The sequence below is a fragment of the Weizmannia sp. FSL W8-0676 genome (assembly GCF_038593015.1).
Lineage (GTDB): Bacteria > Bacillota > Bacilli > Bacillales > Bacillaceae_C > Weizmannia > Weizmannia coagulans.
In genome coordinates, this window is record NZ_CP151954.1 from 1,208,081 (window position 1) to 1,265,431 (window position 57,351).

63 protein-coding genes and 1 pseudogene (2 of these 64 only partly in view) are annotated in these 57,351 nt (G+C 48.9%); all 64 read left to right on the forward strand.

The window, feature by feature from the left end; translation table 11 throughout:
- Window positions 1-547, forward strand: the 3' portion of a protein-coding gene (recG, locus tag NST20_RS05820; RefSeq protein WP_029142346.1) for an ATP-dependent DNA helicase RecG. Its footprint begins 1,502 nt before the window's first position; the window shows 547 of its 2,049 coding nt (coding positions 1,503-2,049); its start codon lies beyond the left edge, outside the window; its stop codon occupies window positions 545-547.
- Between the two features lie 109 nt (window positions 548-656).
- The gene (gene fapR / locus NST20_RS05825) at window positions 657-1,238 is read left to right on the forward strand and encodes a transcription factor FapR (protein ID WP_013859051.1); all 582 of its coding nucleotides are present in this window, start codon (window positions 657-659) and stop codon (window positions 1,236-1,238) included.
- Between the two features lie 116 nt (window positions 1,239-1,354).
- Complete coding sequence (gene plsX, locus NST20_RS05830; RefSeq protein ID WP_327076313.1) at window positions 1,355-2,347, forward strand: phosphate acyltransferase PlsX; 993 nt, start codon at window positions 1,355-1,357, stop codon at window positions 2,345-2,347.
- Between the two features lie 16 nt (window positions 2,348-2,363).
- On the forward strand, window positions 2,364-3,302 hold the full coding sequence (gene fabD / locus NST20_RS05835; RefSeq protein WP_342400252.1) for an ACP S-malonyltransferase: 939 nt from the start codon (window positions 2,364-2,366) through the stop codon (window positions 3,300-3,302).
- 16 nt (window positions 3,303-3,318) lie between these two features.
- Window positions 3,319-4,062, forward strand: coding sequence for a 3-oxoacyl-[acyl-carrier-protein] reductase (gene fabG, locus NST20_RS05840; protein WP_013859054.1), 744 nt, complete (start codon window positions 3,319-3,321; stop codon window positions 4,060-4,062).
- Between the two features lie 83 nt (window positions 4,063-4,145).
- On the forward strand, window positions 4,146-4,379 hold the full coding sequence (acpP, locus tag NST20_RS05845) for an acyl carrier protein (RefSeq protein WP_014095485.1): 234 nt from the start codon (window positions 4,146-4,148) through the stop codon (window positions 4,377-4,379).
- 202 nt (window positions 4,380-4,581) lie between these two features.
- Window positions 4,582-5,322 (forward strand): annotated as a pseudogene (gene rnc / locus NST20_RS05850) (ribonuclease III).
- Between the two features lie 19 nt (window positions 5,323-5,341).
- Entirely contained in the window at window positions 5,342-8,914 is a 3,573-nt protein-coding gene (smc, locus tag NST20_RS05855) for a chromosome segregation protein SMC (RefSeq protein WP_342400253.1), read from the forward strand.
- Between the two features lie 157 nt (window positions 8,915-9,071).
- On the forward strand, window positions 9,072-10,070 hold the full coding sequence (gene ftsY, locus NST20_RS05860) for a signal recognition particle-docking protein FtsY (protein ID WP_342400254.1): 999 nt from the start codon (window positions 9,072-9,074) through the stop codon (window positions 10,068-10,070).
- Window positions 10,071-10,236: 166 nt separating this feature from the next.
- Window positions 10,237-10,563 (forward strand): putative DNA-binding protein, encoded by a 327-nt coding sequence (locus NST20_RS05865; RefSeq protein ID WP_014095481.1) that lies wholly within the window; start codon window positions 10,237-10,239, stop codon window positions 10,561-10,563.
- A gap of 11 nt (window positions 10,564-10,574) precedes the next feature.
- Complete coding sequence (gene ffh / locus NST20_RS05870) at window positions 10,575-11,918, forward strand: signal recognition particle protein (protein WP_019722016.1); 1,344 nt, start codon at window positions 10,575-10,577, stop codon at window positions 11,916-11,918.
- A gap of 95 nt (window positions 11,919-12,013) precedes the next feature.
- A complete protein-coding gene (rpsP, locus tag NST20_RS05875) occupies window positions 12,014-12,286 on the forward strand; it encodes a 30S ribosomal protein S16 (protein WP_026104868.1) in 273 nt (90 codons plus the stop codon).
- Window positions 12,286-12,534, forward strand: coding sequence for a KH domain-containing protein (locus tag NST20_RS05880; RefSeq protein WP_280136683.1), 249 nt, complete (start codon window positions 12,286-12,288; stop codon window positions 12,532-12,534). The genes rpsP and NST20_RS05880 overlap by 1 nt, the downstream gene beginning before the upstream one ends.
- Before the next feature lie 156 nt (window positions 12,535-12,690).
- Entirely contained in the window at window positions 12,691-13,083 is a 393-nt protein-coding gene (locus tag NST20_RS05885) for a YlqD family protein (RefSeq protein ID WP_195850440.1), read from the forward strand.
- Between the two features lie 4 nt (window positions 13,084-13,087).
- Window positions 13,088-13,606 (forward strand): ribosome maturation factor RimM, encoded by a 519-nt coding sequence (rimM, locus tag NST20_RS05890; protein ID WP_019722017.1) that lies wholly within the window; start codon window positions 13,088-13,090, stop codon window positions 13,604-13,606.
- Window positions 13,603-14,337, forward strand: a complete 735-nt coding sequence (gene trmD / locus NST20_RS05895; protein WP_342400255.1) for a tRNA (guanosine(37)-N1)-methyltransferase TrmD — start codon at window positions 13,603-13,605, stop codon at window positions 14,335-14,337. Before rimM ends, trmD begins: the two co-directional genes overlap by 4 nt.
- Window positions 14,338-14,476: 139 nt before the next feature.
- The gene (rplS, locus tag NST20_RS05900; protein WP_013859067.1) at window positions 14,477-14,821 is read left to right on the forward strand and encodes a 50S ribosomal protein L19; all 345 of its coding nucleotides are present in this window, start codon (window positions 14,477-14,479) and stop codon (window positions 14,819-14,821) included.
- Between the two features lie 172 nt (window positions 14,822-14,993).
- The gene (gene lepB / locus NST20_RS05905; RefSeq protein ID WP_013859068.1) at window positions 14,994-15,545 is read left to right on the forward strand and encodes a signal peptidase I; all 552 of its coding nucleotides are present in this window, start codon (window positions 14,994-14,996) and stop codon (window positions 15,543-15,545) included.
- A gap of 54 nt (window positions 15,546-15,599) precedes the next feature.
- The gene (gene ylqF, locus NST20_RS05910) at window positions 15,600-16,442 is read left to right on the forward strand and encodes a ribosome biogenesis GTPase YlqF (RefSeq protein ID WP_326241664.1); all 843 of its coding nucleotides are present in this window, start codon (window positions 15,600-15,602) and stop codon (window positions 16,440-16,442) included.
- 51 nt (window positions 16,443-16,493) lie between these two features.
- A complete protein-coding gene (locus NST20_RS05915; protein ID WP_342400410.1) occupies window positions 16,494-17,255 on the forward strand; it encodes a ribonuclease HII in 762 nt (253 codons plus the stop codon).
- A gap of 36 nt (window positions 17,256-17,291) precedes the next feature.
- Window positions 17,292-18,533 (forward strand): hypothetical protein, encoded by a 1,242-nt coding sequence (locus NST20_RS05920; protein ID WP_342400256.1) that lies wholly within the window; start codon window positions 17,292-17,294, stop codon window positions 18,531-18,533.
- On the forward strand, window positions 18,530-18,820 hold the full coding sequence (locus tag NST20_RS05925) for an EscU/YscU/HrcU family type III secretion system export apparatus switch protein (RefSeq protein ID WP_013859072.1): 291 nt from the start codon (window positions 18,530-18,532) through the stop codon (window positions 18,818-18,820). The genes NST20_RS05920 and NST20_RS05925 overlap by 4 nt, the downstream gene beginning before the upstream one ends.
- Before the next feature lie 214 nt (window positions 18,821-19,034).
- The gene (gene sucC / locus NST20_RS05930) at window positions 19,035-20,195 is read left to right on the forward strand and encodes an ADP-forming succinate--CoA ligase subunit beta (protein WP_013859073.1); all 1,161 of its coding nucleotides are present in this window, start codon (window positions 19,035-19,037) and stop codon (window positions 20,193-20,195) included.
- 65 nt (window positions 20,196-20,260) lie between these two features.
- Window positions 20,261-21,163 carry a succinate--CoA ligase subunit alpha gene (gene sucD / locus NST20_RS05935; protein ID WP_041818953.1) on the forward strand — a complete coding sequence of 301 codons (903 nt, stop codon included), beginning with the start codon at window positions 20,261-20,263 and terminating at the stop codon, window positions 21,161-21,163.
- Between the two features lie 140 nt (window positions 21,164-21,303).
- Entirely contained in the window at window positions 21,304-22,182 is an 879-nt protein-coding gene (gene dprA / locus NST20_RS05940) for a DNA-processing protein DprA (RefSeq protein WP_013859075.1), read from the forward strand.
- A 268-nt stretch (window positions 22,183-22,450) separates the two neighbouring features.
- The gene (topA, locus tag NST20_RS05945; protein WP_342400257.1) at window positions 22,451-24,526 is read left to right on the forward strand and encodes a type I DNA topoisomerase; all 2,076 of its coding nucleotides are present in this window, start codon (window positions 22,451-22,453) and stop codon (window positions 24,524-24,526) included.
- Between the two features lie 571 nt (window positions 24,527-25,097).
- Window positions 25,098-26,000 (forward strand): tyrosine recombinase XerC, encoded by a 903-nt coding sequence (gene xerC, locus NST20_RS05950; RefSeq protein WP_013859079.1) that lies wholly within the window; start codon window positions 25,098-25,100, stop codon window positions 25,998-26,000.
- Between the two features lie 42 nt (window positions 26,001-26,042).
- Entirely contained in the window at window positions 26,043-26,585 is a 543-nt protein-coding gene (hslV, locus tag NST20_RS05955) for an ATP-dependent protease subunit HslV (protein WP_013859080.1), read from the forward strand.
- A gap of 49 nt (window positions 26,586-26,634) precedes the next feature.
- Window positions 26,635-28,053: an HslU--HslV peptidase ATPase subunit gene (hslU, locus tag NST20_RS05960; RefSeq protein WP_071451865.1), complete on the forward strand. Its 1,419-nt coding sequence runs from the start codon at window positions 26,635-26,637 to the stop codon at window positions 28,051-28,053.
- A gap of 116 nt (window positions 28,054-28,169) precedes the next feature.
- On the forward strand, window positions 28,170-28,949 hold the full coding sequence (gene codY / locus NST20_RS05965) for a GTP-sensing pleiotropic transcriptional regulator CodY (RefSeq protein ID WP_029141584.1): 780 nt from the start codon (window positions 28,170-28,172) through the stop codon (window positions 28,947-28,949).
- A gap of 386 nt (window positions 28,950-29,335) precedes the next feature.
- On the forward strand, window positions 29,336-29,725 hold the full coding sequence (flgB, locus tag NST20_RS05970; RefSeq protein WP_029141583.1) for a flagellar basal body rod protein FlgB: 390 nt from the start codon (window positions 29,336-29,338) through the stop codon (window positions 29,723-29,725).
- Between the two features lies 1 nt (window position 29,726).
- Window positions 29,727-30,176 (forward strand): flagellar basal body rod protein FlgC, encoded by a 450-nt coding sequence (gene flgC, locus NST20_RS05975; RefSeq protein WP_013859084.1) that lies wholly within the window; start codon window positions 29,727-29,729, stop codon window positions 30,174-30,176.
- A 36-nt stretch (window positions 30,177-30,212) separates the two neighbouring features.
- The gene (fliE, locus tag NST20_RS05980; protein ID WP_019721085.1) at window positions 30,213-30,524 is read left to right on the forward strand and encodes a flagellar hook-basal body complex protein FliE; all 312 of its coding nucleotides are present in this window, start codon (window positions 30,213-30,215) and stop codon (window positions 30,522-30,524) included.
- Between the two features lie 156 nt (window positions 30,525-30,680).
- Window positions 30,681-32,270: a flagellar basal-body MS-ring/collar protein FliF gene (gene fliF, locus NST20_RS05985; RefSeq protein ID WP_017554467.1), complete on the forward strand. Its 1,590-nt coding sequence runs from the start codon at window positions 30,681-30,683 to the stop codon at window positions 32,268-32,270.
- A 12-nt stretch (window positions 32,271-32,282) separates the two neighbouring features.
- Window positions 32,283-33,296: a flagellar motor switch protein FliG gene (gene fliG / locus NST20_RS05990; RefSeq protein ID WP_342400258.1), complete on the forward strand. Its 1,014-nt coding sequence runs from the start codon at window positions 32,283-32,285 to the stop codon at window positions 33,294-33,296.
- Window positions 33,289-34,041, forward strand: coding sequence for a flagellar assembly protein FliH (gene fliH, locus NST20_RS05995; protein WP_342400259.1), 753 nt, complete (start codon window positions 33,289-33,291; stop codon window positions 34,039-34,041). Before fliG ends, fliH begins: the two co-directional genes overlap by 8 nt.
- Window positions 34,038-35,363, forward strand: coding sequence for a flagellar protein export ATPase FliI (fliI, locus tag NST20_RS06000; RefSeq protein WP_328196206.1), 1,326 nt, complete (start codon window positions 34,038-34,040; stop codon window positions 35,361-35,363). The genes fliH and fliI overlap by 4 nt, the downstream gene beginning before the upstream one ends.
- Window positions 35,360-35,794: a flagellar export protein FliJ gene (fliJ, locus tag NST20_RS06005; RefSeq protein ID WP_265115392.1), complete on the forward strand. Its 435-nt coding sequence runs from the start codon at window positions 35,360-35,362 to the stop codon at window positions 35,792-35,794. Before fliI ends, fliJ begins: the two co-directional genes overlap by 4 nt.
- Window positions 35,795-35,816: 22 nt before the next feature.
- Window positions 35,817-36,440, forward strand: coding sequence for an MgtE protein (locus NST20_RS06010; protein ID WP_118497936.1), 624 nt, complete (start codon window positions 35,817-35,819; stop codon window positions 36,438-36,440).
- A gap of 33 nt (window positions 36,441-36,473) precedes the next feature.
- Entirely contained in the window at window positions 36,474-38,504 is a 2,031-nt protein-coding gene (locus tag NST20_RS06015) for a flagellar hook-length control protein FliK (RefSeq protein WP_342400260.1), read from the forward strand.
- Window positions 38,505-38,513: 9 nt separating this feature from the next.
- Complete coding sequence (flgD, locus tag NST20_RS06020; protein WP_029141576.1) at window positions 38,514-39,152, forward strand: flagellar hook assembly protein FlgD; 639 nt, start codon at window positions 38,514-38,516, stop codon at window positions 39,150-39,152.
- A gap of 11 nt (window positions 39,153-39,163) precedes the next feature.
- Window positions 39,164-39,571, forward strand: a complete 408-nt coding sequence (locus tag NST20_RS06025; protein ID WP_041818962.1) for a TIGR02530 family flagellar biosynthesis protein — start codon at window positions 39,164-39,166, stop codon at window positions 39,569-39,571.
- A gap of 73 nt (window positions 39,572-39,644) precedes the next feature.
- A complete protein-coding gene (gene flgG / locus NST20_RS06030) occupies window positions 39,645-40,415 on the forward strand; it encodes a flagellar basal body rod protein FlgG (RefSeq protein ID WP_013859096.1) in 771 nt (256 codons plus the stop codon).
- A 39-nt stretch (window positions 40,416-40,454) separates the two neighbouring features.
- On the forward strand, window positions 40,455-40,670 hold the full coding sequence (locus NST20_RS06035; protein WP_041818964.1) for a flagellar FlbD family protein: 216 nt from the start codon (window positions 40,455-40,457) through the stop codon (window positions 40,668-40,670).
- Window positions 40,667-41,089, forward strand: coding sequence for a flagellar basal body-associated protein FliL (fliL, locus tag NST20_RS06040; protein WP_013859098.1), 423 nt, complete (start codon window positions 40,667-40,669; stop codon window positions 41,087-41,089). The genes NST20_RS06035 and fliL overlap by 4 nt, the downstream gene beginning before the upstream one ends.
- Window positions 41,090-41,194: 105 nt before the next feature.
- Window positions 41,195-42,196, forward strand: coding sequence for a flagellar motor switch protein FliM (gene fliM / locus NST20_RS06045; protein WP_017554478.1), 1,002 nt, complete (start codon window positions 41,195-41,197; stop codon window positions 42,194-42,196).
- Window positions 42,186-43,304: a flagellar motor switch phosphatase FliY gene (gene fliY, locus NST20_RS06050; protein WP_342400261.1), complete on the forward strand. Its 1,119-nt coding sequence runs from the start codon at window positions 42,186-42,188 to the stop codon at window positions 43,302-43,304. The genes fliM and fliY overlap by 11 nt, the downstream gene beginning before the upstream one ends.
- A 15-nt stretch (window positions 43,305-43,319) precedes the next feature.
- Entirely contained in the window at window positions 43,320-43,682 is a 363-nt protein-coding gene (locus tag NST20_RS06055; RefSeq protein WP_061565831.1) for a response regulator, read from the forward strand.
- Window positions 43,683-43,706: 24 nt separating this feature from the next.
- Window positions 43,707-44,390: a flagellar biosynthetic protein FliO gene (locus NST20_RS06060; protein ID WP_013859102.1), complete on the forward strand. Its 684-nt coding sequence runs from the start codon at window positions 43,707-43,709 to the stop codon at window positions 44,388-44,390.
- Window positions 44,383-45,048: a flagellar type III secretion system pore protein FliP gene (gene fliP / locus NST20_RS06065; RefSeq protein WP_013859103.1), complete on the forward strand. Its 666-nt coding sequence runs from the start codon at window positions 44,383-44,385 to the stop codon at window positions 45,046-45,048. Before NST20_RS06060 ends, fliP begins: the two co-directional genes overlap by 8 nt.
- Window positions 45,049-45,062: 14 nt before the next feature.
- Window positions 45,063-45,332, forward strand: coding sequence for a flagellar biosynthesis protein FliQ (fliQ, locus tag NST20_RS06070; protein ID WP_014095440.1), 270 nt, complete (start codon window positions 45,063-45,065; stop codon window positions 45,330-45,332).
- Window positions 45,333-45,335: 3 nt separating this feature from the next.
- Entirely contained in the window at window positions 45,336-46,115 is a 780-nt protein-coding gene (gene fliR, locus NST20_RS06075; protein WP_013859105.1) for a flagellar biosynthetic protein FliR, read from the forward strand.
- A complete protein-coding gene (flhB, locus tag NST20_RS06080; RefSeq protein ID WP_081110525.1) occupies window positions 46,112-47,194 on the forward strand; it encodes a flagellar biosynthesis protein FlhB in 1,083 nt (360 codons plus the stop codon). The genes fliR and flhB overlap by 4 nt, the downstream gene beginning before the upstream one ends.
- Before the next feature lie 31 nt (window positions 47,195-47,225).
- Window positions 47,226-49,268, forward strand: coding sequence for a flagellar biosynthesis protein FlhA (gene flhA, locus NST20_RS06085; RefSeq protein ID WP_195850453.1), 2,043 nt, complete (start codon window positions 47,226-47,228; stop codon window positions 49,266-49,268).
- Window positions 49,265-50,410 carry a flagellar biosynthesis protein FlhF gene (flhF, locus tag NST20_RS06090; protein ID WP_017554483.1) on the forward strand — a complete coding sequence of 382 codons (1,146 nt, stop codon included), beginning with the start codon at window positions 49,265-49,267 and terminating at the stop codon, window positions 50,408-50,410. Before flhA ends, flhF begins: the two co-directional genes overlap by 4 nt.
- Window positions 50,407-51,267, forward strand: a complete 861-nt coding sequence (locus NST20_RS06095) for a MinD/ParA family protein (protein ID WP_342400262.1) — start codon at window positions 50,407-50,409, stop codon at window positions 51,265-51,267. Before flhF ends, NST20_RS06095 begins: the two co-directional genes overlap by 4 nt.
- Window positions 51,268-51,325: 58 nt before the next feature.
- Window positions 51,326-51,985, forward strand: a complete 660-nt coding sequence (locus tag NST20_RS06100) for a CheB methylesterase domain-containing protein (RefSeq protein WP_342400263.1) — start codon at window positions 51,326-51,328, stop codon at window positions 51,983-51,985.
- Between the two features lie 12 nt (window positions 51,986-51,997).
- A complete protein-coding gene (locus tag NST20_RS06105; RefSeq protein WP_342400264.1) occupies window positions 51,998-54,046 on the forward strand; it encodes a chemotaxis protein CheA in 2,049 nt (682 codons plus the stop codon).
- 52 nt (window positions 54,047-54,098) lie between these two features.
- Entirely contained in the window at window positions 54,099-54,527 is a 429-nt protein-coding gene (locus tag NST20_RS06110; RefSeq protein ID WP_013859113.1) for a chemotaxis protein CheW, read from the forward strand.
- An 11-nt stretch (window positions 54,528-54,538) separates the two neighbouring features.
- Complete coding sequence (locus NST20_RS06115) at window positions 54,539-55,177, forward strand: chemotaxis protein CheC (RefSeq protein WP_342400265.1); 639 nt, start codon at window positions 54,539-54,541, stop codon at window positions 55,175-55,177.
- Entirely contained in the window at window positions 55,170-55,670 is a 501-nt protein-coding gene (locus tag NST20_RS06120; RefSeq protein WP_017554487.1) for a chemotaxis protein CheD, read from the forward strand. The genes NST20_RS06115 and NST20_RS06120 overlap by 8 nt, the downstream gene beginning before the upstream one ends.
- A 56-nt stretch (window positions 55,671-55,726) precedes the next feature.
- A complete protein-coding gene (locus NST20_RS06125) occupies window positions 55,727-56,500 on the forward strand; it encodes a FliA/WhiG family RNA polymerase sigma factor (protein WP_013859116.1) in 774 nt (257 codons plus the stop codon).
- Window positions 56,501-56,509: 9 nt separating this feature from the next.
- On the forward strand, window positions 56,510-57,055 hold the full coding sequence (locus NST20_RS06130) for a hypothetical protein (protein ID WP_019721100.1): 546 nt from the start codon (window positions 56,510-56,512) through the stop codon (window positions 57,053-57,055).
- Between the two features lie 144 nt (window positions 57,056-57,199).
- On the forward strand, window positions 57,200-57,351 hold the 5' end (the start) of the coding sequence (gene rpsB / locus NST20_RS06135; RefSeq protein WP_013859118.1) for a 30S ribosomal protein S2. It continues 604 nt past the right edge of the window; 152 of the gene's 756 nt are visible here — the first part of the coding sequence; it begins with the start codon at window positions 57,200-57,202; its stop codon lies off the right edge, out of view.

The window sequence follows — 57,351 nt, forward strand, 5'->3', positions numbered from 1 at the left end:
GTATATAGCCGGGCTGATGCATGGCAGGCTGCCGGGCGATGAAAAGGAAGCGGTCATGAAAGCGTTCAGCCGCAACGAAATCCAGGTGCTTGTGTCAACAACGGTTGTCGAAGTCGGCGTCAATGTGCCGAATGCGACCATTATGGTCATTTATGATGCCGAACGGTTCGGCCTTGCCCAGCTTCACCAGTTGCGCGGCCGCGTCGGCAGGGGCGATGCGCAATCGTATTGTATTTTGCTCGCTGACCCGAAAACGGAAATCGGCAAAGAGCGGATGAAAATTATGACGGAAACGGACAACGGCTTTGTTTTGAGCGAAAAAGACCTCGAGCTTCGCGGGCCCGGCGATTTTTTCGGAAAAAAACAAAGCGGGCTGCCGGAGTTTAAAGTGGCCGATATGGTCCATGATTTCCGGGCGCTTGAAACAGCCAGGCAGGATGCACAGCAATTGATCAGTTCCGATGCATTCTGGCATGGCCCGGCCTTTTCGCATTTGCGGAACCAGCTTGAAGCATCAGGTGTGCTGGAAGGGGAAAAACTGGACTAAAGGAAGTTTGCGTTTTGCCAGGGCAGCTATTGGCAATTCTTGCAAACTTCCTATTCTTTCTATATACTACGATTAGTACCAAGTCCTAAAATTTTGGATGGTGTCACCCATGAAAATGAAAAAAAAGGACCGGCAGCAAAGTTTGCAGGAAACCATTAGGCGGAATCCTTTTATTACAGATGAAGAACTGGCGGATAAATATCATGTCAGCGTGCAGACGATCCGCCTTGACCGGCTGGAACTTTCCATTCCGGAACTGCGGGAAAGGATCAAAAACGTTGCTGAAAAGCGGTTCGCAAATGAAGTAAGAGCGCTGCCGATTGAAGAAGTCATCGGGGAAGTGATCGATATCGAACTGGATCACAGCGCCATCTCTATTTTTGATGTCAAAAAAGAACACGTTTTTAAGCGAAACGCCATCGCCCGCGGGCATCATCTGTTTGCACAGGCCAACTCGCTTGCCGTTGCCGTCATTGATGATGAACTTGCCCTCACGGCGAAAGCCACCATCCGGTTTTTGCGGTCCGTGAAAATCGGCGACCGCGTCATTGCCAAGGCAAAAGTGGCGAACGTCAATCAGGAAAACGGCAGAACGACGGTGTTTGTTGAAAGTTATGTCGGCCGTGACCTCGTCTTTAAAGGCGAATTTGAAATGTACCGGGATCATGCCGGAAAAGAAGAGAATGCTTAATGCCGCTTCACGCGGACAGGTGAACCATTTTCCCGGGGACCGGCAACCCCGGTTGCCGCACGGCCGGGAAAACTTTCACACGGGAAAAGCTTGATTTAGAAACGGGGCTGAATAGAATGAAATTAGCAATTGACGCAATGGGCGGGGATTATGCCCCAAAAGAAATTGTACTGGGCATTAACCGGGCTGTAAAGGCATTTCCGGACACAGAGTTTATCCTGTTCGGGGATGAAACGCAAGTCAGGAAGGAACTGGAAACGTCCAGCCGCGTTGCCGTTGTCCATACCGATGAGGTAATATCCGGGACAGACGAGCCGGTGCGGGCCGTCCGCCGCAAAAAAAATTCTTCCATGGTGCGCATGGCCCAGGCCGTGAAAGACGGGGAAGCGGATGCGTGCATCTCGGCCGGAAATACGGGCGCTTTAATGGCATCCGGCCTCTTTGTGGTCGGCAGGATTGAAGGGATTGAAAGGCCGGCCCTTGCCCCGGTGCTCCCGACAACGGACGGGCGCGGTTTTATCATGCTCGATCTTGGTGCAAACGCGGAAGCCAAGCCGGAACATTTGCTGCAGTTTGCCATCATGGGCTCGCTGTATGCCGAAAAGGTAAGAGGCTTAAAAAATCCGCGCGTCGGCCTCTTAAATATCGGGACGGAAGAAAAGAAAGGCAATGAATTAACAAAAAAAGCATTTCAACTTTTAAAAGAAACCGATTTGAATTTTACCGGCAATGTCGAAGCCCGCGATCTGCTCGAGGGGGTGGCGGATGTCGTCGTCACAGACGGGTTTACCGGCAATATGGTGTTAAAAACGATTGAAGGCACGGCCGGATCCTTGTTTTCCATGATCAAAAAAGTGTTCATGCACAATTTGAAGACAAAATTGGCCGCTGCAATGATCAAATCAGAACTGTCGGGCCTGAAAAATATCATGGATTACTCGGAATACGGGGGATCGGGCTTAATGGGGCTGAATGCGCCGGTCATCAAAGCGCACGGTTCCTCAAACGCCAATGCAATTTACAATGCAGTGCGGCAGGCGCGTGAAATGGTGCAGTCTGACGTCACCGGCAAAATCAAACACGCAATTCAACAACTTGAACAAAAGTAAGGATGGAGGAAAAAAGATGGGGAAAATAGCGTTTGTCTTCCCGGGGCAGGGATCCCAGACGGTTGGCATGGGGCAGTCGGTCGCCGGTGCAAATGAAAAAGCGGCGGCTGTTTTTCAAAAAGCAGACGAAAAGCTCGGGATGGACTTATCCGGGCTCATTCAAAACGGCCCGCTGGACAAACTGACCCGTACCGAAAATGCCCAGCCGGCGCTTTTATCGGTAAGCACTGCCATTTTACAGGTGCTTCAGGAAGCGGGCATCCATGCAGATTTCACAGCCGGGCACAGCCTTGGCGAGTATTCGGCGCTTGTGGCAGCCGGCGCTTTGTCCTTCGAAGATGCCGTATATGCGGTGCACAAACGCGGGGAATACATGGATGAAGCATTCCCGAACGGTGCCGGGGCAATGTCCGCCGTGCTCGGGCTCGGCCGCGGCGTGCTGCAGGAAGTCGCAGAAGAAGTGAGCAGTGAAGGGGAAACGGTCCAGCTCGCGAATTTGAACTGTCCCGGACAGATTGTTATTTCCGGGACAGCGGCCGGAATTGAAAAAGCGGGCGCCCTTGCAAAGGAAAGAGGGGCGAAACGCGTCCTCCCGCTTCAGGTAAGCGGGCCATTCCACTCCAAATTGATGGAGCCGGCAGCGGAAAAATTTAAGGCGGTTCTTGACGGAATTGCAATCCGGGATGCGGCGGTTCCTGTGATCGCCAATGTCGATGCCGAAGTGGAAACGGGCGCTGTGGACATCAAAGCAAAATTAATCCGCCAGCTCTATTCCCCTGTTTTATGGGAAGATTCCGTTAAAAAAATGATCAGCCTCGGCGTTGATACCTTTATTGAAGTCGGGCCGGGCAAAGTGCTTTCCGGATTAATCCGGAAAATTGACCGCAGCGTAAAAACATATGCCGTCCAGGATATGGAAACCCTGGAAGCTGCGGTTGGCGCGCTGCAAAAATAATGGAGGGGGAGACCGAATGCTTTTAAAAGACAAAGTTGCGCTTGTGACCGGCGCGTCACGCGGCATCGGCCGTGAAATCGCGCTTGCGTTTGCCGCTTCCGGCGCGCATATTGCGGTCAATTATGCAGGAAATGCTGAAAAAGCGGAAGAAGTGGCAAACGCCGTCCGTTCTTTCGGTGTGGAAGCTTTTGCCATCCGGGCAGATGTTTCGAATGAAACGGAAGTACAGGAAATGTTCAGGCAGGTGCTGGAAAAATTCGGCAAACTTGATATATTGGTGAATAACGCCGGCATCACCAGGGATAACCTTTTGATGAGGATGAAAGAAGCAGAATGGGATGCCGTCATCGATACCAATTTGAAAGGGGTCTTCCTGTGCACAAAAGCGGCAGCGCGGCCGATGATGAAGCAGCGGAGCGGCAAGATCATTAATATTGCCTCGGTTGTCGGCATCAGCGGCAACCCCGGCCAGGCCAATTATACCGCTGCCAAAGCCGGTGCCATCGGGCTAACGAAAACGGCGGCGCGTGAACTGGCAAGCCGCGGCATTACCGTAAATGCCATTGCCCCGGGCATGATTGAGACGGATATGACGGATAAACTGCCGGAAGACATCAAAGAAGGCATGCTGGGCCAAATCCCGCTTTCCCGTTTCGGCAAGCCAGAAGATGTGGCAAAGACTGCCCTTTTTTTGGCAAGCAGCAGTTCCGACTATATTACTGGGCAAACGATCCACGTTGACGGCGGAATGGTGATGTAACGTTTGCAGCAAAGCTTGATTTTAACTTTCGCTTTATTAATTATAAAAAATCCTCTATAATACCTTGAGGGGAGGTGAACCGCATGGCAGACGTATTAGAGCGTGTGACAAAGATCATCGTTGACCGCCTTGGTGTCGAAGAATCCAAAGTTACACTGGAAGCGAAATTCAAAGAAGATCTTGGCGCTGATTCCCTTGATGTAGTGGAATTGGTGATGGAATTGGAAGATGAATTCGGAATGGAAATTTCCGACGAGGATGCTGAGAAGATTGTAACAGTGGGTGACGCTGTAAATTACATACAAAATCAGCAGTAATCGTCTTCATGTAAAATGTCCCGCCCCATAAGCGGGACATTTTTCTCTAATCCGGCCTGAGGATGGTAAATGGGCAAAAAAATGCAACCCCTTTTTGCCTATTTACGACCGCCCGGGTCCCGAAGATGCCTTTGCGTTCAGCAGTATTTTTCTATATATTTAAGTTAAGTGAAACTACATCAAGATATCGGGTGGATGAACGATGGTAAAAAAAATAAAATCAGATGAAGAGCATGTAGTAAACAAATTTGGCAAGCTGCAGGAAGAGCTTGGGATTCATTTTCAAGACGGAAACCTGCTGAAACAGGCCTTTACGCATTCCTCCTATGTGAACGAGCATCCGGAAAAGCGCAGGCACGACAATGAAAGGCTTGAATTTTTAGGCGATGCCGTCCTGGAATTGACCGTTTCCCATTATTTATTTAACCGGTTCCCGTCGATGAACGAAGGGGAAATGACGAAATTGCGGGCGTCCGTCGTCTGTGAGCCGTCTCTTGTCATTTTTGCCAATGAGCTGCACTTTGGCGAGTATATCCTGCTCGGCAAAGGAGAGGAAATGACCGGCGGCAGAACGCGCCCGGCCCTTTTAGCCGATGTGTTTGAAGCGTTTATCGGCGCGCTTTATTTGGACAAGGGGTTAAAGGCTGTTGTTTCCCTCCTTGAAAAAGTCGTATTCCCGAAAATAGACGAAGGGCTCTTCAGCAGCACGGCGGATTATAAAAGCAAGTTGCAGGAGTACGTCTAAAAAAGAACATCCGGTGTGTTGGAATACACGATTCTCGATGAACGCGGCCCTGCGCATGATAAGGAGTTCGTCTCCAGAGTGTCGCTGAACAGCAAGACGCTCGGGACAGGAAAAGGCCGCTCCAAAAAAGAAGCGGAACAGCAGGCTGCGCAAACGGCTTTATCCAATTTGCAGAAAGAAGAAAGAAAGAAGCCGTGAGGAATGGAGGGGGAATGGATTGTTTCTGAAACGTCTCGACGTGATCGGATTTAAGTCATTTGCGGACCGGATTTCCATAGAATTTGTCCCGGGCGTGACAGCGGTTGTCGGCCCGAACGGCAGCGGCAAAAGCAATGTGATCGACGCCGTCCGCTGGGTGCTCGGTGAACAATCAGCGAAAAGCCTGCGCGGCGGAAAGATGGAAGATGTCATCTTTGCCGGCAGCGATACAAGAAAACCGTTGAATTTTGCAGAAGTGACGTTAACGCTTGAAAACGAAGGCCGCGCCCTTCCGATCGATTACCAGGAAGTGAGCGTGACAAGGCGGGTATACCGTTCAGGGGAAAGCGAGTTTTACATCAATAAACAGCAGTGCCGGTTGAAGGATATCGTGGAATTGTTTATGGATTCCGGCCTTGGCAAAGAAGCTTTTTCCATCATCAGCCAGGGAAAAGTGGAAGAAATTTTAAACAGCAAAGCGGAAGAACGCCGCAGCATTTTTGAAGAGGCAGCCGGCGTTTTAAAATATAAGACGCGCAAGAAAAAGGCGGAAGTGAAGCTTGCCGAAACGCAGGATAACTTAAACCGTGTCAGCGACATTCTCTATGAACTGGAAAGCCAGCTTGAGCCGCTGAAAATGCAGGCATCGGTCGCAAAAGATTATCTGGAACAAAAGGAAACATTGAAAAATTATGAAATTGCCGTTTTGGCGTATGAGATAGAATCGCTGCATGGCGAGTGGGAATCGCTTAAGTCGCAGCTTGAAGCGCACCGGGACAAAGAAGCGGGGCTCTCTTCCGAAATCCGCAAACAGGAAGCACAGCTGGAAGAAAAGCGCAATCAGCTGGATGCGCTCGATGAATCGATTCAAGATTTGCAGAATGTGCTGCTTGCAGCGACAGAAGAGCTGGAAAAACTCGAAGGGCAAAAAGAAGTGCTGAAAGAACGCAAAAAAAATGTCAGCGAGAACAAAGCCCAGCTTGAAAAAAATATAAAAGAAGCGGAGAACACCTTAAAAGAACTGGAAGCCCAAAAGGAAAAGATTTTGCAAACGGCGGCGGAAAATGAACAAGCCTTATCGGCCCTGAAAGAAAGCGTGAAAGAGAAGGAAGCGGGCCTTTTCCGCCTCAGCACGAATCTGGAGGAAAAAATTGAGTCTTTAAAAAGCGACTATATTGAACTGCTGAACGAGCAGGCAAGCGGAAAAAATGAAAAGCGCATGCTCGTGCAGCAGATGCAAACGTCGTTAAACCGCCTCAGCCGGCTTGAAGCCGACAACCGGAAATATGTCGAAGAACGGGAAAAGGTGCGGGAAAAGAAAAAAATGGCGGCCGGCCGCCTTGCAGAAATCAAACAGGAGCTGGAAGCGGCTGCCGGTGCCTATATGGAAAAACAAAGGCAGCTGGAGTCCGTCAACAGGCGGTATCAAAAACAGGAGTCCAATCTGTATCAGGCATACCAATATTTGCAAAAAGCGAAATCACGCAAAGAAACGCTTGAAGAGATGGAAGAGGATTATACCGGCTTTTACCAGGGCGTGCGCGAAATTTTGAAAGCCCGTGGCAAACAGCTGGAAGGCATTGAAGGCGCTGTGGCCGAGCTGGTCCGGGTGCCCGCGCCTTACGAAAAAGCGGTTGAAACTGCACTGGGTGCTTCGATGCAGCATATTGTGACAAAAACGGAACGGCATGCACGCTGTGCCATTGCATTTTTAAAAGAGCGGAAGGCCGGGCGGGCGACTTTTTTGCCGCTCGATATTATAAAGCCCCGGGCCATTCCGGAAGCAAGCCTCAAACCGCTCCGCAATGAAGAGGCGTTCGTCGGCGTGTGCGCGGAGCTTGTCCGCTTTGAAAGCCGCTACCAATCCATTGTGTCCAATCTGCTCGGCCATGTCCTTGTTGTCCGTGATTTAAAAAGTGCAAACAAAATCGCCAAAATGCTCGGGTACCGCTACCGCATCGTGACGCTTGACGGGGATGTCGTCAATCCGGGCGGCTCGATGACAGGCGGGGCTTCGAAACAAAACAGCGTGTCGCTCCTTTCGAGAAAAAGCGAACTGGAAGCACTAAAAGAAAAGCTTGCCGGGATGGAAAAAACAACGATGGCGCTTGAAACGGAAGTCAAAGCATTAAAAGCCGAAGTTTCCCGCATGCAACAGGAGCTGGATGAAGCAAGGAAAAACGGCGAAGCGCTGAGGCTTGGGGAACAGCAGGCGAAAGCGGAATTGGAACGGCTTGCGGTTGAGGAAAAAAATCTGGATGAGCACCTGCTCGTCTACGATATGGAAAAACAAGAGGCGGAAAAACAGCAGGATGAAGCCCGCAAACGGGTCGGCGAACTGGAAAACATGCTGGCGCGTACTGGCGAAAAAGCGCAGGAACTGGAAGCGGAAATTGAAGCCCTGACCGTAAAGAAAAACGATGATTCGACGGCAAAAAGCCGGCTCCAGGGCGAACTCAGCGATTTAAAATCAACGCTTGCCGTAAAGATGGAGCAGGCGGCGCGCGACCGAGAAGAACTTGCGCGGCTGGACCGCGAAATCAAGGAGTGGGCGGCACGTAAAGCGCGTTATGATGAGCAGTACCACTTTCTTACGGACGAATCGGAGAAGCACCACATGTCGGAAAGCGAACTGGCGGAAGCGGCTGAACAAAAAGCGCGTGACAAAAATGATACGCTCGCCTTTATCGCCGTGCGCAGGGAAGAACGGGCCCGGCTGACAGCAGAGATGGAAGACCTGGAACGCGGCCTGAAAGAATGGAAACGGCAGCAAAAAGGGCTCCAGCAGGCCATTCAGGATGAAGAAGTCAAAGCAAACCGGCTGGATGTGGAACTTGAGAACCGGCTTCAAAGGCTCCGCGAAGAATACACGCTCACCTTTGAAGCCGCGAAAGAGGCCCGCCCGCTCAATGTTTCCCTGGAGGAAGCGCGCAAAAAAGTGAAGCTGATCAAACTGTCGATTGATGAGCTTGGCGCCGTCAATCTCGGCGCGATCGAAGAATATGAGCGCGTATCGGAACGCTACCGGTTTTTAAAAGAACAGGAGACCGACCTGCTTGAAGCAAAAGACACCCTTGACCAGGTAATTACGGAAATGGACGGCGAAATGGTCCGCCGTTTCGATGAGACGTTTAATGCCATCCGGAACGAATTCGAACCGGTTTTCCGGGAGCTTTTCGGCGGCGGGAGAGCGGACTTGAGGCTGACGGACCCGAAAGATTTGCTTACGACAGGCGTGGAAATTTTCGCGCAGCCGCCGGGGAAAAAACTGCAAAATCTCGGGCTGCTTTCAGGCGGCGAAAGAGCGCTGACCGCGATCGCGCTTTTGTTTGCGATTTTGCGTGTGCGCCCAGTGCCGTTTTGCATTCTCGATGAAGTGGAAGCCGCGCTGGATGAAGCCAATGTATACCGGTTCAGCAAATATTTGAAACAATTCAGTGCGGAAACCCAGTTTATTGTCATCACTCACCGGAAAGGAACAATGGAAGAAGCGGACGTCCTTTACGGGGTGACGATGCAGGAATCCGGCGTATCGAAACTTGTGTCGGTCAAACTGGAAGAGTCAACCGATCTGGCTTTTCAAACGTCTTAAACAGGGCGAATCAGCGCCGTGTTTAAAAAGAAGCGCCCGTGCCACAAGCGGGCCGGCAGGGATAAAAATCAGGCCGGCGATTTTTACGACTGCTCGTGCGGCTTTTATGCCGCACAAGCTGATACGCAAATTCAGGAAAGCCAAAGGAAGTGGACAAATGAGCTTTTTTAAAACATTAAAAGACAAATTCACCCGGCAAGCCGATACGGTAACCGATAAATTTAAAACCGGGCTTGCAAAAACGCGCGATAATTTCTCGAACAAAGTCAACAATCTTGTCGCGCGTTACCGGAAAATCGATGAAGACTTTTTCGAAGAACTGGAAGAAATTTTAATTCAGGCGGATGTCGGCTTCCAGACCGTGATGGAACTAATCGATGAATTAAAAATGGAAGTGAAACGGAAAAACATTAAAGACCCTTCTGAAGTCCAGTCCGTGATTTCCGAAAAACTGGTTGACATTTATTCGGCCGGCGAAGATGCCCCGAACCGGCTTAACATCCAGGACGGCGCCTTGACCGTTATTTTGTTTGTCGGCGTAAATGGCGTCGGCAAAACGACTACGATCGGTAAGTTCGCCCATATGCTGAAGCAGCAGGGGAAAAAAGTGATCATGGCAGCCGGCGATACATTCCGCGCCGGCGCGATTGAACAGCTTGAAGTCTGGGGAGAGAGGGTCGGCGTGGAAGTGATCAAACATTCGGAAGGATCCGATCCAGCCGCTGTCATGTTTGACGCCGTCCAGGCAGCGAAAGCAAGAAATGCAGATGTGCTGCTTTGTGATACGGCGGGCCGCCTGCAAAACAAGGTCAATTTGATGAAGGAACTGGAAAAAGTAAAGCGTGTCATCGAACGGGAAATCCCGGGCGCCCCGCATGAAGTGCTGCTCGTTTTGGATGCCACCACCGGGCAAAATGCGATGGTGCAGGCTAAGACGTTTAAAGAAGCAACAGACGTAACCGGGATTGTGCTGACAAAATTGGATGGCACGGCAAAAGGCGGGATTGTGCTCGCGATCCGGAACGAACTCCATATTCCCGTCAAATTCGTCGGCCTCGGCGAGAAAATGGATGACCTTCAGCCGTTTGATGCGGAAAAATATGTGTACGGGTTGTTTTCCGATCTGATCGATGAAGTGCCGGAAGAACAAGCCTGACCGTATGTGGGCCGTACTGCGAATCAGAAGGCCGCGGTATTAAAGCCCGCCGGGAGCGCTTCAAATCGGTTGTGGGGAAACGAACTTGTTTTCATTGACAAAAAACAGGAATCTTTGTATTCTGTGTTTATGTAAAGCATTTTCACTTAACAGGGGGGAAGAAGCCATGCTGGAGAAAACAACGCGAATGAATGATTTGTACGATTTTTACCAATCGTTGTTGACTCCGAAGCAGCGCAGCTATATGTCCCTCTATTATCTCGACGACTTATCGCTTGGCGAAATCGCCGAACAATACGGTGTGAGTCGTCAAGCGGTTTACGATAATATCAAACGCACCGAACAAACGCTTGAAGACTATGAAAAAAAGCTTGGTTTATTGGAAAAATTTCAAGCGCGCACACGCATTTTCCGGTCGATGCGCAATCTTTTGGCGCATGATGCCAATCCGGAACTGTTGCGGCTTGTCGATGCGCTCGAAAAATTGGAATAGGGGGCGGAAAAATGGCATTTGAAGGACTCGCAGAACGCCTGCAGGGCACGATGCAGAAAATCCGCGGAAAAGGCAAGGTCACGGAAAGCGACGTCAAAGAAATGATGCGGGAAGTCCGTCTTGCCCTTCTGGAAGCTGACGTCAATTTCAAAGTGGTAAAAGATTTTGTAAAAAAAGTGAGCGAACGTGCGGTTGGCCAGGATGTGCTGAAAAGCCTGACGCCCGGGCAGCAGGTCATCAAAATTGTCCAGGAAGAGCTGACCAACCTTATGGGCGGATCACAGAGCAAGATTGCCGTTGCAAAGCGCCCGCCAACCGTCATCATGATGGTTGGCCTGCAGGGTGCCGGGAAAACGACGACATCCGGGAAACTGGCCAACCTGTTGCGAAAAAAATACAACCGGACCCCGCTGCTCGTTGCGGCCGATATTTACCGCCCCGCTGCAATCAAGCAGCTGGAAACGCTCGGCAAACAACTCGGCATGCCGGTGTTTTCGCTTGGCGACAAAATCAGCCCGGTGGAAATTGCCAGGCAAGCGATTGAAAAAGCAAAAGAAGAACATCACGATACCGTCATCATCGATACGGCCGGCCGCCTCCATATTGACAGCGAGCTGATGAATGAACTGAAGGAAATCAAGGAACTTGCGCATCCGGATGAAATTTTTCTTGTCGTCGATGCGATGACAGGCCAGGATGCCGTAAATGTCGCACAAAGTTTTAATGACCAGCTCGGCATCACTGGCGTCATCCTGACGAAGCTTGACGGCGACACGCGCGGCGGGGCGGCTTTATCCATCCGGGCCGTAACCGAAAAGCCGATTAAATTTGCCGGGATGGGCGAGAAAATGGATGCACTCGAACCGTTTCACCCGGAAAGGATGGCTTCCCGCATTCTCGGCATGGGCGATATCCTGTCGCTGATTGAGAAAGCGCAGGAAACCGTTGATGAAGAAAAAGCGCGCGCGCTCGAAAAGAAAATGCGGGATCAGTCGTTTACGTTTGAAGATTTCCTTGAGCAGCTCGGCCAGGTCCGGAAAATGGGGCCGCTCGGTGACATTTTGAAAATGATCCCGGGGGCCAACCGGATGAAAGGGATGGATAATCTGCAAATTGATGAGAAGCAAATTGCGCATGTCGAAGCGATTATCCAGTCGATGACAAAGCAGGAAAAAATCCGCCCGGACATTATCAATGCAAGCCGGAAAAAACGGATCGCGAAAGGTTCCGGCCGCCCGGTGCAGGAAGTCAACCGGCTTTTGAAACAATTTGAAGAAATGAAGAAAATGATGAAACAACTGCAAGGCATGAATCAAAAAGGCCGAAAAAAAGGCTTTAAATTCCCTTTTATGTAAAAAGCAAGGGTGTTAAGAGAAAAGACTTTACACCATCATGATTTTCTGATATGATACAGTCTTGTGAGAAACTTTTTTGGAGGTGTATGATTAAAATGGCAGTAAAAATCCGCTTGAAACGCATGGGCACAAAAAAATCCCCGTTTTACCGCATTGTTGTGGCAGATTCCCGTTCACCGCGTGATGGACGTTTTATTGAAACAGTAGGAACTTACAATCCTGTTGTAGATCCTGCAGAAGTCAAAATCAACGAGGAAGCCGCGCTCCAATGGCTGAAAAACGGCGCCCAACCTTCTGACACGGTACGCAACTTGTTTTCAAAACAAGGCATTATGGAAAAATACCATAACGAAAAACACGGCAAATAATCATGGACCAACAGATGGATGATTTAATCCTTTCGATCGTCAAGCCGATTGTCGGCCATCCGGATGAGGTGCGAGTAGAGCGGGATGAACAAGAATCCGGAACGCTCTACCGCCTGATTGTCCATCCGGATGATGCCGGCATGGTTATTGGCAAAAAAGGGCGTACCGCAAAGGCCATCCGTACGGTCGTTTATGCTGCGGCCGGCGTGCACGGGCATAAAAAAATCCGTCTTGAAATTGCCGAATAACGGACAACGATGGATAGAACACCAGAGAAAGGGAGGCGCACACCTCCCTTTTTACATACATCTTTCGGGCTTTCCCCTCATCTTAACCGACATCCGCTTTTTCCGGCTGCTTTTATTTGGGTTGCTAATAAATGGCGAAAAGGAGGGCAGGGCATCTTGAAAATCCTTCAAAAAGTGATGGTCAAGCAAATCCTGACCGAAAAGAGCAAAGAAATGCTTTTGGATACATACCGGCAAAAGAAACAACAACTTCAAAAAGAATGTGAGCAGCTCCGGTTTGAAACGAAAAAACTGGAAAAACAAAAAAAGTTTTCGGGAACCAATTTAAAAATGCATTTTGAAAAAGAAATTGAAAGCCGGCAGGAGAAAATCAAACTGGTGGAGTTTCAAATTGAACAACTGCTTTTGCTTCCGATCGGGACGGAATTAAAAGAAAAAGAAATGCACGCTATTGTTGACGTCCGGGAAGGCGACGACTGGAGTGCGGTGACAAAAGAGAAATCGATTATTATAAAAGACGGCATCATCCATGAAATTCGCGAGAGGTGAGAATATGACACAATGGTTTAATGTCGGCAAAATCGTCAATACACACGGCATCCGCGGAGAAGTGCGGGTCATTTCCAAAACGGATTTCAAAGCGGAACGGTATAAACCGGGCAATACGCTTTACTTGTTTCTTCCCGGCTGCAATGAACCGGTTGCGCTTACGATTGAATCTCACCGGGTGCATAAGCAGTTTGATTTGCTGAAGTTTGAGGGCTTTGATTCGATTGGGGAAGCCGAGAAATGGAAAGGCGGCATGCTGAAAGTTTCCGAAGAACAGCTGGATGAGCTTGGCGAAAATGAGTTTTATTTTCATGAAATCATCGGCTGCGAAGTCGTGACAACCGCAGGCGAGAAAGTCGGGACGGTAAAAGAGATTTTAACGCCCGGGGCAAATGACGTCTGGGTGGTGAAAACAGCGCAGCAGAAAGAGGCGCTAATCCCGTATATTGAAGACGTCGTCAAAAAAGTCGACAAAAAAGAAAAAAGAATTGTAATTGAACCGATGGAAGGGCTTTTGCCATGAAAATGGATATATTGACTTTGTTCCCGGAAATGTTTGAAGGCGTTCTCGGATCTTCTATTTTAAAAAAAGCAGAAGAAAAAGGGATCGTCCATTACCATCTGGTCAATTTCCGCAAATACAGCGACAACAAGCATAAAACCGTCGATGACTACCCGTACGGCGGCGGGGCGGGCATGGTGTTAAAGCCCCAGCCGGTGTTCGATGCAGTAGAAGACCTGCTTGAGGGGAGCAAAAAGATGCCGCGCATCATTTTGCTCTGCCCCCAGGGGGAAACGTATACGCAGCAAAAAGCGGAAGCGTTTGCGAAAGAAGAACATCTGATCTTTATTTGCGGCCACTACGAAGGGTATGATGAACGGATCCGTACACTTGTAAGCGATGAAATTTCAATCGGGGACTATGTGTTAACGGGCGGCGAGCTGGGCGCAATGGTCATGATCGACAGCATCGTCCGCCTGCTTCCCGGTGTTTTGGGCAATGAAACTTCGCCTGTTACCGATTCTTTTTCAACCGGGCTGCTGGAACACCCGCATTATACGCGGCCGGCGGATTTCCGCGGAATGAAGGTGCCGGACGTGTTATTATCCGGAAATCACCGGCTGATTGAAGAATGGCGCGAAAAAGAGTCGCTGTACCGCACCTATACGAGGAGGCCGGACCTTTTGCACGGCGTGACGCTCTCCGAAAAGCAAAAAGCGTGGCTGAAAGAATGGGAAGAAATGCGCGGATAGCTGTTGCAATCGGCGTGCGTTTATGCTAAGATTGCATTTGTGGTTTGCTTGAAAACAAGGCAGGCCACCGTAAAACGATGTTCCGCTGCAAATAAGATGGAAGATTTGCAAGAGCATTTGTTGGAAGGAGTTGAATACGATGCACAATATTATTGACGAAATTACAAAAGATCAACTTCGCACTGATCTGCCTGCTTTCCGCCCGGGGGATACGGTCCGCGTCCATGTAAAAGTTGTCGAAGGTTCACGCGAACGTATCCAGGTTTTTGAAGGTGTGGTCATTAAACGCCGCGGCGGCGGGATCAGCGAAACGTTTACAGTCCGGAAAGTTTCTTACGGCGTCGGCGTTGAACGTACATTCCCGCTCCATACACCGAAAATTGCGAAGCTTGAAGTCGTGCGTCGCGGTAAAGTTCGCCGTGCGAAACTTTACTACCTGCGTAATCTGCGCGGTAAAGCCGCCCGTATTAAAGAAATCCGCTAATTTGCTGCAACGGCTGTTCGAAAAGGGGCTATCATGGTCCCTTTTCTTCATACTTATACATAAATAACCCGGGTGCCGTCTGAGGTTTTCAATCGGCAACCAATCCTGTTATAATGCAAAATATCAGGGAATATACGCTTAATGGATACATGGAATGAGGCGGTGTAAATAAATGGAAAAACAGAAAAAACCAAAAAATGAACTGTTCGAATGGGTGAAAGCGCTGCTGATCGCTGTGGCACTGGCCGGCATTTTGCGCTATTTTTTCTTCGCCCCGATCGTGGTCGACGGTTCTTCCATGATGCCGACTTTGAAAAACGGCGACCGGATGATTGTAAATAAAATCGGGACCCCGAAACGGTTCGACATCGTCGTTTTCCACGCCCCGGAAGGCAAAGATTATATCAAAAGGGTCATCGGGCTGCCGGGCGACCGGATCGAGTATAAAAATGACGTCCTGTATATTAACGGGAAAGCGTATAAAGAGCCTTATCTCGATAAATATAAAAAAGCCGTTGCCGACGGACCGCTTACGGAAGATTTTACCTTAAAAGATTATATCGGGCGCGACACGGTGCCAAAAGGGCAGATTTTTGTGATGGGCGATAACCGCCGGTACAGCAAAGACAGCCGCCAGATCGGGACCATTCCGCTTAGCAAGGTGGTCGGGGAGACAAACTTTGTATACTGGCCGGTGAAAGATGCCCATATGATCAATAAATAAGCGCCCGGCAGCTGCACATTTTACGGAAAAAAGTAACCGTGATGGAGTTGACGCATGATGGCAATACAATGGTTTCCGGGCCATATGGCGAAGGCAAGGAGAGAAGTGACCGAAAAATTAAAACTGGTCGATATCGTTTTTGAACTGCTGGATGCAAGGATCCCGGTTTCCTCCGCCAATCCGATGCTGGATGAACTGATTCAGCAAAAGCCGCGGATCAAATTGTTGAACAAGGCGGATATGGCGGATCCGGCTGCTACAGCCCGCTGGCTTGAAATATTATCCGGCGGCAATACGCATGTCCTTGCCATTGACGCGCAAAGCGGAAAAGGGCTCGACAAAATGGTGAAACTGGCTGAACAGATTTTGCAGCCAAAATGGGTGAGACTGCGGGCAAAAGGCATCCGTCCGCGTGCGATCCGGGCGATGATTGTCGGGATTCCGAACGTCGGCAAATCGACGCTCATTAACCGGCTTGCCGGGAAAAATATCGCCAAAACCGGCAATACGCCGGGCGTGACAAAAGCGCAGGCATGGATAAAAGTCGGGAAAACGATGGAACTCCTCGATACGCCCGGAATCCTCTGGCCGAAATTCGAAGACAAGGAAACCGGCTATAAGCTCGCCTTAACCGGCGCAATTAAAGACACGATCCTCAACCTGCAGGACGTTTCCGTATTTGGCCTGCGTTTTCTTGAAAAACATTATCCCGGCGCATTAAAAGCCCGGTATAAGCTCCGGGATATCCCGGACATCGTACCCCTTTTTGACCATATTGGGCGCCTGCGCGGCTGTTTGCGGGCGGGAGGGGAAATCGATTACGACAAAACGGCTGAGGTGATTATCCGTGATATCCGCGGCATGAAACTGGGGCCTCTGACATTTGATTTGGGATAAGCGCCTCCGTAAAAGGGGCGCTTATTTTTCATAGGAGGGGAAACATTGAAAATCAGTGATATTGAAGCGCGGCTTTCAGAAATGACAAATCCGTCCGATCCGTTCGTCAAGAAGTTGCGCCGGGATGAACGGAAAGGCGCACAAAAAGCGCTGGAAAAATGGATGAGAAAATTAGAAAAAGAGCGTGAACAGCTTGAAAAATTCCGGGAGATGGCCCGGTTTGAAGACGCCCTGCGCAGCCACGGCTGCCGCCTGATCGCCGGAATAGACGAGGCAGGCAGGGGGCCGCTTGCCGGTCCGGTTGTAGCCGCTGCCGTTATTCTTCCAGAAGACTTTTACCTGCCCGGCCTGAACGATTCCAAACAGCTTTCCGAAAAACAGCGGGAGGCCTTTTTTGCGCGGATCCAGGAAGAAGCCCTTGTCGGCGTCGGCTTTGCCAGTGCAGAAGAAATTGACCGGATGAATGTTTACGAGGCGGCCAAAAAGGCGATGCTTGCGGCTTTGGGCCATTTGCCCGCTTCTCCGGACCATTTGCTGATCGATGCGATGGAAATTCCGGCCCCGTACCCGCAAACTTCGATTGTAAAAGGGGATGCGAAAAGTATTTCAATTGCCGCGGCATCTGTGATTGCAAAAGTAACGAGAGACCGGTATATGCAGGAAATGGATGAAAAATATCCCGGGTACGGTTTCGCCATACATAAGGGGTACGGGACGAAAAAACATCTGGAAGCGATCATGAAGCTTGGCCCGTGCCCGATCCATAGAAAATCGTTTGCGCCGATTAAAGACAGGCCGACAATCCGCCGATAAATAAGCAAGAAGGAAGAAACAGGGCGGGGGGTAAGCATGCAAATTTCTTTTGGCAAACAACCATTTATTAAAGCCGGCTCAAATATCCGCACGTTTGCTTTTCAAACGGGGCAGATTTTTTCCGGCGCCATCCAAAAACTGTTTCCAAATGACACCGCACTTGTCCGGGCAGGCGGGCGTGCGTTTGCCGCGAAACTCGAAGTGCCGCTTGAAGCCGGAAAAAACTACTGGTTTCAAACGGTTTTGGTCGATGGTGAAGTCCGGCTGAAAATGCTCTCGGAAGCCGATGCAAACGGCAATGCCGGCAAAGCTTTGCTCCCGCAAATGCAGCTGCCGCCGGGGAAAACGTTCCAGTCCCTTGTCTCGTACTTGGCTGAACGGGGGATTCCGTTTACAAAAAATGACATTGCCGCAATCGGCGCATGGCTGAAGCATGTGCCGGATCTTGCAAACGGGCTGGAAACGGCTGCCCTCATGCTGCAAGAAGGCTTTCCTGTGACGGAGGGCGTGTTCACTTCTCTCCGTACCTTCGTGCAAAACACACCGGTAGATCAGCTTTTAAACCGGCTGCAGCAGGCGCTTCAGCAGGGGGAACAGACGCCGGAAACCAGGCAATTGCTTGCGCTTATCAGGGACCTTGGGGCGGGCAACGGGCAGGTGACAGTAGAGGCGCTGCGCCTGCAAATCAAAGAGAAGATTCAAAAAATGGGGCTTTTTTATGAAGCGGGGCTTTTGCATGGGGACAAAGACGCGGACAAGGATGGGCTACCTTTAAAAGCACTGCTTGTTGAGTTGCTGCAAAAAGGCGGGGGAACAAAAGCAGCCCGGGATGCAGCAGACGAAATCGTGCAGAAACTGAACGGCCAGCAACTGCTTTCGCTTCCCGGCGGGGCGGTGCAGCACATTTGGATGGAAATTCCGCTTTCTTTCGCGCGCTTTCAAACGAATGCCGTTGTGCAATGGTCAGGCAGGCGGAAAAAAGGCGGAAAAATAGACAGTAACTATTGTAAAATCATTTTTTACTTAAATCTTCAGTTTATGAAAGAAACATTGGTCGAGATGAATGTGCAAAACCGGATCGTTTCCATCCGCATTTCCAGTTTGAAAAAGGGCCTCCAGGAAGCCGTAAAGCCTTTTTTGCCGGCCTTAAAGGAAGGCCTTTCCAAAACCGGTTACACATTGTCTGATGTCCGGTTCGGGGAATTCCAGCCGGGTGCTGTGCGTGCCGCGCTCAGCCGGCCGGACGTTTCCGGGAAAGGGGTTGACCTTAGGATATGAAGGATCCACAAAAAGACATAAAAGAAGCGGTCGCGCTCCAGTACAGCCCGGATGCGCATTCCGCCCCTGTCGTGAAGGCAAAAGGCAAAGGGGACACGGCCAGGCGGATTATCGAAGAGGCAAAAAAAGCGAATGTCCCGATCCAGCAGGACCCGGATCTTGCCGCGCTGCTCGGCCGGCTCGATATCAACGAAGCGATCCCGGAAGAACTGTATGCGGCTGTGGCCGAGGTGTTTGCCATGATTTACCGCCTCGACCAGTCGCTAAAAAACAAGGATATCAAATGAACGAAAGTTTTACATCAGGCCCAGGCGCCCATTTGAATAAAGATTGCGATTCACAGCAGGCAAACGAACGGTGAAATTCTGTCCATTTTATACTGCAAAAAATATTTTTGAATAATAATAGCCATTTTAGTTCATTATGGTAGACATCTTTTCCGATGTTTATTAAAATGAAAGCGCAGTTAATTTTTTGAACAGTTTGATAGGAGGATGGAACATGAATATTCACGAGTATCAGGGCAAAGAGATCCTGAGAAAATACGGGGTCGCTGTGCCGAACGGGAAAGTGGCCTTCACCGTGGATGAAGCGGTGGAAGCGGCGAAATCGCTCGGAACAGATGTATGTGTAGTAAAAGCGCAAATTCATGCCGGCGGCCGCGGAAAAGCAGGCGGCGTCAAAGTGGCAAAAAATTTGGATGAGGTTCGTACATACGCGCAGGAACTGCTTGGCAAAACGCTTGTGACGCATCAGACAGGCCCTGAAGGCAAAGAAGTGAAGCGCCTCTTGATTGAAGAAGGGTGTGACATTCAAAAAGAATACTATGTCGGCCTTGTTTTGGACCGTGCGACAAGCCGGGTTGTGCTGATGGCTTCTGAAGAAGGCGGCACGGAAATTGAAGAAGTGGCGGCCAAAACACCGGAAAAGATTTTCAAAGAAACCATTGACCCGGCAGTCGGCCTGTTGCCGTTCCAGGCGCGCCGCATTGCATTCAACATCAATATTCCTGCTAAACTTGTAAATCAGGCTGTTAAATTTATGACAGGCCTTTATCAAGTATTTGTGGAAAAAGACTGCTCGATCGCGGAAATCAATCCGCTTGTTGTAACCGGCGACGGAAAAGTGATGGCGCTCGATGCCAAATTGAATTTTGATTCGAACGGCTTGTTCCGCCAGCAGGATATTCTGGCATACCGCGATCTCGAAGAAGAAGACCCGAAAGAAATTGAAGCGTCGAAATACGATTTGAGCTATGTCGCCCTTGACGGCAATATCGGCTGCATGGTAAACGGCGCCGGCCTTGCGATGGCGACAATGGACATTATTAAATATTACGGCGGCGATCCGGCCAACTTCCTTGATGTCGGGGGCGGCGCAACGGAAGAAAAAGTAACGGAAGCGTTTAAAATTATTTTATCGGACGAAAAAGTCAAAGGCATTTTTGTCAACATTTTCGGTGGCATTATGAAATGCGATGTCATTGCTTCCGGCGTCGTTGCAGCCACAAAACAGGTCGGGCTCGACATTCCGCTCGTTGTCCGTCTTGAAGGGACCAATGTGGAACTCGGGAAGAAAATTTTAAACGAATCCGGGTTGAAAATTGTGGCAGCTGAATCGATGGCAGACGGCGCACAAAAAATTGTCGAACTGGTCAGCTAACAGCAGCTGTTCATTCGGGCCAAATGCGAACAAATATTCTTGAATGAAGAAGGCAGGGGAAAAAAGTGAGCATTTATGTAAATAAAGACACGAAAGTCATTGTCCAGGGGATTACCGGGAAAACCGCGCTTTTCCATACAAAACAATGCTTGGAATACGGAACGAAAATTGTCGGCGGCACAAGCCCTGGCAAAGGCGGGACTGAAGTAGAAGGCGTGCCGGTCTTTAATACGGTGGAAGAAGCCGTTGAAAAAACGGGCGCAACCGTTTCGGTTATCTATGTGCCAGCCCCGTTTGCGGCAGATGCGATTATGGAAGCGGTCGATGCAGAACTCGATCTTGTCATCTGTATTACTGAGCATATTCCGGTATTGGATATGGTCAAAGTAAAACGTTATATGGAAGGAAAGAAAACGCGCCTGATCGGGCCGAACTGCCCGGGCATCATCACGCCTGACGAATGCAAAATCGGCATTATGCCGGGTTATATTCATAAAAAAGGCCATGTCGGGGTCGTTTCCCGTTCCGGCACGCTGACTTATGAAGCCGTCCATCAGCTGACGCGCGCCGGCATCGGCCAGACAGGAGCGATCGGCATCGGCGGCGACCCTGTGAACGGCACCAACTTTATTGATGTATTAAAAGAATTTAATAATGATCCGGAAACAGAAGCGGTCATTATGATCGGTGAAATCGGCGGGACGGCGGAAGAAGAAGCCGCCAAATGGGTGCAGGCAAACATGAAGAAACCGGTTGTCGGATTTATCGGCGGTGTCACAGCGCCTCCAGGAAAACGGATGGGCCACGCCGGCGCCATCATTTCAGGCGGCAAAGGAACTGCAGCCGAAAAAATCCGCACGATGAACGAATGCGGCATCCAGGTGGCCGAAACGCCGGCGGTCATTGGGGAAACGCTGATCCGTGTCCTGAAGGAAAAAGGCCTTTACGAGAAATGTAAAAACCTTTAAGCGGCGGCACCGGCCGTCCCGGTACCCGCATTTTCCGGGGCAGCCCGGTGAAACTGCCAGACCCGGTTGCCATTTTTTATGCTGCAGCCGGGTTCTATTATGCTTTTTCAATGAAATACTGTTTGAAAGCGAGGCAAACAATGGAATCGTTAAAAATCAAATACATTCATTTGGATCATTGCAGGGGACTTTCCCGCGTGCAAAAAATGAAAATCCTCGAATTTGATCCGCTGCTTGAAAAAATCTGTCGGATTCCCCCTGAAACACTGCGCGCCATGCTTCAGATGCAAAAGGAAACGTTTGAACGATTTTATGAAGACCTCCTTCATCTTGACATCAAACCCTATTTAACCCTCTACCGGGAAAAACAGATCCGGATGACAGCCCGTTTTGAACCGGAATATCCGCCGCTTCTGAAAGAAACGTACCAGCCTCCTGCCATACTCTATTCAATCGGAAATATATCATTGCTGAAAAAACGTGCGCTGGCCGTTGTCGGATCAAGAAAGGCCGGTTCCTATGCGGAAAAAGCCGCCGATCATTTGCTGCCGCCCCTGATCGAAAAACAGTTTACCATTGTCAGCGGGCTGGCGAGAGGGGCGGATGCGATTGCCCACCGTGCTGCCATGAAATTTGGGGGAAAGACGATTGCGGTGCTCGGAAGCGGATTTTTTCATATTTATCCGCGGGAAAATATAGGGATGGCGGAGAAAATAAAACAGGGCCATTTACTCCTGTCGGAATATCCGCCGTTTACGCGCCCTGAAAAATGGCGTTTTCCGGAACGCAACCGGATCATCAGCGGCATTTCGGAAGGTGTGCTCGTGCTTCAGGCGGAAAAACGGAGCGGCTCTTTGATCACGGCAGATTACGCCCTCCAGGAAGGGCGGGAAGTTTTCAGCGTGCCGGGAAACGTTCTGGACAGCCTGTCGGAAGGAACGAACCATCTCATCCAGCAGGGCGCAAAACTGGTGACGTGCAGCGGGGACATTTTGGAAGAACTGCTTCCGGCAAGGTAAAATTGTCAGGGAAAATTCATAAATGGGGAGCGATTTTCCGATTTTGTGAAAAAACGCATGATTTTTGGATAAAATGTATATAAAATAGAGAAAGAATAGATAAAATTTTCAAAATGAAATCGTTTGCTATGTTGATTTTTCATCATCCGTGCTGTTACAATTGACAAATGCGGGTATCCATGCCCATAATTACAGATGATTTTGTTTGAAAAATGAAAGCAAAGTTGCTGCAAAGAGAGGGTATAAGCTCTCCAGGGAGGATTTTTGAATGTCAGACTACTTAGTGATTGTAGAATCACCTGCAAAAGCGAAAACGATTGAAAAATATTTGGGAAAAAAATATAGAGTGAAAGCTTCCATGGGGCATGTGCGCGACTTGCCGAAAAGCCAAATGGGGGTGGATGTGGACGACCATTTTACACCGAAGTACATTACAATCAGGGGCAAGGGGCCAGTCTTAAAAGATTTGAAAAACGCGGCCAAAAAAGCAAAAAAAGTCTATCTTGCCGCCGACCCTGACCGCGAAGGGGAAGCGATTGCCTGGCATCTCGCCAACAGTCTGAATCTGGATGTGCATTCGGACTGCCGCGTCGTATTTAATGAAATTACAAAGGACGCGATCAAAGAATCATTTAAACATCCGCGCCCGATCAATATGGACCTTGTCGACGCCCAGCAGGCAAGGCGGATTTTGGACCGCCTCGTCGGTTATAACATCAGCCCGCTTTTATGGAAGAAAGTGAAAAAAGGTTTGAGTGCGGGCAGGGTACAGTCCGTTGCCGTCCGCCTCATCATTGACCGGGAAAATGAAATCAAATCGTTTGTGCCGGAAGAGTACTGGACAATTGCCGGATCCTTTAAAAAAGGGAAAGACACGTTCCAGGCATCTTTTTACGGTGTGGACGGAAAAAAAATGCAGCTGAAGTCAGAAGCGGATGTGAAAAAAATTACCGGCCTGCTGAAAAGCGACAAGTTCCAGGTTTCTTCCGTCACGCACAAAGAGAAGAAACGGAATCCGGCACCGCCGTTTACGACTTCTTCCCTGCAACAGGAAGCCGCCCGGAAACTGAACTTCAGGGCGAAAAAAACAATGATGGTGGCCCAGCAGCTGTATGAAGGCATCGACCTTGGAAAAGAAGGCACTGTCGGGCTGATCACGTATATGAGAACAGACTCGACCCGGATTTCGGATGTCGCAAAAACAGAAGCCAATCAATATATTCAGGAAAAATTCGGGGAAAACTATTTGCGCCAGGAAGAAAGAAAAGAGAAAAAGCAGGCAAATGCCCAGGATGCGCACGAAGGGATCCGGCCAACAAGCATTTTCCGGGACCCGGGTTCGCTCAAGTCCTTTTTAAGCAGAGACCAGTATAAGCTGTACAAATTGATTTGGGAACGCTTTATGGCTAGCCAGATGGCCCCTGCGATACTGGATACGATGAGTGCCACGCTGGCAAACGGCACAGTCTTGTTCCGGGCTTCCGGTTCAAAAATCCAGTTTCCGGGCTTTATGAAAGTGTATGTGGAAGGTTCCGACGACCAGCAGGAAGAAGGAGAACGTTATTTGCCGCATCTCGAAGAAGGGGATGTTGTCCACTCCGAGTCGATCGAACCGAAACAGCATTTCACCCAGCCGCCGCCACGCTATACCGAAGCCCGGCTTGTCAAAACACTGGAAGAACTTGGAATCGGGAGGCCGTCCACCTATGCGCCGACATTGGATACAATCCAAAAGCGCGGCTATGTGGCACTTGAAAATAAGCGGTTTGTCCCGACAGAGCTCGGCGAAATCGTGCTCGAACTGATCCGGGAATTTTTCCCCGAAATCATAGATGTCGAATTCACCGCTGATATGGAAAAAGACCTGGATGAAATTGAAGAAGGAAAAGTGCCATGGGTCCAAGTCATTGATGCGTTTTATCAAAATTTCGAAGCCCGCCTGAAAAAAGCGGAAAACGAAATGGAGAAAATCGAAATCAAAGATGAAGAAACGGGGGAAATGTGCGAGCTGTGCGGAAGCCCGATGGTGTATAAAATGGGGCGTTACGGCAAGTTTATGGCTTGCAGCAATTTTCCTGACTGCCGCAATACGAAACCAATCGTTAAAAAAATCGGCGTCACTTGCCCGAAATGCGGCAAAGGCGAAATCATTGAGCGGAAAACAAAGAAAAACCGCATTTTCTACGGGTGCGACCGTTATCCGGAATGCGATTTTGTCTCATGGGATAAGCCGGTTGGCAGGAAGTGCCCGAAGTGCGGCGACACGCTTGTTGAGAAAAAACTGAAAAAAGGGACGCAAATCCAGTGCGTGCATTGTGATTATAAAGAGCAGTCGGTGGAATAATGATTGGGCCATGCCGGAACTTTGCAGCCTTGCGCGGAGCGGGCGGCAAAGTTCGGGCTGATGAAAATGAATATTTACATTTTTACGAGAAAATACAGCTTATTCTTTTACTTCTTGCAGCAGCTGGTGTAAAATGTTTAAAGGACAGTTGCGACAAAAAACGACAGATTTCCCGAATCGTTGGCGGCACCGTCCAAAAGCTTTTCAGTAAACGGCATTCCCGGCTTTTCACGGGTGGGAAGCGCCAGTCAAGAGGACAATTCAAAAATTTATGAAAAATATGTAACATTCGTTGCAATCCGATCCGGAAATGTGTTATGATTTAACCGGATTTCCGAATGCCGTCTCTTGGCTTCGAAGCATATGAGCCGGCGGGAGACGGGTTTCGGTTGGCACAAGCCGGGGATGACGGACACCCGGCCCGGCGCAAAAATGCCGGCTGGCGGGTTTGCCCGGGCCGCTTTGCCGGGCCGGAAAAAATGGCAATAACCCGGAAAGCCCCTGTGATCCATCAACGTGAAGGGTGGAGTAAAGCAGGCCCGTTTCCCCGCACATGTGAGGTGTTAAACAGATGAACGGCGAACTGTCCGGCTATTTGCTTTCTTTTATGGAATACATGCAAGTGGAAAAAAACTATTCCGCATATACAATCAAATTTTACCGTCTGGATCTGGAGGATTTTTTTGTGTTTTTAACCGCACAGGGGATCGCCTCGCTAGACGAGGTGGGGTATCCGGCGGGGAGGCTGTATTTGACAACGTTGCATGAACATGGGTACAGCCGCGCCACGGTAGCACGGAAAATATCCAGCATTCGCAGTTTTTTCAAATTCCTGATGCGGGAGCAGATTGTCAAGGAAAATCCCTTTGCACTTTTATCACAGCCGAAACAACATAAGCGTCTGCCCAAATTTTTTTATGAGGAAGAAATGGAGCAACTATTTGCGGCATGTGAAGGGGATGATGCATTGTCCCGGCGCAACCGCGCTTTGCTCGAAATCCTGTATGCGACCGGCATCCGCGTGAGCGAGTGCGTCAATATCCGGTTGCAGGATATTGATTTTGAATTCGAGACGATCCATGTAAAAGGGAAAGGAAAAAAAGAACGGATCGTGCTGTTCGGCCATTTTGCAGGGGAAGCCGTTTCGGATTATATGGCGCATGCACGGAAAACGTTGATGCGCGGCAAAAAAGACCATTCCTATTTATTTGTAAATGCACGCGGCGGCGCATTGACCGATAAAGGTGTCCGCTATATTTTAAATGAAATGATCAAAAAAGCGGCACTGACCGGAAAAATTCATCCCCATATGTTGCGGCACACATTTGCAACCCATTTGCTGAACCACGGGGCTGATTTGCGCACAGTACAAGACCTTCTTGGGCATGAAAGCTTGTCTTCCACGCAAGTCTACACACATGTAACCAAGGAGCATTTGCGGAAAACCTATATGGCTTACCACCCGAGAGCATAGCAATGCAAGGCGGTTCGCTTTGATTACATAGGAGGTGCTGATATGGGTGATTTTCACGCAACCACAATATTTGCCATCCGCCATAACGGGAAAAGCGCAATGGCAGGGGACGGGCAGGTGACGCTCGGAAACGCCGTCGTGATGAAAAACACGGCCAAAAAAGTCCGCCGGCTGTTTAACGGAAAAGTGCTGGCCGGTTTTGCGGGCTCAGTTGCGGATGCTTTTACGCTTTCCGAGATGTTTGAAGGAAAACTGCAGGAATATAATGGCAACCTGACGCGTGCAGCAGTGGAACTGGCCAAAATGTGGAGAAGCGATAAAGTGCTCCGAAAGCTCGAAGCGATGCTGATTGTCATGGATGAAAACAATTTACTGCTTGTCTCGGGAACGGGGGAAGTCATTGAACCGGATGACGGCATCCTCGCCATCGGCTCGGGCGGCAATTACGCGCTCGCTGCCGGCCGCGCACTGAAACGGTATGCGGCAGAAAACTTTACCGCAAAAGAAATTGCGCGGGCTTCCCTTGAAATCGCATCCGAAATTTGTGTATTTACAAATTCAAACATTATCGTGGAAGAGTTATAAGCGGAATGGGCAGCCGGTACCGGTATAATTCCATAAAGGAGTGAGCGGATTGGCCAACACGTTTATAAAAACAAACAGTTTGACACCAAGGCAGATTGTTGAGCGCCTGGACCAGTATATTGTCGGCCAGAAAGAAGCGAAGCGGGCAGTTGCCGTGGCGCTCAGGAACCGTTACAGAAGAAGTCTGTTGTCTGAAAAAATGCGGGAAGAAATTATTCCTAAAAACATTTTGATGATCGGGCCGACCGGTGTCGGAAAGACGGAAATCGCAAGAAGAATGGCGCGGCTTGTCGGTGCCCCGTTCGTCAAAGTGGAAGCCACGAAGTTTACGGAAGTCGGATATGTCGGCCGGGATGTGGAGTCGATGGTACGCGACCTTGTCGAGACGGCTGTCCGGCTTGTAAAAGAAGAAAAAATGAATGGCGTGCGCGATCAGGCGGAGAAAAATGCAAATGAGCGCCTCGTCGATTTGCTTGTCCCGTCGCGGAAGAAGCAGGGGAATTTCAAAAACCCGTTTGAAATGATTTTTGGCGGCGGCGGGCAGCAGGATACGGCACCGGATGAAGAGGAGGAGGAGTACTCCAAAAGGGAGCAGAAACAGCGTATACGGGAAAAACTCTTAAACGGTGAACTGGAAGGTGAGCCAGTTACCGTGGAAGTGGAAGAGCAGGCCCCGTCCATGTTTGATTTGTTCCAGGGTTCCGGCATGGAACAAATGGGCATGAGTGTGCAGGACGCGCTTGGCAATCTGCTGCCGAAAAAAACTAAACGGCGGAAATTGCCGGTCAGGGAAGCAAGAAAAGTGCTTGCGCAGGATGAGGCACAGAAACTGATCGACATGGACGAAGTGACCCAGGAAGCCATTTTCCGGGCGGAACAAACCGGCATTATCTTCATTGATGAAATCGACAAAATCGCCTCCAAAAACGGGAGCGGATCCCAGGCGGATGTATCGAGGGAAGGCGTCCAGCGGGATATTCTGCCGATTGTCGAAGGTTCGACGGTTGTCACAAAATACGGCTCCATTAAAACGGATTATATTTTGTTTATTGCTGCCGGCGCTTTCCATATGGCAAAACCGTCCGATCTGATCCCCGAACTCCAAGGGCGTTTTCCGATCAGAGTGGAGCTTGAAAAACTGACTGTTGAGGACTTTGTCAAAATTCTTGTCGAACCGGATAATGCCCTGGTGAAACAATATATTGCATTATTGGAAACAGAAGGTATACAAATAGAATTTTCTGACGAAGCTATTACCAGAATTGCTGAAATTGCTTTTGAAGTGAACCAAAATACCGATAATATCGGGGCGAGAAGACTTCATACCATCATGGAAAAACTGCTCGAAGATCTTTCTTTCGAAGCACCGGACATCCATTTGGAAAAGGTGTCCATCACCCCGCAGTATGTGGACGAAAAGCTCGGCGCGATCTCACAGAACAAAGATTTAAGCCAGTATATTTTATAACCGTTTTGAAAAATCGGATAAGGGTAGACGTGTGATGAAGGCTTTTTGCTCATTTTGCGGCAGGTCCCGGCAATTCAATGCAGTTCAAATACCGAATCAATCTAGGAGGAATGGAAATGAGTTTGTTAGATAAAACAAGGAAAATTAATTCGATGTTGCAAAAAGCAGCCGGACGTCCGGTGAATTTTAAAGAAATGGCGGAAACGCTGAGCGATGTGATTGAAGCCAATATTTACATCGTCAGCCGCCGCGGGAAATTACTCGGCCTGGCCATCAATCAGAAAATTGAAAACGAGCGGATGAAACAAATGTTTGAAGACCGCCAGTTTCCGGAAGAATACACGAACAGCCTGTTTAACATTACGGAAACCTCATCCAATTTGACGATTGAAAGTGAGTACACGGCATTTCCGATTGAAAACAAAGACCTGTTTGAAAAAGGCCTGACAACGATTGTTCCAATCGTCGGCGGCGGGGAAAGAATCGGTACGTTAATTCTGGCCCGTCTTGAGCGGGAATTCGACGAAGAAGATCTTGTCCTGGCAGAATACAGCGCGACGGTTGTCGGCATGGAAATCCTCCGTGAAAAAACAGAAGAAATTGAAGAAGAAGCACGCAGCAAAGCAGTCGTGCAAATGGCCATCAGTTCTTTGTCCTACAGCGAGCTGGAGGCCATTGAACATATCTTTGAAGAATTAAACGGGAAGGAAGGCCTGCTTGTCGCGTCCAAAATTGCGGACCGCGTCGGCATTACCCGCTCTGTCATCGTGAACGCGCTACGTAAACTGGAGAGCGCAGGCGTCATTGAATCCCGTTCCCTTGGCATGAAAGGGACCTATATCAAAGTATTGAATAACAAATTCCTCGTTGAACTTGAAAAAGTCCGTTCTAACTGACGGATAAGCTTTCCGGAATTTGCGTCAAAAAAGGATACGATTCGTATCCTTTTTTTATTGCTGTTTAATTTACCAGAAAAACGAACAAATACTAATATCTGGATATTTATAAAGTTTAAGGAAATCCGGCCTGCCAATAGTGTTTCCCAGTAATTGTAAATTTTTGCAACCCCGGGCGCATCAAGGCACTTGAAAAATTTTTTTGCGCCTTTTTCACAAGGCGGGAAGAATGGATTAATCCGAAAGTCCCACTTTTAAAAAATTTTTTTGTGATTTAAAAATATGTTCATTTACAGCCCGTTATGAAACAATTAAAATAAAAAATAGCAAACAATTTGTCGTATAAAAGAAAAAAATGTCAAGTTTATGTAATGAGGTGTCCATTGATGAGTCTCTCTTCCACTGCGTTACGGTCGCTTGAGCATGCATTGCAGTATGCTTCGCTCCGGCAGAAAGTGATTTCAAACAATATTGCCAATGCGGACACACCAAATTATAAGGCGCAGGATGTCAGTTTCAAAAATGTGCTGGAGGATTCGGTCAATGCCCTATCAGCAAACCGGACAGACCCCCGGCACTTCCGTTTTTCCGCCGGGGATTCAAACCCGGAAATTGTGACGGAATCCGGCACCACTTACAACAGCAACGGCAACAGTGTTGACATCGATACTGAAATGGCGAACCTTGCCAGCAACCAGATTTATTACGAGGCTCTGATTGAGCTGGAAAAAGGAAAGCTTTCATCCTTATTAAATGTCGTGAGAGGAGGTCAGTAAGATGTCCATGTTCACCGGAATGAACATTTCTTCTGAAGCCTTATCGGCACAGCGTTTACGGATGGATGTCATCTCTTCCAATATTGCGAACGCCGATACAACAAGAGATACATATGTAAACGGGAAATGGCAGCCATACCGCCGGAAAGAAGTGGTGCTTGCTGCAGGAGGCGGTTCTTTTGCCTCCATATTTCGTTCGAAACTCGGAATGCAGGGTGCCGGTTCCGGCGTCCAGGTGGCCGGCATTGTCGAAGATAACAGCGATTTTAAAAAAGAATACAATCCGGATGATCCGGATGCAGATGCGAATGGATATGTGACAAAACCAAATGTGGATCTCTTAACGGAAATGACTGGTATGATCAGCGCCACCCGTTCGTATGAAGCCAATGTCACAGCGTTGAATGCTTCCAAAGCGATGCTGATGAAGACGCTCGAACTCGGGCAGTAACAGGGAAAATTCCGCGCGTGAAAGGAGGCGAATGATGTGGCTATCCAACAAATCAGCCAGATGCCGTCCGCAAGTTTCAGCGGGCTGTCGCCAAAACCGGCGGGCACCGCTCCGTCCGCGAACGGCTCCGTTTCATTTTCGGACTTGCTGAAGCAGTCTGTCAATGAACTGAACAAACAGCAGAACAATTCCGACAATATGATCACAAAACTATCGAACGGCGAAAATGTGGACCTGTACCAGGTGATGGTCGCCGTGCAAAAAGCAAACCTTTCGATGCAGGCGGCACTGGAAGTCAGAAACAAAGCAGTCGAAGGCTATAAAGAAATGATGCAGATGCAAGTATAACGTTCTGATCCGGTACACATAAAGCCGTTTCCCGGTCATAGCGCCCGGATCCTTTCCACCTGCCATCAGGCGGAAAGGATGCCGGAACGTTCGTTGTTTGCTGTCCAATTATTCTATTTATGAAACACCGTGAATTTTTTATCCCGGGGGATAATGATGAATGAAAAGTTAAAACAATCTTTTCAAAACCTGAAAGGGTTTTGGAAAAGCAGGAGCAAGAAGCAGAAAACAATCGGCATATCCGCCGTTGCCCTTATGCTGGTACTTGCTGCCGGAATCACTTATTTTATGACGAAAACAAAATACGCGCCGCTCTACAGCGGGCTGGATGTCTCCGAAACAGGATCCATCAAGGATGAACTAGACCAGGAAGGCGTTCCGTCCAAAATCACGGACGGCGGCAAAACGATCGAAGTGCCTGAAGACCGGGTGGACGATTTGAAAGTCACATTGGCTGCAAAAGGGCTGCCAAAGACCGGCAGCATCGACTATTCCTTTTTCAGCCAGAATGCAAAATTCGGGATGACAGACAATGAATTTAACGTCGTAAAGCTCGATGCGATGCAGACGGAACTGGAGAATCTGATTGAACAGATGGACGGCGTCGAAAAAGCAAAGGTGATGATCAATCTGCCGAACCAAAGTGTCTTCGTAGCCGACAGCCAGGCAAAAGCTTCCGCATCGGTTGTCCTGACGTTAAAACCCGGTTATGAGTTGGACCAAAACCAGATAAAAGCCGTTTACAACCTTGTTTCGAAAAGCGTTCCGAATCTTCCTACTGATAATATCGTCATTATGAACCAGAATTTTGAGTACTATGACATAAATTCTTCAAGTTCTTCCGGAAATGCTTATACACAGCAGCAGGCGATCAAAAAACAAATCGAACGGGACATCCAGCAGCAGGTGCAAACGATGCTTTCCACGCTGATGGGTGCAGGAAAAGCGGTTGTCACCGTTACAGCGGATATCGATTTTACACAGGAAAAACGCGAGGAAGATCTCGTTGAACCGGTTGATAAGACGAATATGAAAGGCATTGAAATCAGCGCAAAAAAAATTCAGGAAACATACAAGGGTACCGGCGCAGCAGCCGGAACGCCATCAGGCAGCACGGATTCTGTCGGCTCTTCCTATGTATCCGGGTCGAACGGGAACGGGACGTATTCCAAAACAAGCGACACGATCAACTACGAAGTAAACCGGATTAAACGGAAAATTACAGAGAGCCCGTACAAAATCCGCGATCTCGGCATAGAAGTCATGGTCGAGCCGCCGGTCAGAACAAAACGCTCTTCCTTGCCCGCTTCCCGGTTAAAAGATATTAAATCGATGCTTTCTACGATTGTCAGAACGTCGATTGACAAGTCAAGCGGCACAAGGCTGACCAATCGAACGGTTGCCGATAAAATCGCGGTTTCCGTCCAGCCGTTTGCAGCCAATGCGCCGGAGAAGGCGGAAAAAGCTTCAATCCCGTGGTGGGTATACGCGATTGGCGGAGGTTTGCTTCTCGTGATTGCCGTGCTCATCTTCCTCATGATCCGGAACAGACGGCGGGCTGCTTCGGAGGCTGAAGAAGAGATGGTGGAAGAAACGCCGGAAAAAACGGCACCGCCCCGTATTCCGGACGTAAATGAGGAACAGGAAAACGACGCTACAGCAAGGCGGAAGCAGCTTGAAAAAATGGCAAAGGAAAAACCGGATGAGTTTGCAAAACTATTGCGGTCATGGCTTTCCGAAGAATAGGAGGGAGACAAGATGGCAAGTAAAGAAAAAACATTATCCGGCAAAGAAAAAGCAGCCGTTCTCCTGATTTCTCTCGGCCCGGACGTATCGGCATCCGTCTACAAACACTTAACGGAAGAAGAAATCGAAAAACTGACGCTGGAAATCTCAGGCGTCAGAAAAGTCGACAATGAAACGAAGGAAAGAGTGCTGACCGAATTTCACCATATTGCTTTGGCACAGGACTATATTACCCAGGGCGGGATCGGTTACGCCAAAATGGTTCTCGAAAAAGCGCTTGGCCCGGAACAGGCGACATCCATCATCAACCGGCTGACTTCATCGCTGCAGGTGCGCCCTTTTGATTTTGCCAGAAAAGCAGATGCGGCCCAGATTCTGAATTTTATCCAGGATGAACACCCGCAGACGATCGCCTTGATTTTGTCCTACCTGGATCCGGAAAAAGCCGGGCAGATCCTTTCCGAGCTTCCGCCTGAAATGCAGGGGGACATTGCCAGAAGAATTGCCTTAATGGAAGGCACATCCCCTGAAATTATCAACGAAGTGGAAGCGATTTTGGAAAGGAAGCTGTCCGCGACGGTGACGCAGGATTATACGCAGACAGGCGGGGTGGACTCTGTTGTCGAAGTGCTGAACGGGGTCGACCGTACGACGGAGAAAACGATCCTTGACTCGCTGGAACAGAAAGATCCCGAACTTGCCGAAGAGATCAAGAAACGGATGTTTGTATTCGAAGATATCGTCACCCTGGACAACCGTTCCATTCAGCGCGTCATCCGCGAATGTGAAAATGAAGATCTGCTTCTTGCGCTGAAAGTCTCAAGCGACGAAGTGAAAGAAATTATTTTCCGCAATATGTCGCAACGGATGGCCGATTCCATGAAAGAAGAAATGGAGTATACGGGCCCGGTACGGCTGCGTGAAGTCGAAGAAGCCCAGTCGAGAATTGTGTCCATTATCCGCAGGCTGGAAGACAGCGGTGACATCATCATCGCGAGGAACGGAGGCGACGACATCATTGTCTAATATTATTAAAACAAAGCACAATGCAGGTGTTGTTTCCAAAATGCGCGTGATCAGCGTGCGCCGGCTCCCTGCTTTGCCCGAAGAAACGGGAGATGCAACCGCTGTGAAAGAGGATATTTTCGCAAAATATCAAACCGAGGCAGAGCGCCTGCTTTTGGACAGCCAAAAAGAAGCAGAAGCAGTACGCCGGCAAGTTGCCGAAGAAAAAAAACAGTGGGAGCAGGAAAAAGCAAAGCTCACCAAAGAAGCACAGCGCCAAGGGTTTGAAGCCGGTTATGCCGATGGCCGCAAGGAAGGGTTTGAAAGCATCCGCAACCATTTAAACGAGTCAATTGACATCGTCAACCGTTCCAAAGAGGCGTTTAAAAAACATTTGGCAGCATCGGAAAAAGATATTTTGGAACTCGCGATGAAAGCAGCAGGAAAAATTTTGCATGACACGCTTGAAACATCCCCCGAAAAAATGCTTTCCATCGTAAAAAACGTGTTAAAAGAAGCGGCCGGGTATAAAGAAGTCGATCTCCATATCCATCCGGGGCAATACGCCTTTGTGATGGATAACAAGGAAGAACTTGATGCCCTCTTCCCGAACGATACAAAATGCTATGTCTACCCGGATGATTCGCTTAAACCGTACCAGGTCTATATCGAAAGCGGCAGCGGTAGGATTGACGCAAGCATTGACATCCAGCTGTCGGAACTTAAGGCAAAGCTTTTGGAACTGATCGGGGAGGATGCGGAATGAAGGCAGCCGGTCTCTTAAATTATATACCCGCAATCGGGACGTTTAAACATTACGGAAAAGTAAAAAGAGTGATCGGGTTAATGATCGAATCACTCGGACCGGAAAGTTCCATCGGCGATATCTGTTATATTCATGTGGACAACAAAAAAAATGCGAAAAAAATCATTGCCGAAGTTGTCGGATTCCGTGACGGGAATGTCATTTTAATGCCTTATACGAACATCCAGGAAATCTCTCCCGGCAGCCTTGTGGAAGCAACGGGGAAACCCATGCAGGTAAAAGCAGGCCCGCGGCTGTTGGGAAAAGTCATTGACCCTCTGGGCATGCCGCTCGACCATTCCCCGCTTCCCGCCGGCCTAAAACCGATTCCGATCGACCGGACGCCGCCCAACCCGCTCAAGCGCCCGCCGATCAGGGAACCGATTGAGCTCGGCGTCCGCGCGATCGACAGTTTGCTGACGGTTGGAAAAGGCCAGCGGATCGGCATTTTTGCCGGAAGCGGCGTCGGCAAAAGCACCCTGCTCGGCATGATTGCACGCAACACAAATGCCGACCTGAATGTGATCGCCCTGATCGGGGAGCGGGGCAGGGAAGTAAGGGAATTTATTGAGCACGACCTCGGCCCGGAAGGTTTAAAAAAGTCCATTGTTGTCGTGGCAACAAGCGACCAGCCGGCATTGATGCGGATTAAAGGCGCCTATACGGCAACAGCGATTGCGGAATATTTCAGAGACCGGGGCCTTAATGTCATGTTTATGATGGACTCGGTTACCCGGGTCGCGATGGCCCAGCGAGAAGTCGGGCTGGCAACGGGGGAACCGCCGGCTACAAAAGGATATACTCCTTCCGTTTTCGCGATTTTGCCGAAGCTTTTGGAAAGGACCGGTACAAATGAATCCGGCACGATTACCGGCATTTACACCGTGCTTGTCGACGGGGATGATATGAATGAACCGATTGCCGATACAGTGCGCGGCATTTTAGACGGGCATTTTGTCCTGGACAGGGATTTGGCAAATAAAGGGCAGTACCCGGCAATCAATATTTTAAAAAGCGTCAGCCGGCTGATGAGCCAGCTTGCAAGTCCCGCGCACAAAAAAGCCGCGGAAAAGATCCGCGAACAGTTAAGCACTTATTTGAATTCGGAAGACCTGATCAATATCGGCGCTTATAAACCGGGTGCATCAAAAGAAATTGATGAAGCGATCGAACGCTATCCGAAAATTGTTTCTTTTATCAAGCAAAGCACCGACGAAACCTGCAGCATGGAAAGCAGCATCAGGGCTTTAATCGGGCTTGCGGAAACGGGTGAGTGGGCATGAATTATCATTATAAATTCGAGAAAATCCTTGATGTCAGAGAAAAGGAAAAAGACGAGGCGCTCAGTGCTTACAAAAATGCGGTACAGGCATTTGAAAATGTGGCCCGTGAGCTGTACGGGCTTTTGAAAAAGAAAGAGGACCTGGAAGCCCGCCAGGCTGAGAAAATGAAAACGGGCCTTTCCGTCCAGGAAATCCGGCATTACCGGCGGTTTATTGATGATATTGAAAAATCAATCCATTATTACCAGAACCTTGTCATGAATGCACGCAACCGGATGAACTGGCACCAGCAGAAGCTGCAGGAGAAAAATATAGAAGTCAAAAAATATGAAAAACTGAAAGACAAAGATTACAGCCGTTTTCTGATGAAACTAAAGCTACAGGAAGAAAAGCAGGCGGATGAAATTTCAACCCAGACTTTTTACCACTAAAGCCTGAAAACCGGGTGATGTTATGCGCAAAAAAATGGAAGAAATCGAGACAGCAGAAGAAGAAGAAAAAGGCGGCAAACTGCAGTGGTTTTTCTATGTGATTCTGATTCCGCTGCTGTTTGCTACAGCGATGGCGATCATTATCGCCACCATCTCGGGCGTCAATGTCATCAGCAAAGCATCGGGCCTGGCCCATCAGGTGACCGGGATGTTTGGCGCAGACGGGAACGAAAAAGGGCAGAAGCAAAGCGGCACATTCAGCGAAACGCAGTATAAAAGCCAGATCCGTTCTTTACAAAAACAAGTGACGGAAAAAGACAAAGAAATCAGCAAGCTGCAATCCGAACTGGACAAAAGCCAGCAGAACAATTTGAAAATGAAACAGACAGTATCCGATCTGAAGCAACAACTAAAGAAAGCCCAGCAACAACAGGCAGCCAACCAGAAAAAATTAAAAGAAATTGCAAGCACCTATGAAAATATGAATCCGGAAAACGCGGCTGCCATTATTCAAAAAATGAACGACCAAGAGGCAACGGGAATCCTTTCCCAGCTCAGTTCGGAGACACTGGCGAACGTCCTTGAAAAAATGAGCGCCGATAAAGCAGCAAAATATACACAAATGCTCGGGCGTACAGGAACATAAGCCGTCCGGCAAACTTGAAAGGAGGTGAAAAACATGAACGTTAATTCGGCTCTTCAACTTATGCCATTTTCTCCGCCAGGCACGCAAACAGCTGGCGCGCTGTTTCAGACGCAGCCATCCGGGTTTTTTCAGCTTTTGAGCCTTGCCGGCCAGGACAGCGGGCGGATGACGGAAAACCAGGAGGCAGTGGATGTTTGCCAAAAGCTTCAACAAATGATTGTGGCGGTTTTAACGGAAAAGGCCGGGGCAGCGGAACAGGCTGCAGAAGATGGAAGCCGGGATGAAGAGGGTGATATGCAGGCCGTTTCCGCCCTTTTCAATCGGATTGTGCGGTTTGCCGGTGCTGAAGATGAAAATAGCAAAAAAATGATACAAGAAACAAAAACGGCAATCGAAACGGGCGATGCCGCGGCGGCTATCATGAATATGGCGCAAATGCTCGCCTCCATGCCGGTCCCGTCTTTAATAAAGCTCGGCCTTGAAGATGCGAAAACATTGCTCGGACAGGCAGGTGCTGTTCTAAAAACGTATCCCAGGAATACAGCGGTAGGAATCAAAATGATGCAGACAACGGAACAATTATCCCGGTTGTCCGAAAAAATCGGCCGCTTTCTAAAGGCGGTTTCAGCAGATGATGCAAACGGGGGGCAGACGGTTTCAAGCGGGCCGCAACAGCCGGGCGTTGCCGTAAAAGAAGAAATATTAAAAACGGCTTATTTGCATTTAACCGACGAAAAAGCGGATTCGTCCCTGCTAAAAAAGGCGCCTGCTCTTCCTTTATCCCCAAATGCCGCTGCGCAGGGAATGGCTTCCGGACCGGATAGTGCCAAGCCGGCGCAAAACGGGCAGGAAAGCAACCGGGCGCTGCTTCAAACCGGGCTGTTTTCTGCAAACAGGGCGGTTCCGGAGATGACGGAAGCGGCATCGCCGGCAAATGAAGAAAGCGACCCGGCTGCTCCAGGTACGGGCACCGCCGGAACAGCGCCGCTGCAAACGGATAAAAATGGACTGGCGGAAGCCTTATCAAAGGATGGCCGCTTGTCCCGCCGGCAGGAAGGGTCGCCGTTCAGCATGGCAGAGGAAGCCGTGGCCGTGAATGAAAACACCGGGTATCCGGCCGCAAAACCGGTGCAGGCGGGTGCTTCAGGAGCGGATGCCCAAAATGGCAAAGCAGTTACCCGGGGCAATACGCCAAATGAAAACGGGACTGGCGGGCCATTACAAAATAATGGGCCCGTTGTGCAAACGAGCGCCGCCCATCTGCAGGCAAATACCGGGCAGCCTGGCAGTGACAGTGGACCCAAGCCGCTACTAAAAACACCGGTTGATGAGGTGCAGGCTGCTGTGCCGGGCCAGCATACGGATCTCCAGCAGGAAAACGGAAAACCGGGAGACAGCAGCCGGCATGTTGTGCCGAATTTTTCCCGGGAAATCCAGCAAACAGGGCAATCCGGAAACGATAGTACCGGAGATGGGATGGCAAACGGATGGGAAACCGGTAAACGAAGCCCCGTTGCGCATAACAGCACCCATCTTCAACCAGCAGAAGAAATAAACGGGAACGGCAATACGGCCCCGGCATTTTCACTCTCTGGCAAAGTGGAACAGTTCGTCCTTTACACCGGCGAAAAACACAACTCGGTTTCGTACCGGCAGTTCGTCCAGGAATTTGCCAATATCATCCAAAAGGCAGCCTATTCCACCCATAAAGGCGCAAGCAGGCTGTTGATCCGCCTTGAACCTGAAAACCTCGGTTCTTTGCGCGTTGAATTGCTTGAGCAGGATGGAAAACTGGCAGCAAAAATCCTGACAGACACCGGTGCGGCAAAAGATTTGCTTGATTCCCAGCTGCAGCAGCTTAAACATGCTTTGGCAGGCCAGCAGGTCCAATTAACAAAAATGGATGTTGAATACCGCGATACAGCGGCGCAAACAGCCCACGGCCAGCCCGGGGACAGCGGGGGCCGCGAACAACGGCAACAGCAGCAAAAGCGGCGGGAAAACCCGGAAGCGGGACATTTTTCAGCCATGTTGGAAAACAATATGATTGATGCGGAAGCGTAGGTGAATGACATGACTTCTATTGACCCGAGCCTGCTGTTGAGCAATCAAAATACAGCTTCCGGCACGCGTACGGGAAGCAAGACGCTGGATAAAAATGCTTTTTTGAAAATATTGATTGCCCAGCTTCAAAACCAGGACCCGACCAACCCGATGGACGACACGCAATTTGTATCGCAAATGGCGCAGTTCTCCTCATTGGAGCAAATGACGAATTTGAAAGACGATATCGACAACCTGATCAAACTTTCGCAGCAATCGCAGCAAATTGCGTATACACAATATATCGGGAGAACGGTTTCCTGGAAAAAAACCGAAACAGCTGATGACGGGACGGCATCCATTAAGTCGGGAACCGGGACGATTACCGGCATTTCATTCGGTGATGACAATGCGGCCACCTTCACCCTGGATGACGGGACGAAAATCAGTTTTTCCGATATGACAGGGATAGACAGCAGCACTTCAAATGAAGCAGCACTGATTCAGGCAAGCTATTTAATTGGGAAAAAAGTGACCTATACAAATGATGCAGGAGAAGAAGAAACAGCTTCGGTCAGTACCGTTGCCATCCAAAACGGCAGCCTGGTTTTTACACTTGACAACGGGAAAAAAGCCGCAAGCGGGCAGCTTACGAAAATTGCAAACTAGGAAGTGATTGAATGGATAAATGGCATCCATCCATTCCACTGCAGCAATCCGAGCCTTTTCGTTCTTTTAGTCGAACAAGCCGAACCGCGCAGAATCAGAATCAGGCAAGCGGCTTTTCAGGGTATTTGCAGCAGGCGCTGATGGAACCATCCAATCCTGTTTCTTTGAAAATTAGTAAACATGCAAGCGAAAGGCTGCAAGAGCGCGGAATTAAATTGGATGCTTCAACATGGAAGCAAATCGGCAGTAAAGTAGCGGAAGCAAAACAAAAAGGATTGAATGAAACGCTTGTTCTTGTAAATGATGCAGCATTGATTGTCAGCGCGAAAAATTCGACCGTCATTACTGCAATGGGCCGAAATGAAGCAGGTTCCCAAATATTCAGCAATATTAACGGGGCGATTATTTTAGAATCATAGGCTGGACCGTAATGGAAGCCGCAGCTGCCGAATGACGGAAGCAGCTAAATCAAAAAATGAGAGGGGTTATCTTATGTTACGTTCATTATACTCAGGCGTTAGCGGAATGAAAAATTTCCAAACGAAATTGGATACGATCGGCAATAACATCGCTAATGTAAACACGTACGGCTACAAAAAAAGCCGCGTCACGTTTAAAGATGCGATCAGCCAGACGCTGCAAGGTGCAACGGCCCGAACAAGCGCCCAGCAGGTAGGGCTTGGTTCCCAAATCGGTTCCATAGATACAATCGATACGGAAACAAGCTTTGAATCGACCGGCCGTACGCTCGACTTGGCAATCAGCGGGGACGGGTATTTTAGAGTCAGAGGCAACGATGGGCAGATTTATTACACACGTGCCGGAAATTTCTATTTGGATAGCAATGGTAATATTGTTAATTCCGATGGTTACAGCGTGTTAGGGACAAATGGGAATCCAATACAAATCAATTCGTCAACAGTTTCAAATTTTTCGATCGCATCTGACGGAACAATCACAGATCAAAACGGTGCTACAATTGGGACCATTAGCATTGCAACTTTTCCGAACCCGGCCGGTTTGACAAGGGTAGGCGGAAACTTATTTAGGCAAAGTATAAACTCAGGTAATCCAAATACGAATATTACTCCAGGTTCCGGCAGCAATGGCACGATCAAATCCGGCTATCTTGAAATGTCCAATGTCGACCTGTCGGAAGAGTTGACGAATATGATCGTAGCAGAACGCGGGTTTCAGGCGAATACAAGAATTATCACGACATCCGATGAAATTCTGCAGGAACTTGTCAATCTGAAACGATAGGGGGAAGGGGGCCAGGGCTTTTCGCCCGGCCCGCACAATGTGATTGAAGTGACAAAATTAAACGGCAGGGCATTCTGGATTAACGCCATTCATATTGAAACGGTGGAAAGCATGCCGGATACAAGAATCATCCTGACAAACGGCCACGCCTATATTGTCAGGGAGTCGAGCAAAGAAATCGAGCAAAAAGTGACCGCCTTTTTCCGGGTTGTTTCTTTGCTTGGAAGAAATGCCGGGGAGGAGGGGCCGGAATGAATAAAATGGTGCGGATCATGCTTGTGATGATTTCCGTCATTTTACTGGCCGGCATCATCACCATTGTCGTCATTTATAAGTCGAACGAAGCAACAAACGCAACAGGGCCAAATATAGATGAAGTTGTCGACTCTTCCGTTGACATTGACACGATGACAACCAATCTGAAAGACAACCACATTGTCCAGATTGCCATCAAAATTGAAGGAAACGATAAGAAAGCAAAAGAAGAACTGACAAAAAGAGATTTCCAAATCAAAGACATCATGATTGACGAGCTGTCAAATATGAACATGCAGGATTTGCAATCTGAGCAGGGGAAGCAAAAGTTTAAAACAGACATAAAAAACCGGTTAAATAAAATGATGCAGGACGGCGAAGTTGTAAATGTATATATTACTTCCTTTGTTATCCAATAAAAGTATGCCGCCTGCCGGATCAAGGGCAGATTGCAGCAAAAAGGCAGTGCCGCAGCAGGCAGTCCGGCCCCTGTGCCTGTATGTATACAAAGGGGGTGGATAAAGTTGCCGGAAGATATTTTATCGCAGTCTGAAATTGATGCGCTGCTATCCGCCCTGTCAACGGGGGAAATGAATGCGGAGGAAATAAAAAAAGAGGAAACCCGGAAAGTCAAAGTATATGATTTCAAGCGGGCGCTCCGGTTTTCAAAAGACCAGATCAGAAGCCTGACAAGAATTCATGAAAACTTCTCAAGGATTCTCACAACCTTTTTATCTGCCCAGCTCCGGACTTACGTGCAGATTTCGGTTGCATCGGCTGACCAGATCCCGTATGAGGAATTTATCCGTTCGATACCGAAAATGACCCTTCTGACGGTTTATGAAGTTCCCCCGCTTGACGGGAATATTATTATGGAAATTAACCCGAACATTGCCTACACGATGATGGATCGAGTGCTGGGAGGGTACGGGGAAAGCATCAATAAAATTGACAAACTCACTGAGATTGAAAAGAAAATCATGACGAGAATTTTTGACCAGACCATCGACCAGTTAAAGGAAGCGTGGAGTGAGATCATCGAAATCAATCCCTTTCTGACTGAACTGGAAGTCAATCCGCAGTTTCTGCAGATGATTTCTCCGAATGAAACCGTGGTCGTTATTTCTCTCAACACGACCATCGGCGATACAAGCGGCATGATCAATTTATGCCTGCCGCAAGTGGTGCTTGACCCGATGATGCCGAAATTGTCCGGGCATTATTGGATGCAGCACGCCGGAAAGGAACCGGATCCGGACAATATCCGCCTGCTCGAAGAAGGCATCAAGGAGGCAAAAGTGCCGCTCACCGCCGAACTGGGGACGGCAACGATAAAAATTGAAGACTTTCTGAATTTAGAAATTGGCGACTGTATACGGCTGAACCAAACCATTGAAGAGCCGTTGGTTGTCAAGGTGGATAAAATTCCGAAATTCATCGGGCAGCCAGGCAAGCAAGGCACTAAAATGGCTGTCCAAATCCTGGATATCATAGAGGAAGGGGAAGAAGAAAAGTATGAGCGATGATATGCTGTCGCAAGAAGAAATTGATGCCCTTCTTAACGGCACTGCAAATCTGGAAGACGCAAGCGCCAAAGATGCCCTCCATGTGGAAGATTATCTCGATTCCATGGAAAGGGATGCGCTTGGGGAAATTGGAAATATTTCGTTCGGGAGCTCTGCGACGGCATTGTCCACCCTGCTTTCACAAAAAGTTGAAATTACAACGCCTGAGGTCAGCATTGTCCGGCACGACAAACTGGCGGATGAATTTCCACATCCCTACGTGGCTATTCAGGTGAAATACACAGAGGGCTTTTCCGGCGTGAATGTGCTCGTCATCAAACAATCTGATGCCGCCATTATTGCCGACTTGATGCTGGGTGGAACCGGCGAAAATCCGAGCAGCGAACTGGATGAGATCCATTTGAGCGCGGTACAGGAAGCGATGAATCAGATGATGGGGTCTGCCGCCACCTCGATGTCTACGATTTTTAATAAAAGAATCGATATTTCCCCGCCGGCCGTTTCACTTTTAAATATTTTGGAAGGAGAAGGCACGGATAAGCTCCCGGACCAGGATTTGCTTGTAAAAGTCTCGTTCCGGATTATGATCGGGTCATTAATCGATTCGCAGATCATGCAGCTGTTGCCGCTTTCGTTTGCGAAAAAACTGGCGCGCGATCTCATTCATCCTGAACAACCCGCCGAAGCTGAAAAAAAAGCAGAGGAAAAGCAGCCGGATCAAAATATGCGCGGCCATGCTGCGGAAAAACCGGCTGAGCCTGCTCAAAATGCTGCAAAACAGGAGATGTACCAAAATGTGCAGCCAGCTGTTTTTACGAGTTTTGAAGAAACAGCGCCGCGCGTTGAAACGAAAAATCTGGACATGCTCCTTGATATCCCGCTTGAAGTGACTGTTGAACTGGGCAGGACATCGAAAACAGTAAGGGAAATTCTTGAAATGGGCGCAGGCTCCATTGTAGAACTGGACAAGCTTGCCGGAGAACCCGTGGATATTCTCATCAACCATCAGTTAATCGCCATCGGGGAAGTGGTTGTGATTGATGAGAACTTCGGTGTGCGTGTGACAGATATTGTGAGCCAGAAAGACCGGCTGAAAAAACTGAGATAATGGGGGAAGATCCAAATGGCAAAGAAAATTTTGATTGTAGATGACGCTGCGTTTATGCGCATGATGATTAAAGACATTCTGACAAAAAACGGATATGACGTTGTCGCTGAAGCGGCAGACGGCGCACAAGCAATCGAAAAATATAAGGAACACCGGCCGGATCTTGTGACAATGGATATTACAATGCCGGAAGTGGACGGGATCAGCGCACTGAAGGAGATTAAAAAAATCGAACCGGATGCAAAAGTCATCATGTGCTCGGCAATGGGCCAGCAGGCGATGGTTATTGATGCCATCCAGGCCGGCGCAAAAGATTTTATCGTCAAACCGTTCCAGGCTGACCGTGTGATCGAGGCCATCCAAAAAACGCTCGGCTGACGATGCCAGGAAGGTGACAGTGATTTGCAAAGCCAAGTGACGAAGGGGCTGGTGCTGCTTGGAATTCTGCTTTACCTGTTGTACGGGTTTCCGGCACCCGGCAATGCCCTTGCGGCTTCTTTTAACGGGAATGTGAAAGAATGCATCGACCATCCGAAACAGTGCCAAAAACAATCGGACGGAAAATCCGAAAGTGGGGCTAAACAATCGGAAACGGCAAATCCGGCGGTAACCTTCGGGGATATTGCGCGGATGATCCTCGCACTTATTTTCGTGATTTGTTTACTATACTTTGTTTTAAAATTTGTCAACAAAAGAAGCCGTGCCTATCAAAGCAGTAAAATGATACAGAATTTCGGCGGCACGCCTTTGGGCGGGAACAAGTCGCTGCAAATTGTAAAAGCGGGGGACAGGATTCTTATTTTAGGTGTCGGGGACGATGTGCAGCTTGTCAAAGAAATTGATGACGAGGAAGAGGTCAGGCAGTTCGTTGACCAGTACAATAAAAAGCTCGAGCAGCAACTGGAACCGCGCGATATTGCGACAAGGCTCATAAAAGCTGTGAAAAACAGGGAAACCGGGGCAAAAACAGAAGCAACCCCGTTCGGGCATTTGCTGAAATCGCAAATCAGCGCGATCAGGGAGGAGCGGGCGCAGGCGATGAAAGAACTGGAACAAAGGGAGAAGGAGAAACAGAACGATGAATGAGTTGTTGAATACATTAAGCAGCACATCCGGCGATACGGTTTCCCTTTCGGTCAAAATCCTTTTGCTTATGACCGTTCTTTCATTGGCCCCGAGTATTTTAATCCTGCTGACTTCTTTTACGCGGATTGTCATTGTCCTGTCTTTTGTCCGGACTTCGCTCGGCACGCAGACAGCCCCGCCGAATCAGGTGATCGTAGGGCTTGCGCTGTTTCTGACGTTTTTTATCATGGCCCCGACGTTTCAACAGGTAAACAAACAGGCGCTCACGCCGTTGTTCCATGATAAAGTGACGCTGGAAGAGGCTTATGACAAAGCCCAGAAGCCGTTTAAGGAATTTATGGCGAAACAGACCCGGCAGAAAGACTTGCAGCTGTTTTTAGATTATGCCCATAAAAAGCAGCCAAAGTCAGTGCAGGATATTCCAATGACAACGCTTGTTCCGGCATTTACGATCAGCGAATTAAAGACGGCTTTTCAAATGGGCTTTATGATTTTCATTCCTTTTCTTGTCATCGATATGGTCGTGGCAAGCGTCCTGATGTCCATGGGGATGATGATGCTGCCGCCTGTGATGATCTCGCTGCCTTTTAAAATCTTATTGTTTGTGCTCGTGGACGGATGGTATCTTGTTGTGAAGTCGCTGCTTGAAAGTTTTTAAAGAAGGTGAATGGATTGAGTGAGGAAATGGTCATTTCACTGGCCGAAAAAGGCATCATGGTGACCTTTATGGTCTGCGGCCCGCTTTTGTTGATTGCGCTTGTCGTCGGCATGATTGTTAGCATCTTCCAGGCTGCAACGCAAATCCAGGAACAGACGCTGGCATTTGTCCCGAAAATTGTTGCGGTGCTGCTCGGCCTCGTACTGCTTGGCCCGTGGATGCTGAGCCACATGCTTACATACACAAAAGAAATTTTATCCAATTTAACACAATATATAGGTTAACACATGGATGAACTGATTCCGTCATTCAGCATATTTTTACTCGTTTTCATCAGGGTCACAACTTTTTTTATCATGATGCCGTTGTTTTCCCACAGGAGCGTACCGGCCCGGTTCCGGATCGGCCTTGGTTTCTTTTTGTCCGTCCTTGTGACGTACACAATCCATGCCAAACCGTTCACCATGGACGGTGCCTATTTTTTGCTGATGATCAAGGAAGCACTTGTCGGCCTGCTGCTTGGCTTTACAGCCTATTTCATTTTGTCGGCCGTGCAATTGGCCGGCACGTTTATCGACTTTCAGGCAGGGTTTTCCATGGCCAATGTGATTGATCCGCAATCAGGGGCGCAAACGCCGCTTACCGGGGAATATTTGTACAGTTTTGCGCTGCTTTTATTGCTTTCCCTGAACGGGCACCACCTGCTTTTGGACGGGATTTATTACAGCTATTCGTTTATCCCGCTCGATCAGGCGTGGATCCATCTCGGGTCTTTCAATCTTGCAAAATATTTGGCAACACTTTTGGCCCGTGTGTTTCTCGTCGCTTTTCAAATGTCGGCACCCGTTGTCGCCGTCCTGTTTTTAACGGACATTGCGCTCGGCATCATCGCCCGGACCGTGCCGCAGCTTAATATTTTTGTAGTCGGCTTTCCGGTCAAAATTGCCGTTAGTTTGATCGCGCTGGCGGTGGCAATGGGCACGATTTATATTGCAGTTGAACATCTGTTTGAATGGATGTTTGTTGCGATGCGGAATTGTATGGCACTGTTGGGGGGATCCGTTTGAAGCACCTCTCACTCGATTTGCAGTTTTTCGCAGGGGAGAAAACAGAAAAGGCAACGCCGAAAAAACGGCGTGATGCCCGCAAAAAGGGGCAGACGGCCAAAAGCCAGGATATCGTAACGGCCGTCATGCTTCTGGCGGTGTTTCTGTTCTTGTATTTCGGGGCCTCCTCGATCGGAAGCCCGATGATGGCGCTCTTCCGCCAGGCCTTTTCAAAATACATGCTGCAGGATGTCACGGAGCAAAGCGTTGGCAAATTGATGACCGGCGTCATGAAACAGCTGGCTTCGATGCTTTTGCCAGTCATGGCCGTTGCCCTTTTGGCCGGCGTGATCGGCAATGTGGCCCAAACCGGCCTCCTTTTTACCGGCGAAGGGCTGAAACCGAATATAAACAAAATCAATCCCGTCGCCGGATTAAAACGGATTTTTTCGATCCGGGCGCTTGTGGAATTGTTAAAATCCGTTTTAAAAATGGCAGTGGTCGGTGCCGTCGCTTTTTACGTTATTTGGACCAACATCCAGGATATTTCAGGCCTGCCGTTTAAAAGCGCGGGCGATACGCTGGGTGCAGTCGGGCATCTCGCTGTCATAACCGGCATCAGCGCCTCCGTTGCGCTGTTTGTGCTCGCCGTTCTTGATTATTTGTACCAGCGTTTTGACTTTGAAAAAAATATCCGGATGTCCAAACAGGAAATCAAGGAAGAATTTAAAAACATGGAGGGCGACCCGCTGATTAAATCAAAAATCAGGCAAAAACAACGGGAAATGGCCATGCAGAGAATGATGCAGGAAGTGCCGAATGCCGATGTCGTCATTACCAACCCGACGCATTTTGCCGTCTGCCTCCGGTATGATGAAGCAAAGAGTGATGCGCCCATTGTTGTGGCAAAAGGGGCGGATTTCCTTGCTCAAAAAATTAAGTCGGTCGCAAAAGAGCATGACATTGTGATGCTGGAAAACCGGCCGCTGGCGAGGGCACTTTATGAGCAGGTGGAAGTTGGCGGACGCATTCCGGAACAGTTTTTCAAAGCAGTAGCGGAAATTTTGGCGTACGTATACAAAATCAAGCATAAAATTTAAGCTTTTTCATGCAAGTTAGGAGAGAAACCGTATGAGTGCAAGAGATTTGAGAGATATTCCCGTGATCGCAGGTGTCATTTTAATCGTCACCATGCTGATTATCCCGTTTCCGACATGGGCATTGAGCTTTTTAATTATATGTAATATTTCTCTTGCATTAATGGTGCTTTTAATCTCAATGAATATGAAAGAGCCGCTCCAGTTTTCCGTCTTTCCGTCGTTGCTGCTCATTTTAACCTTATTCCGGCTCGGACTGAATATCTCAACCACCCGCTCGATCCTTTCCACCGGCAATGCCGGCGGGGTCATTGAGACGTTCGGATCGTTCGTTGTCGGCGGCAACATCGTCGTTGGGCTTGTCGTCTTTACGATTTTGATTATTATCCAATTTATTGTGATTACAAAAGGCGCTGAACGGGTGGCTGAAGTGGCAGCCCGGTTCACGCTCGATGCGATGCCGGGCAAGCAAATGAGCATTGATGCGGACTTGAATGCCGGCATGATATCCGACCAGGAAGCGCGCGCCCGCCGGGAAAAAGTCAGCCGGGAAGCGGATTTTTACGGCGCGATGGACGGTGCCAGCAAATTTGTCAAAGGCGATGCGATTGCCAGCATCATTATCGTTCTCATTAATCTTATTTTCGGGATCATTATCGGCATGACCCAGCTCGGCCTCTCCATCAGTGATGCCGCGAGCCAGTTTTCGCTGATGACCGTCGGGGACGGCATTGTCAGCCAGGTGCCGGCGCTGCTCATTTCCACAGCAACCGGGATCGTGGTCACGAGGGCGGCATCAGACGGCAATCTTGGCCAGGACGTAATGGCGCAGATGTTGTCTTATCCAAAAATGCTGTATATCGCGGGAGGCACGATTTTTTTGCTTGGCCTGTTTACGCCGATTAATGATTTTTTAACTATGACGGTGGCAGCGGCTCTTTTCATCGGTGGTTTCCGGCTTCAGCAAGTCCCGAAAAAAACGGAACAGGAAAGCGCGGAGAAAGCGGAAGAACTCCAGCCTGAAGAATTGAAAAGCCCGGAAAGCGTCATGAGCCTGCTCGATATTGACCCGATCGAATTCGAATTCGGCTACGGCCTGATCCCGCTTGTTGATGCCAACCAGGGAGGCGATTTGCTTGACAGGATTGTCATGATCCGCAGGCAGCTCGCCATCGAACTCGGCGTTGTCATTCCGGTTGTCCGGATCCGCGATAATATCCAGCTTGAGCCGAATGAGTACCGGTTGAAAATAAACGGGAATGAACTTGCCAAAGGCGAGCTTCTTCTCGACCACTATTTGGCGATGGCACCCGGCGAAGATGACGGCTCCGTTGAAGGCATTGAGACGGTCGAGCCGGCTTTTGGAATGCCGGCAAAATGGGTCACGGAAGAACAAAAAGAACAGGCGGAAATGATGGGCTATACGGTCGTGGATCCTCCGACGGTTGTCTCGACCCATATTACGGAAATGATCCGTCAAAACGCGTATATGCTGCTCGGAAGGCAGGAAACAAAAGCATTGATTGACCATTTGAAAGAGTCGTACCCGGTGCTTGTGGAAGAGGTGACACCGAACCCGTTGTCCGTCGGAGATATCCAGAAAGTGCTGGCGAATCTTTTGAAAGAAAATGTTTCCATCCGAAAACTGCCGATTATCTTTGAAACGTTAGCCGACTATGGTAAATTAACAACAGATACTGATTTGCTGACGGAATACGCCCGCCAAAGCCTTGCGCGGCAAATTACGGAACAATATGCGCAAGACGGGCAATTAAAAGTCATCACCGTTTCGGGAAAAGTGGAAAAATTGATTGCGGACGGCATCCAGCGCACGGAGCACGGCAACTATCTTTCTCTGGATCCGTCCGTGTCGCAAAAAATTGTGGAATCCGTTTCACAGCAGGTTGAGAGGGTATCGCTGACCGGCAGTTCCGCGGTCATCCTTTGTTCGCCTGCCATCCGCATGTATTTGCGGCAAATGATTGAACGGTTCTTTCCCCAGGTGCCGGTTCTTTCCTATAATGAACTGGAAGCAAACGTTGAGGTACAAAGCACAGGGCTGGTGAACATAGAATGAAAATCAAAAAGTTTATGGCGCCCAATATGTCTGAAGCAATGAAACAGATCCGCCTTGAGCTCGGGGACCAGGCCGTCATTTTAAATTCAAAAGTGGTCCAGCGCAAAGGCTTTCTCGGATTTATGAAAAAGCGCAACATCGAAGTGATTGCAGCTGTTGATCCGGATGCCGGAAAAAATGGCACGGTACAAACGGCCCCCGCCTATAGCCTGAAAACCGAACGGGGTGAAAAACCCGCGCGCGCGCCGGATGCTTCCGCCCGTTCCGAAAAAGAAAGCCTGCAAAAAGAAATCGCAGAGCTGAAAAAAGTGGTCCGTGAAGTGTCGAAATTTGCCAATCCCGCTTACCAAAAGTATCCGCTGCCGGTTCAAAAACGATTAAACTCAGGTTCGCAGCAAGGGCTGGATGAATCGTTGCTGCTTGAGATCGGGGATGCCCTGTATGAAGAATGGGAGAAAGCAAACGGCAATCTGGCGGAAGAAGAAATTTTAAAACAAGCGAAGGCACTGCTTCAAAAAAAGCTGTCCCGTTTTACTTACGGGGGAAGCCGGAGAAAGTACGTGAACCTGATCGGGCCAACCGGTGTCGGAAAAACGACGACACTCGCCAAAATGGCTGCCCGGGCCGTGCTCGAAAGAAAAGAAAAAATTGCTTTCATTACAACGGATACGTACCGGATTGCAGCGATTGAACAATTAAAAACGTATGCAAACCTGCTGAATGTTCCGCTCGAAGTAATCTATAAATTGTCCGATTTCAAAAAAGCGATCGATAAATTTTCCGATTTTGACCGCATTTTTATCGATACCGCCGGCCGGAATTACAGGGAGCGGCAATATGTCCGTGAACTTTCTGGGCTTATCGATTTTCAAGCGGAAATGGACACCTTTCTGACGCTGTCTTTAACGATGAAAGAGAAAGATATGAAAGAAGTTGTTGACAGTTTTCAAAGCATCAGGATTGACCGGTTTATCTTCACCAAGCTGGATGAGACATCCACTTACGGCGCTGCGGTCAATTTAATGGAGCAGTATGGAAAAGGCTGTGCGTATGTGACAAACGGCCAGGATGTCCCGGATGATATGCTCGAGGCAACCCCCGGTATTTTTGCCGAATACGTATTTGGGGAGAACGGCAAATGAGAGACCAGGCAGAACAGCTGCGCGCAAAGTTAAAAATGCAACACGGGGTCCCGGCAAAAACGCTCGCAGTCGCAAGCGGAAAGGGCGGGGTCGGGAAGTCCAATATTTCGGTTAATTTGGCAATGGCACTTGCGGGAAAGGGAAAAAAAGTCCTTTTATTTGACCTGGATGTCGGCATGGGCAATATCCATGTCCTGCTCGGGCTTGATGCGCCGTATACGATCTCGGACTTTATCAACCGGAATATCCCGCTTGCCCAAATCATATGCGGCGGGCCGGCCAGCATTTCCTATATTTCTGCCGGCAACGGGTTTGCCCAAATTGTCGAGATGGAAGAAGCAGCAGTAAGCAGGCTTGTCACAGAACTCGAATTGCTCCAGTATGATTTTGATTACATCATTTTCGATATGGGTGCCGGCGCCGCGCCATCAAGCCTTAAAATTTTGCTTTCGGCTGATGATATTTTTATTGTCACAACACCTGAGCCGACAGCGATTACCGATGCTTATTCGATGATGAAATATATTTACATGCAGCAATTCAGCGCCCCCCTTTATTTAATTTGCAACCGGGCGGAAAAAGAAAAAGACGGGATGTTGACGTTAAACCGGCTTCAATTTACAGTTAAGAAATTTTTAGGGAAAGAAGTGAACATTCTCGGCGTTGTGCCGGAAGATGCGCATGTAAAAAAAGCTGTATCAAGGCAACTGCCGTTTTACAGTGCATTTCCACATTCAGCGGCTGCAAGAAGAATCGATGAATTGCTTAACCGCTATGTATCCGGCAATTCGGACGGGCCCAGCCAGCGCGCACCGGTATTTATGCGGAAACTGAGGGGGCTTTTGTTGAAACCTTAAACATGCATGACAATAACAGGGCAATGAATGACAGTTTTGAAAAACAGGGGGCAGATTTGTGAAATGGGAAAAACGTAAAGGAAGCGAACCGGAAAGAAACACGCAACCTTTGTCCGATCCTGTTCAAAGCGGACGGATAGCACAGAAAAAATTGGTTTGCATCGGAACATCGACCGGAGGCTCGCGCGCCCTGCAAACCGTCCTTTCTTCCCTGCCCGGGAATTTGGAAGCGCCCGTTCTGGTTGTCCAGCATATGCCAAGCGGATTTACAAAGTCGCTTGCCAGCCGGCTGAATGCCATTTCAAACATCAGGGTGAAAGAAGCCGAGGATGGCGAAATGCTCCAGCCGGGGGCGGTTTATATTGCGCCCGGGGACTTCCATATGGGCGTGGAGGCGCACGGCGCACATCTCTTTATCCAGCTTGAGCAATCCGCGCCGGTTAACGGGCACAGGCCGGCTGTGGATAAAACATTTGAATCGGTGAGCATGCTGAAAAACTATGAAACACTTGCCGTCATCATGACCGGGATGGGTTCAGACGGAACAAAAGGTTTGATCGCGTTAAAGAATCGCGGGCATGTAAGAGCGATTGTCGAAGCGGAAGAAAGCTGCATCGTTTACGGCATGCCGAGAAGTGCCATTGCCGCGAAAGTGGTGGATGAAGTTTTGCCGCTGGAAAAAATTGCGGAGGCAATCATGAAATTTATTAGTGATTAGGGTGTGGTATAGATGGAAATGAGCCAGTACTTGGAAGTGTTTATTGAAGAAAGCAGGGAACATATCCAGTCGTTAAACGAAAATGTGCTGCTGCTTGAAAAAAGCCCGGATGACTTGCAAATTGTCAATGAAATTTTCCGTTCCGCCCACACATTGAAAGGGATGTCGGCAACAATGGGGTATGAAGACCTCGCCAACCTGACTCATAAGATGGAAAATGTGCTTGATGCCATTCGGAACGGGAAGCTGTCTGTAACACCGGACATTATCGATGTGATTTTTACTGCGGTGAACCATCTGGAAGCGATGGTGGAATCGGTTGCAAACGGCGGGGACGGCAAAATGGATGTGAGCGGGACAATCGCCCGCCTGGAAACGGCAGAACAGGGTTCGGCCGGAGAGAAGAAGGCGGAGAAAGAAGCTTCGGCCGCCACAGCGGAAAAGGCGGAAACAGAGGAAGACGAATTTGACCAGTACGAACAGGCCGTGATTGTTCAATCAGAAGAACAAGGGTACAGCTGTTACCAGTTCACGGTAACATTGCGCAGCGATTGCCTTTTAAAAGCGGCGCGGGTATTCATGGTATTTGATATCCTTGAAAAATGCGGCGAGATTATCCATTCCGATCCGCCGGCCGACCAGCTGGAAGAAGAGCAGTTCGACAATGAATTTAAGGTGACGCTGATCTCAAAAGAGGACAGGGAAGAGATCCGCCAAAAAATCTGTAAAGTATCAGAGATTGAAGATGTCAAAGCAAGCACCGTGACCCTCTCAAAACCGGAGAGCGGACAACACCTGGAAACGGCAGAACCGGAGAAACCGGCAGCAGAAGAGAAAAAACAGGCTGCACCGGACATAGCGGAAAAGCAGCCGCAGAAACCGGCGAAAAAGCATCCGCAAAAACAGAAACATACAACGAAGACGATCCGTGTGAACATCGAGCGGCTGGATAATCTGCTGAATCTATTTGAAGAGCTGGTCATTGACCGCGGGCGCCTCGAACAAATTGCAAAAGAAGTGAACCATCCGGAGCTCAATGAAACCGTTGAAAGGATGTCCAGAATTTCCGGCGACTTGCAAACGATCATTTTGAACATGCGGATGGTGCCGGTCGAAACGGTGTTTAACCGTTTTCCGCGGCTTGTCCGCCAGCTGGCAAGAGAATTGCACAAAAAAATGGATCTCGACATTATCGGTGCCGAAACAGAACTGGACCGCACCGTCATTGATGAAATCGGCGACCCGCTTGTCCATCTGATCCGGAATTCGTGCGACCACGGCATTGAACAACCGGAAGAAAGAAAGCGGGCAGGAAAGCCGGAAACAGGGACAATTACGTTAAAAGCTTACCACAGCGGCAACCATGTGTTTATTGAAATCGAAGACGACGGCGCCGGCATTAACCGTGAAAAAGTGCTGGAAAAAGCCATTGAAAAAGGCATTGTCAAAAAGGAGGAAGCCGGCAGTTTAACAGACAGCCAGATTTATAACCTGATTTTTGAATCCGGTTTTTCAACCGCTGACCATGTATCTGATATTTCCGGCCGTGGTGTCGGGCTGGATGTGGTGAAATCAACTATTCAATCATTGGGCGGCTCGATTTCTGTCCATTCCGCAGAAGGGCGCGGATCCGTCTTTACGATTCAGCTGCCGCTTACCCTGTCGATCATTTCCGTCATGCTCGTGGAAATCGGGACGGAAAAATATGCTGTCCCGTTATCCTCTATTGTAGAGACGGCCATTATTAAGAAGGGCGAAATATTAAAAGCGCATCACCAAAAAGTGATCGATTTCCGGGGCAAAGTGGTGCCGCTTGTCTTTTTGAATGAAATATTTGAAGTTCCGGACGCAAAGCAAAATGATGAATATGTCTCCGTACTGATTGTGCGGAAAGGGGAAAAACTGGCTGCGTTTGTGGTGGACGCCTTTATCGGCCAGCAGGAAATCGTATTAAAATCTTTAGGGAATTATTTAACGAATGTATTTGCCATTTCTGGGGCCACCATTCTTGGAAACGGCCAGGTTGCCCTTATCATCGACAGCAATGCGCTGATTAAATAGAAAACAGGGTGCTTGCCGCCCATTTCATTGCCCAGGAAAGAGGTTGAGATCGTTGGAGAAAGTGATCGTATTTCAGTTAAATGATAAAGAGTATGCCCTGCCGGTTACGCAGGTTTTGGCCATTGAAAAGCTGCAGCATATTACAAGAGTGCCGCTTACCGCTCCTTTTATACTTGGCGTGATGAATTTGCGCGGTGTCATTATCCCGGTCGTTGATCTGAAAAAACGGTTTGGCATGGAGGATGACACGGGCGCTGATACGGAGGAACGCAAGCTGATCATCGTCCGGTTTGGAGAGATTGAAACGGGCCTGCTTGTGGACGAGGCGACGGATGTCCTGGATATCGACGAAAAAAAAGTGGAACCCGAGCCGGAAGTGGTAAACGCGGGCAAAGAGGACTTTATTTCCGGTGTGGCGAATATAAACCAGAGGCTTTTGCTGCTGCTTGATTTAGAAAAAACTTTAACGCCATTACAATAGGGGTATTTTAAATGGATATTAAAAATAAAATCACAAATCTTCACCTTGATGTCTTAAAAGAAATCGGGAATATCGGAGCGGGGCATGCCGCAACGGCACTTTCCAAATTGCTGCATAAAAAAATCAAAATGACGGTTCCGGATGTCCATATTGCTTCTTTTGAAGAAATCATGGATCTGATCGGCGGTGCTGAGCTCGTTGTGGTGAGCGTGTTTTTACGGATTGAAGGCGATGCACCCGGCAATATTTTTTTCATCGTGCCGGTTGCCCAGGGCGAACGATTCATTAAAGAAATGATCGGGGATCCGTCGTTTTCTTTTGAAAAACCGCCTTATCCGGAGCTCGGGCTGTCGGCGATGCTGGAGCTGGGCAATATTTTGTCGGGGTCTTATTTAACGGCGCTTTCCGATTTTACGAAGCTGGATATGCTGCCTTCCGTCCCGGCGCTCAGCATTGATATGTTCGGATCCATTATCAGCTACGGTTTGATTGAACTGTCCCAGGTCAGCGATTATGCCATCGTGATTGATACGGTGCTGAGCGATGAGCAGACGGAAAATTCCGATATGAAGGGGCATTTTTTCCTCTTTCCGGATCCGGATTCTTATGAAATCCTGTTCCGTGCGCTAAGGGTTGAATTAAATGGATAGCGAAATGAACATCGTCAAAGTGGGCATTGCGGAAATGAAGATTGTCACTTCTCCCGGCTTGATCAGGACCACCGGGCTTGGCTCATGCGTTGGCGTTGTCCTGTACGATTTGCCGGCCAAAACAGCCGGGCTTGCCCATGTGATGCTGCCTTCATCCTTCATTGCGAAGAACGGGGAGCATATGAATAAAGCAAAATTTGCGGATACCGCCATTTTTGAGCTGATCGGCATGCTGAAAAGCGTAGGCTGCCACCAGAGCAGGCTGTTGGCAAAAATCGCCGGCGGAGCCGAAATGTTTTCTTTTTCTTCCATGAATGAAGCAATGCGGATCGGGCCGCGCAATGTCGAGGCTGTAAAACACGAACTGAAAAAGTACCGCATTCAATTGGTGGCCGAAGATACCGGGGGGAAAAGCGGCCGCACGATTGAATTTAACCCGGAAAATGCCGTGCTGACCGTGAGAACGGTCAACCAGGGATCTGTCGAAATATAATGGGGGCCGCCCCTTTGTTTTCGGGAAAAGGCAATGGCAACAAGGAGGGATGCGATATGGCGGAGGAGCCAATACAGGGTGAAGAGCAGAAAGACTGGGATTTGTGGCTTAAATCCCGTGATCCGGAAGCCGGGAATGCCCTTGTGAAAAGATATATGCCGCTTGTTTCTTTCCATGTCCAAAGAATTGCCGCCGGGCTTCCCCGCAACGTATCGAAAGAGGATTTAAAAAGCCTCGGCATGTTCGGGCTTTTGGATTCATTAAACAAATTTGATCCGTCCCGCGAACTGAGATTTGATACATATGCTTCTTTTCGGATCCGCGGCGCGATTTTGGACGGCCTGCGGAAAGAAGACTGGCTGTCAAGGGGCACGAGAGAAAAAGCGAAAAAAATTGAAAGTGCCATTGAAAAGCTGGAGCAGAAATACTTGCGCGCCGTTTCTCCGAAAGAAGTCGCTTTGGAGCTTGGCATGGAAGAAACGGAAGTCTGCACAACGATGAATGAACAGTTTTTTGCCAATGTCCTGTCAATAGAAGAAACGGGAACCGACAATGATGAACCCGAAGCGGCATCCCGGCTCGTGTCCGGGGAACGGAATAATGGCCAGCCAGAATCCGAACTGGAAAAAAAGGAAACCGTAAAGGAACTGGCAGAGGCCATCCGTGCCCTGTCGGAAAAAGAGCAGCTTGTGCTGGGCCTCTTTTATCAGGAAGAATGCACGCTGACAGAAATCGGCGAAGTGATGGGGCTTTCCACTTCCCGCATTTCCCAGATCCATTCGAAGGCCATTTACAAACTGCGGAATATTTTGGAAAAACGGTTGCTGTAATCAGAGGGGGTGAATCAAACGGTTATTTTTTTCCTCATTCTTTCTTTCCTATTTAATGCGCTCTCCATTTTTGCCATCATCCTGCTCTATTTACGGCAAAACCGCTTTGCCCGGGCAGAACAGAACGTCAATAAAATGGTAAAGGAAATCGAAGACATCTTTTCCGTATACCTGATGGAGCTAAAAGAAGAAAACGATGCTTTTATCAAAAAAATGAAAGCAGGCAGGATGAAGGAGGCCGGGCCGGCGGAAAAAGCAGGGCCGGAAACGGAACAGCCGGCTCCAGAAACAAAAAAGCCGCCTGAAACAGGAGAAACAGCGGGACCGAAGCCGGACGCGCTCATCCGGACGTCCGCAAACCGGGCGTACCGGAATGCGGCCCGGCAAATTTCAGGGGAACAAAGCGAAGGGCAGCTTCAGGAAGAAAAAAGCCTTTTGCAAAAAGTGAATGATTTGCAACAAAACGGGTATACTGTTGATGAAATTGCCCAAAAATTAAATAAAGGCCGCACGGAAATCGAGCTGCTTCTAAAATTTCAGACAGGACGCGGATAATGCTTGATTCGCATTTTTTTTTATGTTATAGTAATCGTTGGTGTTATCACACACGCTTCATGATTTAAAGGACGGTGCTGCTTTTAAGCGGTCTCCTTTTGAAAAGGATTGGGGCGGAGGAAAAAAACCATAGGAGGAAATAAAATGTCAGTGATCTCAATGAAACAACTGCTCGAAGCCGGTGTCCATTTCGGCCACCAGACGCGCCGCTGGAATCCGAAAATGAAAAAATACATTTTCACGGAGCGGAACGGCATCTATATTATTGACCTGCAAAAAACGGTCAAAAAAGTGGA

What these genes read in the sequence shown, in the direction of transcription:
- NST20_RS06015 (WP_342400260.1), top strand. Translation starts at nt 36,474, where the DNA reads ATGAACGTTAATTCGGCTCTTCAACTTATGCCATTTTCTCCGCCAGGC.
- fliR (WP_013859105.1), top strand. Translation starts at nt 45,336, where the DNA reads ATGGATGAACTGATTCCGTCATTCAGCATATTTTTACTCGTTTTCATC.
- NST20_RS06120 (WP_017554487.1), top strand. Translation starts at nt 55,170, where the DNA reads ATGGATAGCGAAATGAACATCGTCAAAGTGGGCATTGCGGAAATGAAG.
- rplS (WP_013859067.1), top strand. Translation starts at nt 14,477, where the DNA reads ATGCACAATATTATTGACGAAATTACAAAAGATCAACTTCGCACTGAT.
- flgB (WP_029141583.1), top strand. Translation starts at nt 29,336, where the DNA reads ATGAGTCTCTCTTCCACTGCGTTACGGTCGCTTGAGCATGCATTGCAG.
- plsX (WP_327076313.1), top strand. Translation starts at nt 1,355, where the DNA reads ATGAAATTAGCAATTGACGCAATGGGCGGGGATTATGCCCCAAAAGAA.
- ffh (WP_019722016.1), top strand. Translation starts at nt 10,575, where the DNA reads ATGGCATTTGAAGGACTCGCAGAACGCCTGCAGGGCACGATGCAGAAA.
- NST20_RS06055 (WP_061565831.1), top strand. Translation starts at nt 43,320, where the DNA reads ATGGCAAAGAAAATTTTGATTGTAGATGACGCTGCGTTTATGCGCATG.
- rimM (WP_019722017.1), top strand. Translation starts at nt 13,088, where the DNA reads ATGACACAATGGTTTAATGTCGGCAAAATCGTCAATACACACGGCATC.
- NST20_RS06125 (WP_013859116.1), top strand. Translation starts at nt 55,727, where the DNA reads ATGGCGGAGGAGCCAATACAGGGTGAAGAGCAGAAAGACTGGGATTTG.
- flgG (WP_013859096.1), top strand. Translation starts at nt 39,645, where the DNA reads ATGTTACGTTCATTATACTCAGGCGTTAGCGGAATGAAAAATTTCCAA.
- flhF (WP_017554483.1), top strand. Translation starts at nt 49,265, where the DNA reads ATGAAAATCAAAAAGTTTATGGCGCCCAATATGTCTGAAGCAATGAAA.
- NST20_RS06105 (WP_342400264.1), top strand. Translation starts at nt 51,998, where the DNA reads ATGGAAATGAGCCAGTACTTGGAAGTGTTTATTGAAGAAAGCAGGGAA.
- trmD (WP_342400255.1), top strand. Translation starts at nt 13,603, where the DNA reads ATGAAAATGGATATATTGACTTTGTTCCCGGAAATGTTTGAAGGCGTT.
- NST20_RS05920 (WP_342400256.1), top strand. Translation starts at nt 17,292, where the DNA reads ATGCAAATTTCTTTTGGCAAACAACCATTTATTAAAGCCGGCTCAAAT.
- NST20_RS06115 (WP_342400265.1), top strand. Translation starts at nt 54,539, where the DNA reads ATGGATATTAAAAATAAAATCACAAATCTTCACCTTGATGTCTTAAAA.
- acpP (WP_014095485.1), top strand. Translation starts at nt 4,146, where the DNA reads ATGGCAGACGTATTAGAGCGTGTGACAAAGATCATCGTTGACCGCCTT.
- fliJ (WP_265115392.1), top strand. Translation starts at nt 35,360, where the DNA reads ATGAATTATCATTATAAATTCGAGAAAATCCTTGATGTCAGAGAAAAG.
- fliL (WP_013859098.1), top strand. Translation starts at nt 40,667, where the DNA reads ATGAATAAAATGGTGCGGATCATGCTTGTGATGATTTCCGTCATTTTA.
- fliG (WP_342400258.1), top strand. Translation starts at nt 32,283, where the DNA reads ATGGCAAGTAAAGAAAAAACATTATCCGGCAAAGAAAAAGCAGCCGTT.
- codY (WP_029141584.1), top strand. Translation starts at nt 28,170, where the DNA reads ATGAGTTTGTTAGATAAAACAAGGAAAATTAATTCGATGTTGCAAAAA.
- fliF (WP_017554467.1), top strand. Translation starts at nt 30,681, where the DNA reads ATGAATGAAAAGTTAAAACAATCTTTTCAAAACCTGAAAGGGTTTTGG.
- NST20_RS06095 (WP_342400262.1), top strand. Translation starts at nt 50,407, where the DNA reads ATGAGAGACCAGGCAGAACAGCTGCGCGCAAAGTTAAAAATGCAACAC.
- fliI (WP_328196206.1), top strand. Translation starts at nt 34,038, where the DNA reads ATGAAGGCAGCCGGTCTCTTAAATTATATACCCGCAATCGGGACGTTT.
- flgC (WP_013859084.1), top strand. Translation starts at nt 29,727, where the DNA reads ATGTCCATGTTCACCGGAATGAACATTTCTTCTGAAGCCTTATCGGCA.
- hslV (WP_013859080.1), top strand. Translation starts at nt 26,043, where the DNA reads ATGGGTGATTTTCACGCAACCACAATATTTGCCATCCGCCATAACGGG.
- fapR (WP_013859051.1), top strand. Translation starts at nt 657, where the DNA reads ATGAAAATGAAAAAAAAGGACCGGCAGCAAAGTTTGCAGGAAACCATT.
- dprA (WP_013859075.1), top strand. Translation starts at nt 21,304, where the DNA reads ATGGAATCGTTAAAAATCAAATACATTCATTTGGATCATTGCAGGGGA.
- flhA (WP_195850453.1), top strand. Translation starts at nt 47,226, where the DNA reads ATGAGTGCAAGAGATTTGAGAGATATTCCCGTGATCGCAGGTGTCATT.
- fliP (WP_013859103.1), top strand. Translation starts at nt 44,383, where the DNA reads ATGAATGAGTTGTTGAATACATTAAGCAGCACATCCGGCGATACGGTT.
- flgD (WP_029141576.1), top strand. Translation starts at nt 38,514, where the DNA reads ATGACTTCTATTGACCCGAGCCTGCTGTTGAGCAATCAAAATACAGCT.
- lepB (WP_013859068.1), top strand. Translation starts at nt 14,994, where the DNA reads ATGGAAAAACAGAAAAAACCAAAAAATGAACTGTTCGAATGGGTGAAA.
- NST20_RS06010 (WP_118497936.1), top strand. Translation starts at nt 35,817, where the DNA reads ATGCGCAAAAAAATGGAAGAAATCGAGACAGCAGAAGAAGAAGAAAAA.
- NST20_RS05865 (WP_014095481.1), top strand. Translation starts at nt 10,237, where the DNA reads ATGCTGGAGAAAACAACGCGAATGAATGATTTGTACGATTTTTACCAA.
- fliY (WP_342400261.1), top strand. Translation starts at nt 42,186, where the DNA reads ATGAGCGATGATATGCTGTCGCAAGAAGAAATTGATGCCCTTCTTAAC.
- NST20_RS06025 (WP_041818962.1), top strand. Translation starts at nt 39,164, where the DNA reads ATGGATAAATGGCATCCATCCATTCCACTGCAGCAATCCGAGCCTTTT.
- ylqF (WP_326241664.1), top strand. Translation starts at nt 15,600, where the DNA reads ATGATGGCAATACAATGGTTTCCGGGCCATATGGCGAAGGCAAGGAGA.
- fabG (WP_013859054.1), top strand. Translation starts at nt 3,319, where the DNA reads ATGCTTTTAAAAGACAAAGTTGCGCTTGTGACCGGCGCGTCACGCGGC.
- sucC (WP_013859073.1), top strand. Translation starts at nt 19,035, where the DNA reads ATGAATATTCACGAGTATCAGGGCAAAGAGATCCTGAGAAAATACGGG.
- rpsP (WP_026104868.1), top strand. Translation starts at nt 12,014, where the DNA reads ATGGCAGTAAAAATCCGCTTGAAACGCATGGGCACAAAAAAATCCCCG.
- xerC (WP_013859079.1), top strand. Translation starts at nt 25,098, where the DNA reads ATGAACGGCGAACTGTCCGGCTATTTGCTTTCTTTTATGGAATACATG.
- topA (WP_342400257.1), top strand. Translation starts at nt 22,451, where the DNA reads ATGTCAGACTACTTAGTGATTGTAGAATCACCTGCAAAAGCGAAAACG.
- NST20_RS05925 (WP_013859072.1), top strand. Translation starts at nt 18,530, where the DNA reads ATGAAGGATCCACAAAAAGACATAAAAGAAGCGGTCGCGCTCCAGTAC.
- fabD (WP_342400252.1), top strand. Translation starts at nt 2,364, where the DNA reads ATGGGGAAAATAGCGTTTGTCTTCCCGGGGCAGGGATCCCAGACGGTT.
- ftsY (WP_342400254.1), top strand. Translation starts at nt 9,072, where the DNA reads ATGAGCTTTTTTAAAACATTAAAAGACAAATTCACCCGGCAAGCCGAT.